At 72.4% G+C, this 57,671-nt stretch carries 47 protein-coding genes and 4 pseudogenes (1 of these 51 cut by a window edge); 28 read left to right on the top strand and 23 right to left on the bottom strand.

Annotation, left to right across the window (positions count from 1 at the left end; all coding sequences use genetic code 11):
• Positions 1–279: the final stretch of an IclR family transcriptional regulator gene (locus tag C6376_RS30390; RefSeq protein WP_107446342.1), read on the top strand. Its footprint begins 522 nt before the window's first position; the window shows 279 of its 801 coding nt (coding positions 523–801); the start codon falls outside the window, past its left edge; the stop codon is at positions 277–279.
• Between the two features lie 28 nt (positions 280–307).
• On the opposite strand, the gene C6376_RS30385 is transcribed toward C6376_RS30390, so the two are convergent.
• Positions 308–622: a DUF5955 family protein gene (locus tag C6376_RS30385; protein ID WP_107446341.1), complete on the bottom strand. Its 315-nt coding sequence runs from the start codon at positions 620–622 to the stop codon at positions 308–310.
• Positions 623–812: 190 nt separating this feature from the next.
• Here C6376_RS30385 and C6376_RS30380 point away from each other — a divergent pair, with 190 nt between their 5' ends.
• On the top strand, positions 813–1,547 hold the full coding sequence (locus C6376_RS30380) for an NTP transferase domain-containing protein (RefSeq protein WP_107446340.1): 735 nt from the start codon (positions 813–815) through the stop codon (positions 1,545–1,547).
• Between the two features lie 183 nt (positions 1,548–1,730).
• The gene (gene aceB, locus C6376_RS30375; RefSeq protein ID WP_107446339.1) at positions 1,731–3,356 is read left to right on the top strand and encodes a malate synthase A; all 1,626 of its coding nucleotides are present in this window, start codon (positions 1,731–1,733) and stop codon (positions 3,354–3,356) included.
• Here the strand turns inward: aceB and C6376_RS30370 are convergent.
• Genes C6376_RS30370 through C6376_RS30360 form a run of 3 tightly spaced genes read right to left on the bottom strand, consistent with a single transcriptional unit; the run spans position 3,346 to position 6,160 of the window.
• Positions 3,346–3,630 (bottom strand): SelT/SelW/SelH family protein, encoded by a 285-nt coding sequence (locus C6376_RS30370; protein WP_107446338.1) that lies wholly within the window; start codon positions 3,628–3,630, stop codon positions 3,346–3,348. The genes aceB and C6376_RS30370 overlap by 11 nt on opposite strands.
• A complete protein-coding gene (locus tag C6376_RS30365; protein ID WP_107446337.1) occupies positions 3,627–4,541 on the bottom strand; it encodes a HipA family kinase in 915 nt (304 codons plus the stop codon). Before C6376_RS30365 ends, C6376_RS30370 begins: the two co-directional genes overlap by 4 nt.
• 20 nt (positions 4,542–4,561) lie before the next feature.
• Positions 4,562–6,160, bottom strand: coding sequence for an IucA/IucC family protein (locus C6376_RS30360; RefSeq protein ID WP_107446336.1), 1,599 nt, complete (start codon positions 6,158–6,160; stop codon positions 4,562–4,564).
• Positions 6,161–6,272: 112 nt separating this feature from the next.
• Between C6376_RS30360 and C6376_RS30355 the strand changes: the two genes are divergently transcribed.
• From C6376_RS30355 to C6376_RS30345, 3 genes are read left to right on the top strand one after another with little or no spacing between them, the layout of a single operon-like run.
• Positions 6,273–7,811 (top strand): IucA/IucC family protein, encoded by a 1,539-nt coding sequence (locus tag C6376_RS30355; RefSeq protein WP_107446335.1) that lies wholly within the window; start codon positions 6,273–6,275, stop codon positions 7,809–7,811.
• A 44-nt stretch (positions 7,812–7,855) separates the two neighbouring features.
• Positions 7,856–9,118 carry a VWA domain-containing protein gene (locus C6376_RS30350; RefSeq protein ID WP_107446334.1) on the top strand — a complete coding sequence of 421 codons (1,263 nt, stop codon included), beginning with the start codon at positions 7,856–7,858 and terminating at the stop codon, positions 9,116–9,118.
• Positions 9,118–9,945, top strand: a complete 828-nt coding sequence (locus C6376_RS30345) for a hypothetical protein (RefSeq protein ID WP_107449279.1) — start codon at positions 9,118–9,120, stop codon at positions 9,943–9,945. Before C6376_RS30350 ends, C6376_RS30345 begins: the two co-directional genes overlap by 1 nt.
• Before the next feature lie 82 nt (positions 9,946–10,027).
• Here C6376_RS30345 and C6376_RS30340 read toward each other — a convergent pair whose 3' ends face one another.
• Positions 10,028–10,666, bottom strand: coding sequence for a helix-turn-helix domain-containing protein (locus C6376_RS30340; protein WP_107446333.1), 639 nt, complete (start codon positions 10,664–10,666; stop codon positions 10,028–10,030).
• A gap of 86 nt (positions 10,667–10,752) precedes the next feature.
• Here C6376_RS30340 and C6376_RS30335 point away from each other — a divergent pair, with 86 nt between their 5' ends.
• From C6376_RS30335 to C6376_RS30315, 4 genes are all read left to right on the top strand, one after another.
• Positions 10,753–11,961 carry a pyridoxal phosphate-dependent aminotransferase gene (locus tag C6376_RS30335; RefSeq protein ID WP_107446332.1) on the top strand — a complete coding sequence of 403 codons (1,209 nt, stop codon included), beginning with the start codon at positions 10,753–10,755 and terminating at the stop codon, positions 11,959–11,961.
• 134 nt (positions 11,962–12,095) lie between these two features.
• Positions 12,096–12,731: a hypothetical protein gene (locus C6376_RS30330; RefSeq protein WP_107446331.1), complete on the top strand. Its 636-nt coding sequence runs from the start codon at positions 12,096–12,098 to the stop codon at positions 12,729–12,731.
• Between the two features lie 119 nt (positions 12,732–12,850).
• Complete coding sequence (locus C6376_RS30325; protein ID WP_107446330.1) at positions 12,851–13,273, top strand: thioesterase family protein; 423 nt, start codon at positions 12,851–12,853, stop codon at positions 13,271–13,273.
• A 557-nt stretch (positions 13,274–13,830) separates the two neighbouring features.
• A complete protein-coding gene (locus C6376_RS30315) occupies positions 13,831–14,433 on the top strand; it encodes a 3'-5' exoribonuclease (protein WP_107446328.1) in 603 nt (200 codons plus the stop codon).
• 166 nt (positions 14,434–14,599) lie between these two features.
• On the opposite strand, the gene C6376_RS30310 is transcribed toward C6376_RS30315, so the two are convergent.
• From C6376_RS30310 to C6376_RS30285, 6 genes are all read right to left on the bottom strand, one after another.
• Positions 14,600–15,979: an 8-oxoguanine deaminase gene (locus C6376_RS30310; RefSeq protein ID WP_107446327.1), complete on the bottom strand. Its 1,380-nt coding sequence runs from the start codon at positions 15,977–15,979 to the stop codon at positions 14,600–14,602.
• A gap of 122 nt (positions 15,980–16,101) precedes the next feature.
• Entirely contained in the window at positions 16,102–17,049 is a 948-nt protein-coding gene (gene pucL / locus C6376_RS30305; RefSeq protein WP_107446326.1) for a factor-independent urate hydroxylase, read from the bottom strand.
• Positions 17,050–17,054: 5 nt separating this feature from the next.
• A complete protein-coding gene (gene uraH / locus C6376_RS30300) occupies positions 17,055–17,453 on the bottom strand; it encodes a hydroxyisourate hydrolase (RefSeq protein WP_107446325.1) in 399 nt (132 codons plus the stop codon).
• An 8-nt stretch (positions 17,454–17,461) separates the two neighbouring features.
• Positions 17,462–17,971, bottom strand: a complete 510-nt coding sequence (gene uraD, locus C6376_RS30295; RefSeq protein ID WP_107449278.1) for a 2-oxo-4-hydroxy-4-carboxy-5-ureidoimidazoline decarboxylase — start codon at positions 17,969–17,971, stop codon at positions 17,462–17,464.
• Positions 17,972–18,149: 178 nt separating this feature from the next.
• Positions 18,150–18,518, bottom strand: a complete 369-nt coding sequence (locus C6376_RS30290) for a helix-turn-helix domain-containing protein (RefSeq protein WP_107446324.1) — start codon at positions 18,516–18,518, stop codon at positions 18,150–18,152.
• The gene (locus C6376_RS30285) at positions 18,515–18,796 is read right to left on the bottom strand and encodes a hypothetical protein (protein WP_107446323.1); all 282 of its coding nucleotides are present in this window, start codon (positions 18,794–18,796) and stop codon (positions 18,515–18,517) included. Before C6376_RS30285 ends, C6376_RS30290 begins: the two co-directional genes overlap by 4 nt.
• Positions 18,797–19,061: 265 nt before the next feature.
• On the opposite strand from C6376_RS30285, the pseudogene C6376_RS44780 reads away from it, so the two are divergent.
• Positions 19,062–19,228, top strand: a pseudogene (locus C6376_RS44780) (hydroxypyruvate isomerase); the annotation flags it as partial.
• A 249-nt stretch (positions 19,229–19,477) separates the two neighbouring features.
• Positions 19,478–19,717 (top strand): hypothetical protein, encoded by a 240-nt coding sequence (locus C6376_RS30275; RefSeq protein ID WP_107449277.1) that lies wholly within the window; start codon positions 19,478–19,480, stop codon positions 19,715–19,717.
• Positions 19,718–20,047: 330 nt separating this feature from the next.
• Here the strand turns inward: C6376_RS30275 and C6376_RS30270 are convergent.
• A pseudogene (locus C6376_RS30270) lies at positions 20,048–20,323 on the bottom strand (glyoxylate carboligase); the annotation flags it as partial.
• A gap of 265 nt (positions 20,324–20,588) precedes the next feature.
• Here C6376_RS30270 and C6376_RS30265 point away from each other — a divergent pair.
• Positions 20,589–21,506, top strand: coding sequence for a hypothetical protein (locus tag C6376_RS30265; protein ID WP_107449276.1), 918 nt, complete (start codon positions 20,589–20,591; stop codon positions 21,504–21,506).
• Between the two features lie 112 nt (positions 21,507–21,618).
• Here C6376_RS30265 and C6376_RS30260 read toward each other — a convergent pair whose 3' ends face one another.
• Both C6376_RS30260 and C6376_RS30255 read right to left on the bottom strand, forming a co-directional pair.
• Positions 21,619–23,184: an AMP-binding protein gene (locus tag C6376_RS30260; RefSeq protein ID WP_107449275.1), complete on the bottom strand. Its 1,566-nt coding sequence runs from the start codon at positions 23,182–23,184 to the stop codon at positions 21,619–21,621.
• Between the two features lie 122 nt (positions 23,185–23,306).
• Positions 23,307–24,974: an AMP-binding protein gene (locus C6376_RS30255; protein WP_107446322.1), complete on the bottom strand. Its 1,668-nt coding sequence runs from the start codon at positions 24,972–24,974 to the stop codon at positions 23,307–23,309.
• 124 nt (positions 24,975–25,098) lie between these two features.
• On the opposite strand from C6376_RS30255, the gene C6376_RS30250 reads away from it, so the two are divergent.
• The 3 genes from C6376_RS30250 (at position 25,099) to C6376_RS30240 (ending at position 30,102) form a co-directional block, all read left to right on the top strand.
• On the top strand, positions 25,099–25,986 hold the full coding sequence (locus C6376_RS30250; RefSeq protein ID WP_107449274.1) for a LuxR C-terminal-related transcriptional regulator: 888 nt from the start codon (positions 25,099–25,101) through the stop codon (positions 25,984–25,986).
• Positions 25,987–26,230: 244 nt separating this feature from the next.
• On the top strand, positions 26,231–29,047 hold the full coding sequence (locus tag C6376_RS30245; protein WP_107446321.1) for a LuxR family transcriptional regulator: 2,817 nt from the start codon (positions 26,231–26,233) through the stop codon (positions 29,045–29,047).
• Positions 29,048–29,310: 263 nt separating this feature from the next.
• Positions 29,311–30,102: a trypsin-like serine protease gene (locus tag C6376_RS30240; protein ID WP_107446320.1), complete on the top strand. Its 792-nt coding sequence runs from the start codon at positions 29,311–29,313 to the stop codon at positions 30,100–30,102.
• A 423-nt stretch (positions 30,103–30,525) separates the two neighbouring features.
• Here the strand turns inward: C6376_RS30240 and C6376_RS30235 are convergent, their stop codons facing one another.
• Both C6376_RS30235 and C6376_RS30230 read right to left on the bottom strand, forming a co-directional pair.
• Positions 30,526–31,635 (bottom strand): winged helix DNA-binding domain-containing protein, encoded by a 1,110-nt coding sequence (locus C6376_RS30235; protein WP_107446319.1) that lies wholly within the window; start codon positions 31,633–31,635, stop codon positions 30,526–30,528.
• Between the two features lie 297 nt (positions 31,636–31,932).
• Positions 31,933–33,060, bottom strand: coding sequence for an enoyl-CoA hydratase/isomerase family protein (locus C6376_RS30230; RefSeq protein WP_107446318.1), 1,128 nt, complete (start codon positions 33,058–33,060; stop codon positions 31,933–31,935).
• A gap of 442 nt (positions 33,061–33,502) precedes the next feature.
• Here C6376_RS30230 and C6376_RS30225 point away from each other — a divergent pair, with 442 nt between their 5' ends.
• The 8 genes from C6376_RS30225 to C6376_RS30190 all read left to right on the top strand — a co-directional run bounded on the left by C6376_RS30225 (position 33,503) and on the right by C6376_RS30190 (position 43,581).
• Positions 33,503–34,375 (top strand): dioxygenase, encoded by an 873-nt coding sequence (locus tag C6376_RS30225; RefSeq protein ID WP_107446317.1) that lies wholly within the window; start codon positions 33,503–33,505, stop codon positions 34,373–34,375.
• Complete coding sequence (locus C6376_RS30220) at positions 34,372–35,451, top strand: maleylacetate reductase (RefSeq protein WP_107446316.1); 1,080 nt, start codon at positions 34,372–34,374, stop codon at positions 35,449–35,451. Before C6376_RS30225 ends, C6376_RS30220 begins: the two co-directional genes overlap by 4 nt.
• Before the next feature lie 272 nt (positions 35,452–35,723).
• Positions 35,724–36,161 (top strand): Fur family transcriptional regulator, encoded by a 438-nt coding sequence (locus tag C6376_RS30215; protein WP_107446315.1) that lies wholly within the window; start codon positions 35,724–35,726, stop codon positions 36,159–36,161.
• A gap of 125 nt (positions 36,162–36,286) precedes the next feature.
• Positions 36,287–38,509, top strand: coding sequence for a catalase/peroxidase HPI (gene katG, locus C6376_RS30210; protein ID WP_107446314.1), 2,223 nt, complete (start codon positions 36,287–36,289; stop codon positions 38,507–38,509).
• Between the two features lie 361 nt (positions 38,510–38,870).
• Positions 38,871–40,382, top strand: coding sequence for a family 43 glycosylhydrolase (locus tag C6376_RS30205; RefSeq protein WP_254076124.1), 1,512 nt, complete (start codon positions 38,871–38,873; stop codon positions 40,380–40,382).
• Between the two features lie 55 nt (positions 40,383–40,437).
• A complete protein-coding gene (locus C6376_RS30200) occupies positions 40,438–41,886 on the top strand; it encodes a family 43 glycosylhydrolase (RefSeq protein WP_107446312.1) in 1,449 nt (482 codons plus the stop codon).
• 342 nt (positions 41,887–42,228) lie between these two features.
• Positions 42,229–43,017: a polysaccharide deacetylase family protein gene (locus C6376_RS30195; protein ID WP_107446311.1), complete on the top strand. Its 789-nt coding sequence runs from the start codon at positions 42,229–42,231 to the stop codon at positions 43,015–43,017.
• Positions 43,018–43,140: 123 nt separating this feature from the next.
• Positions 43,141–43,581, top strand: a complete 441-nt coding sequence (locus tag C6376_RS30190) for an SRPBCC family protein (RefSeq protein WP_107446310.1) — start codon at positions 43,141–43,143, stop codon at positions 43,579–43,581.
• 210 nt (positions 43,582–43,791) lie between these two features.
• Here C6376_RS30190 and C6376_RS30185 read toward each other — a convergent pair whose 3' ends face one another.
• The 5 genes and pseudogenes from C6376_RS30185 to C6376_RS30165 form a co-directional block, all read right to left on the bottom strand.
• Positions 43,792–44,982: an XdhC family protein gene (locus C6376_RS30185; RefSeq protein ID WP_107446309.1), complete on the bottom strand. Its 1,191-nt coding sequence runs from the start codon at positions 44,980–44,982 to the stop codon at positions 43,792–43,794.
• A 192-nt stretch (positions 44,983–45,174) separates the two neighbouring features.
• Positions 45,175–45,510: pseudogene (locus C6376_RS30180) on the bottom strand (NCS2 family permease); the annotation flags it as partial.
• 184 nt (positions 45,511–45,694) lie between these two features.
• Positions 45,695–48,115 (bottom strand): xanthine dehydrogenase family protein molybdopterin-binding subunit, encoded by a 2,421-nt coding sequence (locus tag C6376_RS30175; protein ID WP_107446308.1) that lies wholly within the window; start codon positions 48,113–48,115, stop codon positions 45,695–45,697.
• Position 48,116: 1 nt separating this feature from the next.
• Positions 48,117–48,728: a (2Fe-2S)-binding protein gene (locus C6376_RS30170; RefSeq protein ID WP_107446307.1), complete on the bottom strand. Its 612-nt coding sequence runs from the start codon at positions 48,726–48,728 to the stop codon at positions 48,117–48,119.
• Complete coding sequence (locus C6376_RS30165; RefSeq protein ID WP_107446306.1) at positions 48,728–49,618, bottom strand: xanthine dehydrogenase family protein subunit M; 891 nt, start codon at positions 49,616–49,618, stop codon at positions 48,728–48,730. The genes C6376_RS30170 and C6376_RS30165 overlap by 1 nt, the downstream gene beginning before the upstream one ends.
• A 377-nt stretch (positions 49,619–49,995) precedes the next feature.
• Between C6376_RS30165 and C6376_RS30155 the strand changes: the two genes are divergently transcribed.
• Together C6376_RS30155 and C6376_RS30150 are read left to right on the top strand one after the other, a co-directional pair.
• Positions 49,996–51,690 (top strand): PucR family transcriptional regulator, encoded by a 1,695-nt coding sequence (locus C6376_RS30155; RefSeq protein ID WP_107446304.1) that lies wholly within the window; start codon positions 49,996–49,998, stop codon positions 51,688–51,690.
• 172 nt (positions 51,691–51,862) lie between these two features.
• Positions 51,863–52,657, top strand: a complete 795-nt coding sequence (locus C6376_RS30150) for a hypothetical protein (RefSeq protein ID WP_107449273.1) — start codon at positions 51,863–51,865, stop codon at positions 52,655–52,657.
• Positions 52,658–53,037: 380 nt separating this feature from the next.
• Here the strand turns inward: C6376_RS30150 and C6376_RS30145 are convergent, their stop codons facing one another.
• On the bottom strand, positions 53,038–53,739 hold the full coding sequence (locus C6376_RS30145) for a GntR family transcriptional regulator (protein WP_254076418.1): 702 nt from the start codon (positions 53,737–53,739) through the stop codon (positions 53,038–53,040).
• 533 nt (positions 53,740–54,272) lie between these two features.
• Here C6376_RS30145 and C6376_RS30135 point away from each other — a divergent pair.
• Positions 54,273–55,122, top strand: a pseudogene (locus tag C6376_RS30135) ((2Fe-2S)-binding protein).
• Positions 55,123–55,445: 323 nt separating this feature from the next.
• A complete protein-coding gene (locus C6376_RS30130) occupies positions 55,446–56,507 on the top strand; it encodes a DUF2637 domain-containing protein (protein ID WP_107446301.1) in 1,062 nt (353 codons plus the stop codon).
• Positions 56,508–56,819: 312 nt separating this feature from the next.
• Here the strand turns inward: C6376_RS30130 and C6376_RS30125 are convergent, their stop codons facing one another.
• Positions 56,820–57,353 (bottom strand): ATP-binding protein, encoded by a 534-nt coding sequence (locus C6376_RS30125; RefSeq protein ID WP_107446300.1) that lies wholly within the window; start codon positions 57,351–57,353, stop codon positions 56,820–56,822.
• Positions 57,354–57,671: the final 318 nt, after the last annotated feature.

Genomic DNA, 57,671 nt, shown 5'->3' with positions numbered 1-57,671 from the left:
GCCGCCACGGACAAGACGATCACCACGCCGGAGGGCTTCCTCGCGGCGCTGGCGGACGTACGGCAGGCCGGGTTCGCCGTCGACGACAACGAACAGGAGATCGGCGTCCGCTGCCTGGCGGTGTCGGTGCCCGACTCCCCCACCGCCGCGGCCGTCTCCATCTCCGGCCCGGCGGGCCGCGTCACGGAGGAGGCCACGGCGAAGATCGTGCCGGTGCTCCAGCAGGTGGCGGCGCAGCTGTCACAGGCGCTGACCAGCTCGGGCAACGGAATCGGCTGAGCCACGCCCCGGGTCGGCGGTCAGCGGTTCAGCGGCGCGGGCCCTGCCCGAAGAGCTCCACGGCGCCGCGCACGTCGGACAGGCTGCGGGCCAGGGCGCTCACCGAGCCGATGGCGCCGGCGATCAGCAGCAGGGAGCGGCGTAACCGGGGGACCTCCGGGGTGCCGTGGGCCGCCATCGCGGCGAGCGCGGCGAGTTCGTCCTCGGCGATGACCCGGTCCGGGAAGTCCGCCGGATGCGCGGCGAGTTCGCGGCGGAGCCGGGACACCGTGGTCCGCAGTTCCGCCACCCTCGGATCCTCGTCGCTGCCGGTCACTGCCCTCTGCCCCAAGCTCCGCAACACAGCTCTCCCCCCTCGCACCCCGCCGAGCACGAGTACGCGCCTTCCCGCCCCGCCTCCCCATGGCGCCGGTCGCACGCCGGGGGACGCGCGGGTCAGTAAACGCCACCCCGTGCCGGGTGCGCCACAGCGCGGACCGAAATTCAGCCTCCGGAGACCCCGTGTCCGACGCCGCGTCAGGTATGCAGGACGCATGACGCACACACGGGACGAGAGCGCGAGGAGCGCGGAGAGCCAGGTCGTGGGCCTGATCCTCGCGGCGGGCGGGGGACGAAGGCTCGGGGGGCGGCCCAAGGCACTGCTCGAACACCGGGGACGCCCGCTGGTGGAGCACGCGGTGCGCACGCTGCGCACGGCGGGCTGCACCCGCGTGCACGTGGTGCTCGGGGCCGCCGCCGACGCCGTACGGGAGCGGGCCCGGCTCGACGGGTGCGTGCTGGTGGAGAACCCCGACTGGGCGCAGGGGATGGGCACGTCCCTGCGCGCCGGGCTCGCCTCGCTGCCCCGCCCGGCCCCGCCGGCCGGCCCGCCGGCGGTCGGCGCGCGGACGGGGGAAGGCGGGGCGCGGACGGGGGAAGGCGGGGCGGGGAGCGGGGAAGGAGACGCGCGGGCCGAGGAGGGCGGCGCGCGGGCGGTGCTCGTCCTCCTCGTCGACCAGCCCGGCATCGGTCCGCAGGCGGTGGCGCGGGTGCTCGCGGCGTACGGGGGCGAGTCCTCGCTCGTGTCGGCCGCCTATGACGGCGAGCGCGGCCATCCGGTCCTGTTCGGCGCCCGCCACTGGGCGGGCGTCGCCGCGACCGCCACCGGCGACCGGGGGGCGCGCGCCTATCTCGGCGAGCACCGGGAGGCGCTGACGCTCGTCGAGTGCGGTGACGTGGCCCGGCCGTTCGACATCGACACCCCGGAGGATCTCGCGCACCTCGAATGATCCCCCGGGCGCCGAGCGCCACCTTGCCTCGCCCCGGAGATTCTCGACATCAACAAACCATTGAACTTCCACGATGAGGAAACTAGTATCCACTAAACAGAAGGGCTTGGCTCGTCCGGAGTCCCGCTCGCCGTACCCGGTTCGACTGGCACCCGGTGCCACCGCTGAAGGAAGTGACCGCTCATGTCCGCACCAGCGCCGTCCCCGCTGGCCATCGTCGACGCCGAGCTCCTGCCGCGGCAGGAGGAGGTCCTCACCGAGCCGGCGCTCGCCTTCGTGGCCGAACTGCACCGGCGGTTCACACCTCGCCGCGACGAACTCCTCGCCCGCCGCGCGGAGCGCCGCGCCGAGATCGCCCGCACCTGCAGGCTCGACTTCCTCCCGGAGACCGCCGCGATCCGCGCGGACGACTCCTGGCGGGTGGCGCCCTCCCCCGCGGCCCTGGACGACCGCCGGGTCGAGATCACCGGCCCGACCGACCGCAAGATGACGATCAACGCCCTCAACTCCGGGGCCCGGGTCTGGCTCGCCGACTTCGAGGACGCCTCCGCGCCGACCTGGGAGAACGTCGTCCTCGGTCAGGTCAACCTGGCCGACGCCTACACCCGCGCCATCGACTTCACCGACCCGGCGTCCGGCAAGTCGTACGCCCTGAAGGAGAACAGCGAGCTCGCCACCGTCGTGATGCGGCCGCGCGGCTGGCACCTCGACGAGCGTCACCTCGTCGACGCCGACCACCGCGCCGTGCCCGGCGCCCTCGTCGACTTCGGCCTCTACTTCTTCCACAACGCCCGGCGCCTCCTCGACCTCGGCAAGGGCCCGTACTTCTACCTCCCGAAGACGGAGTCGCACCTGGAGGCCCGCCTCTGGAACGACGTGTTCGTCTTCGCGCAGGACCACGTCGGCATCCCGCAGGGCACCGTGCGCGCCACCGTGCTCATCGAGACGATCACGGCCGCCTACGAGATGGAGGAGATCCTCTACGAACTGCGCGACCACGCCTCGGGGCTGAACGCGGGCCGCTGGGACTACCTGTTCTCCATCGTCAAGAACTTCCGTGACGGCGGGCCCAGGTTCGTCCTGCCGGACCGCAACGCCGTGACGATGACCGCCCCGTTCATGCGCGCCTACACCGAGCTGCTCGTGCGCACCTGCCACCGGCGCGGCGCGCACGCCATCGGCGGCATGGCCGCGTTCATCCCCTCCCGTCGCGACGCCGAGGTCAACAAGGTCGCCTTCGAGAAGGTCAAGGCGGACAAGGACCGCGAGGCGGACGACGGGTTCGACGGCTCGTGGGTGGCCCACCCGGACCTGGTGCCGATCGCCATGGCGTCCTTCGACAGGGTCCTCGGCGACCGGCCGAACCAGAAGGACCGGCTGCGCGAGGACGTCCACGTCGAGGCCGCCGACCTGATCGCCGTCGACTCCCTCGACGCCCGGCCCACCTACCCGGGGCTGGTCAACGCCGTGCAGGTGGGCATCCGTTACATCGAGGCGTGGCTGCGCGGCATGGGCGCGGTGGCCATCTTCAACCTCATGGAGGACGCCGCGACCGCCGAGATCTCCCGCTCGCAGATCTGGCAGTGGATCAACGCCGGGGTGGAGTTCGAGAACGGCGAGAAGGCCACCCCCGAGCTGGCCCGCAAGGTCGCCGCCGAGGAACTGGCCGCGATCCGCGACGAGATCGGCGAGGAGGCCTTCGCGGCCGGCCACTGGCAGCAGGCGCACGACCTGCTGCTGACGGTCGCCCTCGACGAGGACTACGCGGACTTCCTCACCCTGCCGGCCTACGAGCAGCTCAGGGGCTGACCTCCGGACGGTCCGAGTGGCCCAGGGTCCGCCCCGGGGCCACTCGGTCGCGCACCAGCCGCTTCACCGCGGTGGGCTCCGGAAAGCCCTGCGCACGGCGGTCCCAGACGACCTCGCCGTCGACCCGGACGACGAACACGCCGCCCGTGCCGGGCTTCAGCGACAGGTGCGCGAGCTCCGCCTCGAAGGTCGTCAGCAACTCCTGCGCCAGCCAGGCCGCGCGGGGCAGCCAGCGGCACCGGGTGCAGTACTCGATCTCCACGGCGTGTCTCATCCGAGGTGCACCGACCAATCCTGTTCCGCCGCCGGCTCGCCGTGCAGGTCGGGGACCTGTTTGAGCCAACTCGGGCGGCCCTGCCGGGTCTTCTCCGCGCGACGGGCCTCCTCGGCCGCGCGTTCCTCCCGGCTGGGGAAGCCGGTGGGCAGCCAGGCCGCGGAGGCCGCCGCGCGCGCGTGGAGGTAGCGCACGTACGCCTCCCGGACGGCGTCCGGCGTCGCGAAGCCCTCCTCGCCGGCCAGCCAGGCGTCCGGGACTTCCGCCACGATCGCGCGCAGCAGCTCCTCGGTGACCCGGGGGGCGAGCTCGGCGTCGGCCGCGCGGGTGTCGGGGGCGTAGTGGCCGAGGGCGTGGTGGCGGAAGTCGTAGGCCCGGTCCGGTGCCGACGCGTCCCAGCGGTGGTGGAAGACGAGGGCGGCCCCGTGGTCGATCAGCCACAGCCGCGGCGGCACGGTCCCGAACGTGGGCCACACCATCAGGTTGGAACTGTGGACCGTACGGTCGACGTTGACGGTGAGGGCGTCGAGCCAGACGATCCGGCCGGCCTCCAGCGGGTCCACGGCGAAGGACTCGGCGACCTGCGGGGTGAAGTCCTGCGCTCCCGGCAGCATGTCCATGCCGAGGTTGACGCCGTGGCTGGCGTCGAGGAGGTCGCGCACCTCCTGGTGCGGTTCGTGCGCCGCGAGCGCCGGGTCGAAGTGCACCAGGACCAGCTCGGGGAAGCGCAGTCCGAGCGCGCGCGCCAGCTCGCCGACGATCACCTCGGCGACCAGCGCCTTGCGGCCCTGCGCGGAACCGGTGAACTTCACGACGTAGGTGCCGAGGTCGTCGGCCTCGACGACACCGGGCACGGAGCCGCCCGACCTCAGCGGGTTGACGTATCGGACGGCGGTCACTTGGCGCAGCACACCGGTCAGCGTAATTCAGATCATGTACGGCGGCCGCCGGCGTCGTCGGCGAGCGGGTTGGGCAGCGGCAGATAGCGGGCGTCCGCGCCGTCCGCCCCCGTCCAGCGCAGCAGCAGGTTCGTCTTGCCGGGCAGGGTGGGCGCGGTGAGCAGGGCCGCCGTCTCGGGGAGGTCGCGGCGGGCCAGTGCGCGGCGGGCCGCGGGCCACGGGACGAACCCGGGGTGGTGGGCGACGAGGGCCGCGGCGACCTCGCACAGGTGGTTCACCACCAGGCAGTACACCAGCCGCTCCCAGCCGGCCGCCCGCTCCACCTCCGGCAGGAGTTTCACGCCCTCGGCGTCCCGGAAGAGGGCCTGCACCGGGATGCCGTCGGCGTCGACGGCGACGAGCGTGTTCTGCAGATGCGCCTCGAGGACGACGCCGTGGCCGGCGAACGCCTCCAGGGCCGGCGGGACCACGGCCGACAGGTACGCCTCCCACCACCTCGCCGGGTCCGTCGTCGTGGCCAGCGGGCTGCCCTCGAAGCCCTCCACGAGGCCCGCGGCGAGCAGCGGGGTCGCGCCGGGCAGCACGGGAGCGGCCAGTCCGTCGCGGACCAGGACGGCGAGCGCCTCGAAGGCGAAGGCGGCGGTGCGGTAGCCGCGGTCGCTCAGCCAGGCCGCCGGGCCGTCCCAGGCGGCGAAGGCCCGGGCGGCCGCGGCGTCGGTCCGGCGCAGCTTCAGCAGGTCGTGACGCCACAGCCGGCGGATGTCGTTGGTGATGCGCACGTCGAGGCTGAACTTCAGACACAGGTCCCGCTCGGGTGCGTACACCGTGCGCACGGCGGCCGTCGGCCAGACGTCGTGGGCGGTGGTGCCCAGCCGGACCAGGCGGCCGTCGGCGAAGGCGGGTGCAAGCTCCCGGGCCGCGAGGTCGAGCTGCCAGGGGTGGGCGGGCAGCAGCCGGTACCCCGGCGGGGCCTCGCCGAGGGCGTCCAGCGCGCCGGTGTCGCCCTCCTCGACGACGGCGTCCTCGCGCAGCCCCAGCAGGACGAGCGGGAAGCGGGCGTGCGCCTCGGGGGCGTACGGCAGCCAGCCGGCCGCGGGACCGCCGCCGCGCGCCTTGGGGGCGGGGTGGTGGGGGTGGCCGGTGATCAGGGACTGTTCGGAGCGCAGGTAGAGGCCGGCCGGCGGGGCCGCACGCGCGCGTGCGGTGAGCAGCGCCGCCACCGCGTCCCTGCTGTCGATCATCTCGGCGGGCAGGCCGGGGTTGTCCCGTCCGGTGCGCAGGCGCAGCGCCTCGGCGGTCAGGGCGACCAGCCCGGGGTGGTCCAGCGGGCGCCAGGCGCCGGCCTCGTACACCTCCGGGGCGGCCGGCCGGCGATCGCCGCGCACGCGCAGCAGCCGGCCGCCGGGCAGCCGGTGGACCGGCCGGCCGTCGCCGCCCGGCGCGCGGGGCAGCGGTTCGGCGAGCTCGCGCAGCAGACAGTTCAGCAGCGGCGCGGCGGCGTACGCGTCGGCACGCCCCGCGACGGCGTCGCCACGTGCCGGAGCCCCGCCGGGCGACGCCGGTGCCGCGGCGCCGGCGGCCGGCGGCCGCGGGGGCGGCGTCGGCTCGGGGGGCGGGGGGCTGAGGTCCACGCGATCCACTGGTTCCCTGGTTCCCTACGGTTCTGCTGGGCGGAGACGATCAAGTATCGCTGTCGTCACGAGCCGTCCGCGACGCCGTACCCGTACCCCCAGGAGTTCCCCCGTGCACCGTCCCCCCAGCGTCGAGACCGACCTGGCCGAAGAACTGGCCGCCGTACGTCCCGCTCTCGGCCCGCGGTTCGCGGCCGCGCTGCCCGGGGCGCGGGCGGCCGTGCTGACCAGGCTGTGGCGGGCGCTCGCCCACGAGCCGCTGCCCTGGGTGGCCGGCCGCGAGGGGTACGGTCCGCGGGGCCGGGAGGGGCTGCTGCTGCGGCTGCGGGACGGCCGCCGTCTGCTCGGTCCGCCCGCGGACCCGTACACGACAGCCCCCGGTGTGACGGAGGTGCGCCTGGACGGCACCGGGTACGACGACCCCGCCCGGCTGCTGGCGGAGCTGGCGGTCCCGCACGGTGCCGGATTCGCCGCCGAACTCGGCCACAGCGTGGCGTCGTTGGCGTTGTCGCGGGCCGGCCAGGACCCCGACGACGCCTGTCCGACGGACCCGAAGAAGTGGCCGGCGCGGGACTGGGAGTGGGAGCAGCGGGTCGTCGACGGGCATCCGTACCACCCCAACTGCCGTGCGCGGCCCGGCTTCTCGGTGGCCGAGCAGCTGGCGTACGGTCCCGAGCACCGGCCGACGGTGCGGCTGGGGCTGCTGCCGGCGGCCGCGTCCGACTGCCTGGTGTCGGGCGAGTGGCCGGAGCGTCTGCGGGACGGCGCACGGCTGTTGATCCCGGTGCATCCGTGGCAGGCGGCGCATGTGCTCGGCCGGACCGGTCCGCAGGGGGTCGCGGCGCACCCGCTGATGTCCTTGCGCACGCTCGCCCTCGCGGACGGCCCGCACGTCAAGACCTCGCTGAGCACCCGGCTGACCTCCTCGGTGCGGGACATCTCCGTCGGCTCGGTGGCCGCCTCCGCCGTCCTGTCGGCGTTCGCGCAGACCCTGGCGCCGCACGCGCACGGCCTGCTGCACATGACCCGGACGCTGGGCGCCGCGACCGCCCGTTCGCCCGACCTGGCGGCCGTACTGCGCGAGTCGCCGCGGGAGTACGGCGGTCCGGGCGAGCACGTCGTCCCGGTGGCCGCCCTGGCCGGCACCGGACTGCCCCGCGACGGCGCCTGGCTGGGCCGGCTGGCGCGGCTCGGGCTCACCGTCGGACTGCGCATGCTGGAGCTGGGCGTGGCGCTGGAGGCGCACGGCCAGAACCTGCTGGTGGTGCTGTCGTCGTCGGGCGAGCCGCTGCGGCTGGTCTACCGCGACCTGGCCGACATCCGGGTGAGTCCGGCGCGGCTGGCCCGGCACGGCGTCCCGCTGCCCGACGGGCTGCCCGAACGGATCGTCACGGACGACGTGACGGTGCTGCGCCGCAAGCTGTTCGGCTCGCTGGTGGCGGGCGCGCTGGCGGGGACGGCCGGCAGCGGCCAAGCGCTGGGGGCGGCCCTGGAGAGCGCCGTGCGGGACCTGCCGCGCACCCCGGACCTGGTGGCGCTGTGCGAGGAACCGCTGCCCGCGAAGGCGCTGACGCTGATGCGGCTGTCGCCGGGGACGCCCGGGGACCGGTGGGCCGAGCTGCCCAACCCGTTGCGGTGGCGGGCGCACTGACCGTCGTTTTGTGGCGGGCCGCCTCTGATCAATAGGATCCGCCGATGATCAGAACACAACGGCTGGCGGCGGGCGTCTGCGCCCTGCTCGCCGCGCTCGCGGCCGGGATCGCGTTCCCGGCCGGGGCGGTAGCCGACGAGACCACCGCCGCCGCGCCCAAGGTCGACCTGGTCCTCGACGTCAGCGGTTCGATGCGGACGAAGGACATGGACGGCGGGACGCGGATGGCCGCGGCCAAGCAAGCGTTCAACGAGGTGCTGGACGCGACCCCGGAGAACGTCCTCCTCGGCATCCGCACCCTCGGCGCCAACTACCCGGGCGACGACCGCAAAACGGGCTGCAAGGACACCGCGCAGCTCTACCCGGTCGGCCCGCTGGACCGGACCGAGGCGAAGACGGCGGTGGCGACGCTGTCGCCCACCGGCTGGACGCCGATCGGTCCCGCCCTGCTGAAGGCGGCCGACGACCTCGAGGGCGGCACCGGCTCCAAGCGCATCGTGCTGATCAGCGACGGCGAGGACACCTGTCCTCCGCTCGACCCGTGCGAGGTCGCCCGCGAGATAGCGGCCAAGGGCATCGGCCTGACCATCGACACCCTCGGCCTGGTGCCGAACGTCAAGATGCGCCGGCAGCTCAGCTGCATCGCCGAGGCGACCGGCGGCACCTACACCTCGGTGGAGCACACCGACGAACTCACCGACCGCGTGAACCAGTTGGTCGACCGGGCCGCGGACCCCGTGGTCACTCCGGTGGCCGCGGAGGGCGCGGCCTCCTGCGCCAAGGCGCCCACGCTGAAGTCGGGGCTGTACACCGACCGCGAGGAGTTCGGCCAGGAGCGCTGGTACCGGGTCGACGTCGAGCCGGGCCGGGAGCTGCGCGCCTCGGTGAGCGTGGCGGCGGACCGCGCGGTGAGCCCCGACTACGGGGTGCTGCTGCGGGCGGTCACCGTGCACGGCCGGGAGATCGTGCGCGGCGAGGCCGCGGGCAACGGCCGGACCGACGTCATCTCGACGGGTCTGCGCTACCCGAGGGCGAAGAGCGACGACGACGACGCTCCGGCCGAGACGGTGTGCGTCCAGGTGACCCACTCCTACTCGGCGGCGGCCGGCGTGAAGACGACGCCGGGCATGCCGCTGGAGCTGACCGTGGACGTGGTGGACGGTCCGTCGCCGGCGAGCGACGTGGCCGCCTTCGGCCTCGGCCGGGGCTGGTGGCTGCTGGGCGTCCTGGTGCTCGTCGGCTTCCTCGCGGGTGTGCTGTGGGGCTGGGCGTCTCGCTGGCGGGTCGCGGTCTGGAGGACCAACTGATGCGTATCACCCGTGTGTTGAGCAGCATCCTGCTGGTGCTCGGGCCGGTGGCGGGGCTGGCGCTCGGCCCCGCGGCCGCACCGGCCGCGGCCGACTCCTCGCCGTCGGCGAGTCCGTCCGGCGGCGGCTCCGCGCCGACCGAGGCGGGCACCTCGTTCCGGACCGCGACGGAGATCGAACAGGGGCAGAAGGCGACGGCGAACGGTTCCGCGGGCGACTACCTGTACTGGTCGTTCCCGGCGGACACCGGTCAGCGCCCCACCGTCGAGGCGACGGTGAAGCTGCCCGCGACCCATGCGGCGCAGACCTGGCAGGTCGACGTGTACGACGGTCTGCGGCGCCGGCAGGCCTGCCAGTACGGCGCCCAGACGCGGACCGCCGCGGCGGGCGCGAGCTCCGTCGAACTGGCCTGCGTGCTGCGCACGGTGCGCGCCTGGTCGGAGCCGTGGGCCGACGACCCGCTGCCGGGCACGTACTACGTCCGGCTGACGGCCCTCGGGCTGACGGCGGACGACCTGGGCCTGCCGGTCGGGGCGGAACTGCGGGTGGACTCCAAGGACATCGGCGGTTCCGCGGCCGTCGACGGTTCGCTGGCGCAGCCCCTCGTTCCGGGCATCGCGGTCAAGTCCGAGGCGAAGAAGGACGATTCCTCGGCGTCGGCGGTGCTGTCGAGCATCGAGCCGGACGACGGCTGGACGTCCGGCTGGTGGTCCGACCGGTGGGTGTGGACCGCGATCGGCGCGGTGCTCGCCGCCCTCGCCGGGATCGGCGGGTACACGCTGACCCGCGGCTCCGGACGACCCCGGCACGTGCCCCCGGGCGCCTGACGCCTCCCCACAGGGCCCACCGCGCAACGCGGTGGGCCCTGTCCCGTGCGGCCCGCAGCGGTCTTTGCCGGCGGCCCCTGTCTCATGCCGACCGCAGCGCCTTCGCCGGCGGGCCCTCGCCGGCCACCTCGATCCGGCCGGCGCGCACGGCGTCCAGCACGCCCAGCTCCCCCCGGGCGACGGCCGCGGCGGCGCCTGAGTCCAGTGTCAGCAGGGCGTCGGGCTCCCGGGGGGCGCGGCCGTCGCCGTAGACCGGCCCGCCGGCCTCCCCGACGTGGAGGTGGAACGCACCTTCCTCCAGCCGTACTTCGACCAGCCCCTCGTCCACCCCGCCGCTCTGCAGGCCGCGCAGCAGCGGCAGCGCGAACCAGTGGGCGCGCAGGGCGTCGGTGGGCCGTCGCTCGCCCAGTTCGCCCTCCCCCCACACCCCCAGGGCCTGCAGCACCGGCAGCAACTCCGCTCCCCGCCCGCTGAGTTCGTAGACGTACGCCGCGCCCGGCGGGGGCAGCCTGCGCCGGGTGGCCAGCCCGTCCCGCTCCATGTCCTTCAGTCGTGAGGCGAGTACGTCCGTACTGACGCCCGGCAGGTCGGCGTGCAGGTCCGTGTACCGGCGCGGGCCGGCGAGCAACTCCCGGACGATCAGCAGGGTCCAGCGGTCGCCGACGACGTCGAGGGCGCGTGCGGCGGAACAGTACTGGTCGTAGCTTCGGCGAGGTGACATGGCACGCAGTCTAGACATGTCGTTGGACTTTCCAAGCTGGAACTTGGTAAAACCAAGCAACACATCAACCGGAGGGGCGAGCGCGCATGGAGTTCCGGCAGTCGAACAAGTTGAGCGAGGTCTGTTACGAGATCCGCGGCCCGGTGATCGAGCACGCCGACGCACTCGAGGCGGCCGGTCACAGCGTCCTGCGCCTGAACACCGGCAACCCCGCGCTCTTCGGGTTCGAGGCGCCGGAGGAGATCCTCCAGGACATGATCCGGATGCTGCCCCGGGCGCACGGCTACACCGACTCGCGCGGCGTCCTGTCGGCCCGCCGCGCGGTGGCGGGGCGCTACCAGACGCTGGGCCTGGAGGTCGGCGTCGACGACGTCTTCCTCGGCAACGGCATCTCCGAGCTGATCTCCATGGCCGTGCAGGCCCTGGTCGAGGACGGCGACGAGATCCTCATTCCCGCCCCCGACTTCCCCCTCTGGACGGCGGTCACCACCCTCGCCGGCGGCAAGGCCGTCCACTACCTCTGCGACGAACAGGCCGACTGGTACCCGGACCTGGACGACATGGCGTCGAAGATCACCGCCCGCACCAAGGCCGTCGTCATCATCAACCCCAACAACCCCACCGGCGCGGTCTACCCGAAGGAGATCATCGAGGGCATCCTCGACCTCGCCCGCCGGCACGGTCTCATGGTCTTCGCCGACGAGATCTACGACCGGATCCTGTACGACGACGCCGTGCACCACTCGGTCGCGGCCCTCGCCCCGGACCTCGTCGTGCTGACCTTCTGCGGACTGTCGAAGACCTACCGGGTGGCCGGCTTCCGGTCGGGCTGGCTGGTGGTCACCGGCCCGAAACAGCACGCCAGGAACTATCTGGAGGGCCTGACCATGCTGGCGTCCATGCGGCTGTGCGCCAACGCGCCCGCCCAGTACGCCATCCAGGCCGCGCTCGGCGGCCGCCAGTCCATCCACGAACTGACCGCGCCCGGCGGCCGCCTGCACGAGCAGCGCACCGTGGCCTGGGAGAAGCTCAACGAGATCCCCGGCGTGTCCTGCGTGAAGCCGAAGGGGTCGCTGTACGCGTTCCCCCGCCTGGACCCCAAGGTGCACAAGATCCACGACGACGAGAAGTTCGTCCTGGACCTGCTGCTGCGGGAGAAGATCCAGGTCGTCCAGGGCACCGGCTTCAACTGGCCGGCCCCGGACCACTTCCGCATCCTCACCCTCCCGCACGCCGACGACCTGGAGGCGGCCATCGGGCGGATCGGCCGCTTCCTGAGCGGCTACCGACAGTAGCCGGTCCGGGCGGTCGGTGACCGCCGCCCGGAATGTCAGACCCCCGCCGTAGCCTCGGACGGACAGGAAAACCACAAGGACCCGCACAGGAACCCACAGGGCACCCGTGGCCGGTCGCCGGGAGGGAGCAGGCCGTGACACGACCGCCGACCGCGGCCCAGCGGCGGGTGATCGACGCCGCCGAGCCCGTCACCGGGCGACTGCGGGGCACGCCGGCGCAGCTGGCCGCCCTGGTGCGGCACGGCCTCGCGTTCCGCCACCCCCGGCCGCCGCACGACCACTTCCTCACCCCGGCCGGCCACCGCGTCCGGGAGGCGGTGCCCGAACCGCCGGCGGCCCTCCCGCCGGAGGCGGACAGCGGCGGCGAGGTGTTCGCCGCGCGCGTCGGCGGCGAGGAGCAGACCGGAGCGGCAGGCCCCGCCCGGGTCCGAGAGGTGCACAGCGCCTGGCAGGGACTGCTGGAGCTGCGCCGGATGACCAACCCGGACGGCGACACGGACCGGCCCTGCGGCTGGGAGCGCGCGCACCTGGCGCGGGCGGCAGCGCTGGCCCTGGAGGCGGCCGGGCACCGCCCCGCCGGACCAGGCGGAGGGGACGGCTACCGGGTACGGGCCACCCCGCAGCCGGAGGCGGTCGCCGTGCTCGGGCCCGACGACACGACGTTGCGCGCCTGCGCGGCGGCACTGCAAGAGGCGGGCTGGCAGGTCGGCGAGCACACCGAACCCCGGACGAGAACGCGCTATCTGCTGGCTTCCCCCCGCCGGGTGTGAGGGACATGCCAAGATCGGTGTCCGGTGCACCGGTGCTGGGTGCACCGACGAGCACGGCACCGACGAGCACGGCATCGATGAACAGGCCATCGCATGCGCGTCGACGAGAAGGGGAAGCAGTGAGCGAGCCGTTTTCCGTCCGGGTCACCGTCCGCGGATACGAGACCGACGTGCAGGGACACCTCAACCAGAGCGTGTACATCAACTACGCGGAACACGCTCGCTGGTCGTTGCTGCAGGCGGCGGGTATCAGCCAGGCCGGCCTGATCGGCAGGGGCGTGGGCCCGGTCGCCCTGGAGACCACCATCCGCTACCGGCGTGAACTGCTCGCCGGGGACGAGGTCGACGTGTCCTGCGTCTTCGAGTGGGGCGGCGGCAAGACGTTCCGCATCCAGCAGACCATCACCAGGGCGGACGGCACGGTCGCCGCCGAACTGAGCGCGGTGGGCGGCCTGCTGGACCTGAAGGAACGCAGGATGGTCGCGAACCCGCAGGACTACTTCAAGGAACTGGCCGCCGAACCGGCCTTGTTCGGCCTCTAGGGTCCTTGGCCCCCGCGGTCTCCTGGATCTCCTGGATCTCCTGGATCTCCTGGATCTCCTGCGTTGTCCCGCAGCCTTCCGCGGTCCTTCGCCGGTCCTTCGCCGGTCCCTGAAGGATCTGTGCGGACGACCCGGGCAGCCCCACCAGAAGGGCGGCCGTCACCCCGGACATCGTGCCGTACACGACGTCGCGCGCGAACGCGCCGTGAGCGAGCACCAGTTGCGCGACCTCTTCAGGTCGGCCTCGGGGTCTCCCCCAAGCACGACGCCCGCATCGAGCGCGTCCGTCACCTCCTCACGCACGCGGCCTCCGCTCGTGGGCGCAACTCGCCGCCGACGCCGCCCAGTACGACCCGTCGCACCCGACCGCCGACCGCCGCCTGGCGACTGGCGACTGGCGACTGGCGACTGGCGACTGGCGACTGGCGCAGCCTGACGGGCGTCCCGCCGACGGCCCTCTTCACCGCCCGGCTGCCCCGGGCCACGCCCTGCCGGGTGCCGCGGCGGCACTGAAATCGGATGCCGGGCACCCGGCAGTCCTGCGATGATCCGGCTCCATGACCGCACGACGAGTGAAACCCAGTCTCTACATCTCGGTGGACGTCGAGGCGGACGGACCGATCCCGGGGCCGTACTCGTTGCTGAGCCTGGGCGCCGCGGTCGCGGGTCGCCAGGACGCCGACGGGTTCACCGCGGCCGACCCCGCCCGTCAGACCTTCTACCGTGAACTGCGGCCGATCAGCGACCGGTTCGTTCCCGAGGCACTCGCCGTGAGCGGGCTCGACCGTGCCCGCCTTCTCCGGGAAGGGCGGGACCCCGCCCTGGCGCTCGCCGAGTTCAGCCGGTGGGTGCGCAAGGTGGGCGAGGACGCGCAACCGGTGATGTGCGGCTACCCGGCCTCGTACGACTGGACGTTCCTGTACTGGTATCTGATCCGCTTCACCGGGGAGAGTCCGTTCGGGCATTCCGGCTGCCTCGACATGAAGACGCTGTACGCCGTCAAGGCGGGGCTGCCGCTGCGGGCGGTGGCGAAGCGGACGATGCCGGCCGAGCTGCTGCCCCGGCGCCCCCACACGCATCACGCGCTGGACGACGCGGTCGAGCAGGCCGAGCTCTTCGCGAACCTCATGGCGTGGCCGGGGCCCGGTTCCCCCGGGTGATCCCACGCCCGGGAACCGGTGCGGGCCCTCCACCGGGGGCCCGGACGGGTCGAAGACCGTTCCGGGGCGCGCGTCGAGCGCACGCCCCGGTCACGGCCGCCGTGCACCACCCGGGTGCACGGCATCCGGCCGAGGGCCGTCCCCCTCGGCCGGAGTCCTCGGCAGGTCAGCCCTGCGCGGCGATGCGTGCCAGCCGTCGGGCCTCTTCGCGGGTCGAGCGGGCGACGGCGTCCTCGTCGACGGTCGCCAGCCGTCCGTTCTCGACGATCTGACGGCCGTTCACGAAGGAGGCGGTGACCGGGGCCGCCGCGCCGAAGACCAGAGCGGTGACCGGGTCGGCGATGGAGGCGTGCGCGAGGGTGTCCAGCTTCCACAGGACCAGGTCGGCGAGCTTGCCCGGCTCCAGGGAGCCGATCTGCGCGGCACGGCCCAGTACCCGGGCCCCGCCGAAGGTACCGAGACGCAGTGCCTGACGGGCGTTCAGCGCGGCCTCGCGGTGCGCTCCGAGGCGGTTGATGAGCAGGGCGTTGCGCAGTTCGGTGTGCAGTTCGCCCGACTCGTTGGACGCCGTGCCGTCAACGCCGAGGCCCACCGGGACGCCGGCCGCCAGCATGTCGGGGACGCGGGCGATGCCGGCCGCCAGCCGGGCGTTCGACGACGGACAGTGGGCGACGCCCGTCCTCGTGCGGGCGAAGGCGTCGATGTCGGAGTCGTTCATGTGGACGCAGTGCGCCATCCACACGTCCTCGCCGAGCCAGCCGGTGGACTCGAAGTAGTCGGTCGGGCCCATCCCGAACAGCTCGTGACAGAACTTCTCCTCCTCGACCGTCTCCGAGCCGTGGGTGTGCAGGCGCACGCCGAGCCGACGGGCCAACTCGGCTCCCTGGCTCATCAGTTCGGTGGAGACGGAGAACGGCGAACACGGGGCGACGGCGACCTGTGTCATCGCGTCGAAGGAGGCGTCGTGGTGCTGGACGACGGTTTCCTCGGTGGCGGCGAGGGCGCCGTCCAGCGTCTCCACCGCGAAGTCGGGGGGCAGGCCGCCGTCCTTCTCGCTGCGGTCCATGGAGCCGCGGGCGAGGGTGAACCGGACGCCCATGTCCCGCGCGGCGCCGATGATCGCGCCGGAGAGGTCGCCGGAGTCCCGCGGGAAGACGTAGTGGTGGTCCATGGCGGTGGTGACGCCGCCGCGGGCCATCATCGCCAGGGAGCCCTGGGCGGCCGCGCGGACCATCCGCTCGTCGATGCGCGCCCACGTCGGGTAGAGGGCCACGAGCCAGTCGAAGAGGTTGTGGTCGGTGGCCAGCCCCCGGGTGATCCACTGGTAGAAGTGGTGGTGGGTGTTGACCAGGCCGGGCGTGACCAGATGCCCGGTCGCGTCGATGCGGCGTACGACGTTCTGAAGGCCCTCGGGGGCCCGGCCGGCGCCGACGGACTCGATGCGGTTTCCCGCGAGGACGACATGGCCGTCCGCGTGCTCGGTGTCCTCGGCGTCTACGGTCGCGATCGCGGCGTTCTCGACGACGATGCGCTGGACTGCTGCCATGGTGCGTCCTTTTCGCTCAACGGGCTGTGGGGAGGGGGCACGGCAGGACCCGGGAGCTTTGAGTGCCGCGGCCGGGCGAAGGCGGCTCCGCCGGCCGCGGGTGCCGAAAAGGTGGGGGACGGTCAGAGGTTGGTGAGGTCCGCCGGGATCATCGCCGTACAGCCGTCCCGCAGGACGGTGGCCTCGATCAGGCCGTAGGGCCGGTCGGCCGCGAAGTACACCTCGTTGTCGTTCTTCAGCCCGAACGGCTGCAGATCGACGAGGAAGTGGTGCTTGTTCGGGAGCGAGAAGCGGACCTCGTCGATCTCCTCGCACCGGTCGACGATCCGCGAGCCCATCTCGTACAGGGTCTGCTGCAGCGACAGCGAGTACGTCTCGGCGAAGGCCCGCAGCAGGTGCTCCCTCACCTGCGCGTAGGACGTCTCCCAGTCCGGCGCCGGCTGCTCGTCGCGCGACCAGCGAAAGCGCCAGCGGGCGGAGACCTGGGTGGCCAGGATGCGGTCGCGGGCCTCGGGCAGTGTCGTGTACTCGTCCTTGACGAAACCCCAGAACTCGGAGTCCGTCGAGTTCATCACGACCAGGTCCTTGAGTCCGGAGACGACCTCCCAGGACGACCCGTCGTAGGTGATCTGGGCGAGCCGGGTCTCCTGGCCCTTGCGGACGAACGAGTGCTTGGCGTCGTCCGCGCCGGAGGGGCGGGAGGCCGCGCCGGAGGTGTCGATCCGCTCCCAGGCGTACTCCTCGACGCGGATCCGGGCCTTCCTGATGGGTTCCTGCGAGGTCACGAAGTGCCGGGCGAGGTGGATGCCGAACTGCTCGGCGGACTCGATGCCGTGCTCCTTGGCGAACGCGTACACCGTGTTCTTGGTGGTGTCGGTCGGCAGGACGTTGGCGTTCGAGCCGGAGTAGTGGACCTCGTCCATGTCTCCGCTGAGCGCCACGGAGACGTTGAGGTCCTTGATGTGGTGGGTGGCGCCGTCCCGCGTGATCTTCACGACGCGGTTCTCGGCCTTGCCGTACTGGTTCTGTCCCAGAAGCACGGGGCGGCCCGGGCGGGGGTCGTCTGCCATGTCTGCTAGCTCCCTCGGTATACGGAGTAGCCGAACGGGTTGAGCAGCAGCGGCACGTGGTAGTGCTCGCCCGGCACGACGGCGAACGTGATCGCCACCTCCGGGAAGAACACCGCGGGGGCGCCACTGTCCCGATGCGCGGGGGCGTCCTGCTGCGGATCGGCTCGCTTGTTCTCGAAGTACGGCTCCACGGCGAAGTCGAGCCGTACCTGGGCGGTCCCTTCCGGCAGTGCCGGCAGGTCCCTGCACCGGCCGTCCGCGTCGGTCGCGGAGCCGCCGAGCGCCTGCCAGTCGGCGTCCCGGCCCGGACGGGCGAGGAGCCGGACGGCGACACCCCCGGCGGGGCGGCCTGCGGAGGTGTCCAGGACGTGGGTGGACACCGAGGCGGTGGTGCTGGTGCTCATGGCGGGTCTCAGTCCTCTTCGACGAGTCGGGCGAGGCGGATACGGTTGATCCTGCCCAGTTCGGCCCGGACGATCTCCCACTCCCGCTCCGGCGCGTTGCCGAGGCGCTCCCTGACCGCGTCGCGCATCTGCTCGCCGGTGCGACCGGTGGCGCAGATCAGGAAGACATGGCCGAACTTCTCCTGGTAGGCCAGGTTGAGTTCGAGCATCTGCGCCCTGAGCTCCTCGGAGGCGCCGGTCATGCCGCGCTGTTCACGGGCCGACGTGGCATCACCCGGCAGGGGGCGGCCGATCGGCGGGTGCCCGGCCATCGCCTCCGCCAGGTCGGCGGCGGTCAGACCGGCCGTGGCGGCGTCGCTCACCGCGTAGAGGTCGTCTGCGGTGGTGTAGGGGCGGGCCGCGAGCAGTCGGTCAGCCCACGCCGTCGAGGCGCACGCCTCACGGAGCACGGCGAGGGCCGCGGACTCCTCGAGGCCGTTGAACCGGGCCAGGCCCGGGGACGGGGAAGTCGACGTCACGGAAGCCTCCATGGCCGCGGACGGCGGCCTTCGTGCTTGAGCGGGTTGTCGCCAGCTAACGCCCTTCGACGACACCCAGTCAACACTTTGTTGAAAATTCCGGGTGACGAACGCCGCCGCGCCGCAGCTGTTGCGGCGGGGAGGCCGCGGGCGGCCTGTCGCGGCCGCCCGCGGGTGCTCAGGCGCCCTTGTCCCGGTTGAGATAGTTGTAGACGGTGAAGCGGCTCACCCCGAGCGCGCTCGCCACCGTCTCCACGCCGTGCCGCACGGAGAAGGCGCCGCGCGCCTCGAGTATCCGCACGACCTCCTGCTTGGCCTTGCGGTCCAGGTCGGCGAGCGGCTTGCCCTTCCTGCGCTCCATGGCGGCCAGGATGTGGTCGAGGGAGTCGGCGAACTGGGGCAGACGCACGGCGACGGCCTCGACGCCCTGCCAGGTCAGCACGACATCCTCGGCCCCGGCCTCGTCCGGCGGGAGCATCTCGCCGCCCATCGCGTCGACCAGCGGCTTCACGGCCGCGATGAAGGCGTCGTCGCCGGTGGCGCTCACCGGCCCGCCCCCGTGACGTCGCCGATCCCGTCCGGGGCGTCCCCGATGACGTTGACCTGGAGCGAGATCCTGGTGGCACCCGCGCCGAGAGACGTGCGCAACAGGTCGCCCACGGCGGCGAGCACGGCGTCGGCGGCGCCCTGCGCGGTATTGCCGAAGGGGCCGACGTCGACCGCGTCCAGGGCCGCGGCCTCGATCACCGCACGGGCGGCCAGCGCGTGCGCCGGCGCCTCGTCGAGATCGAAGGGCTCGGTGGTGAACTCCACTTTCAGTCGCATCGCGCCCCCACACCTCTCCGAACGGGACCGGGCCGACGACACCCGGACCCCGACCCTAACGGACCCGGCCGACACTCACCCGGGAGTCCGCCAGCCGCCCGGCGGCCGACCCCCGACGGGAGCGCCGCAGCCCGGACCCCGGGGCGGCGTCCCACCCCTCTCCACCCCCTTGACAAGCCCCGCCAACCGACAGCAATCCCCCAACAGACAGAACTCGACTTCCACATTACGGAATGACTGTCACGGAAGGGGGCGCGGAACCCCTATGGGCTTCGAAGACCAGCGCTTCAACGTCAACCTGTCGATCCTCCTCACCGAACTCCCGCTCCTGGAACGCCCCGCGGCCGCCGCCGCGGCCGGCTTCACCTGTGGTGGCCCTGGATCGACTCCCCCGACCCCGCGCGGTCCGAGCTCGACGCGCGGCCCCGCGCCGCCCGACGGTCCACGCAGCCCAGCGCTCCCCGCCGACACCGCGTCGGACGGGGAGCGCGCCGCGCTTCATGGCGCGTCGCCTCCCGCCGTGCCGCGTCACCCGGCGCCTTGCCGTGCTGCCTCCCGCCATGCCCTGCCGGGCCGGGCACGGCCGTGCCGAATCCTGTCTTGCCTTGTTTCGCCCTGCCCTGTTCGGCCTTGCCCTGCCGCCGACATGCGGACCGGCCGCCGGCGCAGGAGGCTGAAGGCATGGGCGATCCGACGCGACATCCGCACATCGTGGTTCATCCGCCGGCGCTGGACGGGTCCCGCCGGGTCACCTCGGGCGACACCGTGCTCGGGGTCGCCTCGCATCTCGACGACGTCGTCGAGCTCCTGCGCCTGGCCGACCTCGACCGGACCGGAGTGGAGCGCAGCGAACTCGTCGAATGGCAGGGCGGTGGCCCCGACGACTGGCCGGGACTGTCTCAGGAGCACCACGAGGGGTAGTCCCGGGCGATGGTCCGAGGGACCGGTCGAAGAGGCGACCGAAGCGGCGGCCGTAGAGGTGCTCGGGGAGGGGGTCGTAGAGGTGCTCGGAGAGGTGGCTGCGTGCGGACTTCGAGGGGTGGTCCGGGTCCGCAACCTCAAATCAACCTCTGAACGTCGTTCAGCAGGCTGCAACCGCCCGCCGGACAGGGCACATTGTGTGCACGCGGGGCCCGCCGACACGGGGGCGGCGGGCCCCGCGCCGTCCGAGGGGGACGGACGCGGAAGGGGCGGCCCCCAGAAACCGCCGAGGACGGGCCGCCCCTTCCCAGGAGTTCGATGGCGTCGGCCGGCCACGATGACGCCACCGCCCGCGACGATCAGCGGCCGCTCGTACGCGTTCAGCATCCGCAGGGCCTTGTCGATCTGCGGGCGGGTCGCGGCCGGCTTGTACACGGGCAGCGGGGCGTACGCGTCCGGGTCGAACTCGATCTCCGTCTGCTGGACGTCGACGGGCAGATCGATCAGGACCGGGCCCGGCCGGCCCGAACGCATGAGTTGGAACGCCTGCTGGAAGACGCCGGGAACCTGTGCGGCCTCCAGGACGGTGACCGCCGCCTTTGTCATCGAGGCGGCGATGGCGGCGAAGCCCTGGAGTACCCCTGCTTCGACTGCTTCAGATGGTTCAGCTGTCGGACGCACTCTCCCGTCGCGTCCCGCGGTGAGCCCTCCCCTTGGTTTCCGACTGCTTCCGCCGCTTTCCGCGAACTCCATTTCACTCCATCTTCCGTAATACGAAAAACTTTTTCTATTATCTGGAAGATATGTAACTAGAGGCGCGAAGGTCGTCAAGAGACGGACAGACGGGTGCCGAAGGAGGACGATGGGGGTCATGTCCGTGAGCGTGCAGGTGCGCTGCCCGGCCTGTCGGCGGGAGCACCACTACACCGCGCCGTCCTATCCGTGCGCGTGCGGCACCCCCGTCACACCGCTGCTCGACCGGTTGACGGCCCCGAGCGCCGTGGCGCACCGGTCATGGGACGACGAGTGGATCACCCTGCGATGTCCCGCGTGCGGGCGCCGGGACCAGTGGCCGCATCCGGAACTGGGATGCGCCTGCGGAACGGTGCTGCGCCTCCCCGTGACCGACCCGCCCGCGGATGCGCACGCCGATCCGTCCGCAGCCCGCTCCCCTGGCCACTTCTGCGCAGATCCCGCCGTCGAACCGGGCCCGGAGCCGGCGTCCTCGTCGTCGGCGCCCGCACCACCCGGCCCCGAGCAGACACCGAAACCGCATACCGAGGGCGCACGGAAGCCGTCGTCCGGAGCCCTGCCGCACACCCCGCAGCCGCAGCCACCGACGTCACAGACACCGAGGCCGCAGACACCGGTATCGCGGACGCCGGCGGCACCGACGCCGACGGCGTCCCGGAGCGCCTTCCGTCCCGTCGCCATCCGCACGGCGCGCGACGCGGTCGCCTCGGCGGCGCTCTATCTGAACTGGCTCGGGCACCGGGACGTCCGGCGGGCCGACCAGCGGCCCACCTCCGGCATCGGCCTCGCCTCCCGCGGGCTCCTGGCCCAGGTGGACCCGAGCGTGCGGCCCACCACGCTGCGGGACGTGGAATGCCTGTGGCTGACGGCCATGACGGAGTCCGCGGAGTGCGTCTACTTCTCGCTCGCCGGGTACGCGGACGACGCCCGTGCCCGGGCCGACCAACTGTGCGTTCCGCTGTTCGTACTGGACCTCACCGGCACCCCGCAGCCGGTCAACGCACCGGCCGACGCCCTCGACGGCCGAGACGGCTGACGCTCCGGCGCGGCTGACGCCGCGGCCACCGCCTGACCGCCCGGTGCGGCGGCGCCGCCCCGGGTGCCGCCGCCGACCCGAGTCGTGAGCCTCGAGCCGTGAGCCGTGAGTCCTAGAGGGCGTACTTCTCGCGCAACTCGATCTTGCGCACCTTCCCCGACACGGTCATGGGGAAGGCGTCCAGGATCTGCAGCCGGCTCGGGATCTTGTAGTGCGCCAAGCGGCCCTCGCAGTACGCGCGCAACTCCTCCAGCGTCATGGGGTCCGCCGGGTCGGCCGGGATCACGCAGGCGAGCACCTCCTCGCCGTACCTCTCGTGCGGGACTCCGACGACCTGGACGTCCCTGATCCCGGGGTGGCCGTACAGGAACTCCTCGATCTCCCGCGGGTAGATGTTCTCCCCACCCCGGATGATCATGTCCTTGATGCGGCCGACGATCTCCACATAACCGTCCTCCCGCATCACTGCCAGGTCCCCGGTGTGCATCCAGCGTCCCGCGTCGATCACCTCGGCGGTCTTCTCCGGTTCGTTCCAGTAACCGAGCATCACGCTGTATCCGCGGGTGCAGAGTTCACCGGCGAGGCCACGCGGCCGGGTCACGCCGTCCACGGGGTCCACGACCTTCACCTCGATGTGCGGCAGAACGCGGCCGACGGTACCGGTACGGTGCTCCAGGTCGTCGTCCCGGCGGGTCTGGGTGGAGACGGGCGAGGTCTCGGTCATGCCGTAACAGATCGACACCTGCGCCATGTTCATCTCGGCGACCAACCGGTTCATCACCTCGACCGGACAGGGCGAGCCCGCCATGATGCCGGTGCGCAGCGAGGAGAGGTCGTAGTCGGCGAAGCCGGGCAGGTTCAGCTCCGCGATGAACATGGTGGGAACGCCGTACAGGGATGTGCACCGTTCCTGCTGGACGGCGTCCAGCGTGGCCCCGGGGTCGAAGGACGGCGCCGGGATGACGATGCAGGCGCCGTGCGAGGTGGCCGCGAGGTTTCCCATCACCATGCCGAAGCAGTGATAGAAGGGCACCGGGACGCAGATCCGGTCCCGCTCGCTGTAGGCGATCGACTCACCCACTGAGTAACCGTTGTTGAGAATGTTGTGGTGGGAGAGGGTGGCCCCCTTGGGGAAGCCCGTGGTGCCCGACGTGTACTGGATGTTGATGGGATCGTCGCAGGACAGCTCACTCCTGCGCGTGCACAGATCCTCGTACAGATCGGGGGTTCCGCGCCGCAGCAACGCGTCCCAGCTCGGATCGCCGAAGTAAACGGTCTCGCGCAGTTGCGGGCACCTGCGGCGCACCTGCTCGACCATCGCCCGGTAGTCACTCGTCTTGTGGCTGAGGGAGGCGAACAGCACGGAGATCCCGGCCTGGTTCAGGACGTACTCGACCTCGTGCGTGCGGTAGGCCGGATTGATGTTGACCATGATCGCGCCGATGCGGGCGGTGGCGTACTGGACAAACACCCACTCCGCGCAGTTGACCGCCCAGATGCCCACCCGGTCCCCCTTGGCGACCCCGCTGGCGAGCAGCGCGTACGCCAGCCGGTCGACGTCCGCGCCGAACCGGGCGTAGGTCCAGCGCCGGCCGGACGGCACGTCGACCAGTGCCTCGCGGTCCGGCCAGGCCGCCACGGCCCGGTCCAGGTTCTGCCCGATCGTGTCCCCGAGCAGCGCGGTCGTGCTCGTCCCGTGGGCGTACGAGGAGAGGGTCCCGGAGCCGGTCCCCGGCGCGGCGGACGGCGAAGCGGGCGCGGAGTCGGTACCCGACGTGGACGGCGGGCCGCTCACCCCGCTCACCGGAAGTCCTCCTCGCGGTACTCGTCCGCGGAGCCCGCCGCCGTGGCCTCGCGCAGCTCGATGCGGCGGATCTTGCCGCTGACGGTCTTGGGCAGCGGCGCGAACTCCAGGCGGCGGATCCGCTTGTAGGCGGCGAGCACCTCGCGGGAGTGCTCGAACAGCACCTTCGCGGTGTCGGGGCCCGGCTCCCAGCCCTCGGCGAGGACGACGTACGCCTTGGGCACCGCGAGGCGCAGCTCGTCCGGGGCGGGGACCACGGCCGCCTCCGCCACCGCCGCGTGCTCCAGCAGCGCGCTCTCCAGCTCGAAGGGGCTGATCTTGTAGTCGGACGCCTTGAAGACGTCGTCGGACCGGCCCACGTAGGTGATGTAACCGTTCTCGTCACGGCTTCCGACGTCCCCGGTGCGGTAGTAGCCGCCGGCCATCGCCTCGGCACTGCGGTCGGCGTCGCCGTGGTAACCGGTCATCAGGCCCACCGGTCTCTCGGACAGGTCGAGCGCGATCTCGCCCTCCGTCGCGCCGGGCGCGCCCGACACCGGGTCGAGCAGCTCCACCCGGTATCCGGGGGCGGGCCGGCCCATCGAGCCGGTCTTCAGCTCCTGGCCGGGGCTGTTGGCGATCTGGACGGCCGTCTCGGTCTGGCCGAAGCCGTCCCGGACGGTCACTCCCCAGGCGCGCCGGACCTGCTCGACGACCTCGGGGTTGAGGGGCTCCCCCGCGGCCACCGCCTCGCGTGGCGGGGTGCGCAGCTGGGTGAGGTCGGCCTGGATGAGCATGCGCCAGACGGTGGGCGGGGCGCAGAACGTCGTCACGCCCGCCCGTTCCATCTCCGCCATCAGCCGGGCCGGGTCGAAACGCGTGTAATTGTGGATGAAAACGGTTGCTTCCGCGTTCCACGGGGCGAAGAGGTTGGACCAGGCGTGCTTGGCCCAGCCGGGCGAGGAGATGTTGAGGTGGACGTCGCCGGGGCGCAGACCGATCCAGTACATCGTGGACAGGTGGCCGACCGGGTACGAGGTGTGGGTGTGCTCCACCAGCTTGGGCCGGGCGGTCGTGCCGGAGGTGAAGTAGAGCATCAGCGGGTCGTCGGCGAGGGTCGGGCCGTCCGGCGTGAAGCCGGCCGGGGCGTCGTACGCCTCCTCGTACCGCTGCCAGCCCTCGGGTGCGCCGCCGACCGCGATCCGGGTGTAGTCGCCCGGGACCTCGTCGAACTTGACGGCGTCCGCTGACCGGACGAGGACGTGCCTGACCCGGCCTCGTTCCACGCGGTCGGCCAGGTCGGCGGGGCCGAGCAGCGGCGTCGCCGGAATGACGACGGCACGCAGTTTCATCGCGGCGAGCGCCGTCTCCCAGAGTTCGGCCTGGTTGCCGAGCATGACGAGAATGCGGTCCTCTGCGGCCACCCCGCGGCCGCGCAGCCAGTTCGCGATCCGGTCGGAGCGCTCGGACAGTTCGGCGAAGGTGCGGCGGGTTTCGGAACCGTCTTCCTCCACGATGTGCAGGGCGGTGCGCTGGTTGCCGTCGGCGATGGCGTCGAACCAGTCGAGGGCCCAGTTGAACCGTTCGGGGCGGGGCCACTCGAAACGCCCGTAAGCGGTTGTGTAGTCCTCGCGGTGTTCCAGCAGGAAGTCGCGGGCTCTGCGGAAGAGCTCCGTCGCCGTCATCTGTGTCCTCCTCGGTGCCGGACCATTGCCGGGCGGCTCTCCGACATCGTGTAATCCGTGATGCAGGTCTCACTACCCCCGAACGGGGGTGTGCGGCACCACGCCGCGCGGAAAGGGCGAGAACGTGGCAGCAGACGCGGCCGGAACGGTGGAGATTCGCGGTGCGCTGGCGCGGCTGCGCCGGGCGACCGGGTTGCCGGTCGCCTTCGGCGGTCTGGTGGAGCCCGGGCGCCGACGCATGCGGATCAGCGAGTTCAGCGGCGCGGCCGGGCTCGCCTTGCGCGGGCTGGCGGTGACGTCCGGAAACGGGCTCGGCGGCAAGGCGGTGGCACTGGCCCGTCCCTGTGCGGTGACCGACTACTCGCTCTCCCGGCAGATCAGCCACGAGTACGACGCGGCCGTCGCCGAGGAGGGCCTGCGGTCGGTGCTGGCGATCCCGGTGGTGGTCCGGCGCCGGGTGCGCGGGGTGCTGTACGGGGCGCTGCGCACGGCGCAGCCGCTGGGCGACCGTACGCTGACCGCGGCGGCGCAGGCGGCACGGGACGTGGAGCAGGCGCTGGTCGTCGAGGACGAGGTGCGGGGGCTGCTGACGGCGGCCGGGCCGGGCTTCGGAGCGGGTGCCGGGCCGGGTGCCGCCGCGGGCGAGGGAACCGCCGCGGGCCCGGAGGGGGCGGTTGACTGGGAGCAGGTACGCGAGGCGCACGCGGCGCTGCGGGCCCTGGCCCCGCGGATCGCCGACCCCGCGCTGCGCGCCGACCTCCTCCACGCCTGCCGACTGCTGGCCTCGGGGCCGCCGCAGGAGCCGGCCCGGCAGCCGGTCGTCCTGGCCCCGCGAGAACTGGACGTACTTGCGTGCGTGGCGGCGGGGGCGACGAACGGGGCGATCGCCGAGCGGCTCGGGCTGCGGGCGGAGACGGTCAAGGGCTACCTGAGATCGGCGATGCGCAGACTGGGCGCGCACACCCGGGGAGAGGCGGTGGTCGCGGCCCGCAGAGCGGGTCTGCTGCCGTAGCGCGAGCGGTCGGCGCGCCCCTCGTCCGGGGTGCGGGAGACGTCCGGGCACGGCGGTCCGAGCACGGCGGAGGCAGCGATCACATCCGGCCAAGGAGGCCCCTCACGACAAGGAACCATTCACTCACCGTTGCCATGAATTTCCCTATGCGTCACGTTGTTATATCCCTCACCACGATCCGCCTCCGAATTTCAAAGAGTCGTTGCCTAGAATTTGGCCCGGACACGACACTCAGAAGGGAGCGGTGACCGTGCGACGGGACTTCAAGGAGCCTGCCAGATGCCGCCCCGACCTGGTCATCGGCAGGGAGGAGCTGGTCACGTCCGCCCGTGACCAGCTGACGCGCGGCGGCAGTGTGCTGCTGCACGGCCCGGCCGGAATAGGAAAGTCGACCGTGCTGCGGGCATTGGCCGCGGATTACGGCGAGGCGGCGCGCACCGTCCTGCGCTGCTCGGCGACCGAGTCCGAATCCCACCTCCCGTTCCTGGCGCTGGCGGACCTCTTCGGCCTCGTCCTGGACGAGATCTCGGACAAGTTGCCCGCCGCGCAGCGCACGGCCCTGGAGTCGGCGCTCACCGGCCGCGGCGAGTCGACGCTGCAGCGCGACGGCCTCGCCCTGCGACTGGCCGTGCTGTCCGCACTGCGCGTCCTCGCCGCCGCGGGCCCCGTCCTGCTCGTCGCCGACGACCTGCAGTGGCTGGACTCGGCCAGCGCCGAGCTCCTGGGTTTCGCCGCCCGCCGCCTCGGCGACACCCCCGTCCAGCTGCTGTGCGCGGTGCGCACGGAGGGACAGGAGTACGACCGGCATCTACGCGCGTCCCCGCCGGACACCCTCGCGGTCCGCCTCAACCCGCTCTCCCGCAACCAGGTCTCCGCGCTTCTCGACCACCGCGGCTACACCGACCTGCCCCGCTCCACGGTCCGGGAGATCCATCGCACCAGCGGCGGCAACCCCCTGTTCGCGCTGGAGCTCGGCCGCGCCCTCGGAGAGAACCCGACGCCGCCCCGCCCCGGCGAGCCGCTGCCGGTGCCGACCTCGCTGCGCGCCCTGGTCCTCAGCCGTCTGGACATGCTCTCCGACGAGGCCCGGCGCACCCTGCTGGTGGCCAGCGCCGGCGCGCGCCCCACGCTGGCCCTGCTGCACGCGGCCGGCCGGGAGAACGCCGAGGCGGAGACCGCGCAGGCGGCGGCCCTCGGACTGCTGGCGACCGAGCCGGAGGGCCCGGCCGTCCGGTTCGCGCATCCGCTGATCTCCGCCGCGCTGTACGCGGAGGCCCCCGCGCTGGAGCGCCGGGCCGCGCACGCCGCGCTGTCCACCGCCGCCTCCGACCCGATCGAGCGGGCCCGCAACCTCGCCATGGCCACCACCGGCACCGACCCGGAGGTCGCCGCCCGGCTCGCCGAGGCCGCGGCCCTGGCCCGCGACCGGGGCGCCCCGTCGGTGGCCGCCTCGCTCGGGCTGCTCGCCGCCCGGCACACCCCGCCCGACGGCACGCCCGGCCCGGACGAACACCGGCTGTGCGCCGCCGAGGACGCCATCACCGCCGGCGAGGTGGACCTGGCCCGGGACATCGCGCGTGAGGTGCTGACCCGGGCGACCGTCCCCGCCGACCGGATCCGCGCCTGGGAGGTGGTCATCGAGGCCGCCGGGCAGGCTCTCGGCGACGTCGACGCCGTCTTCCCGCAGGCCCTCGCCGACGCCGGCGACGACCCCCGGCTGCTCGCCCTGGTCCACTACCACCTCGCCTGGCGCAAGCTGATCGTCGAGGGCGACTTCTCCGAGGCCCGGCAGGAGGCCGCGCACGCGGCGGAGCTGGCGGCGCGCGGCGACGACCGGCGCACCGAGCTGATGGCGCTGTCGTTCCAGTCGTCCACCGAGACCCTGATGGGCCATCCGAACGCCCCCGCGACCATCAAGCAGGCCATGAGGGAGCCTCAGGACCCCTACGTGGCCTGCCACCACAACGGCGTCGGCGCGGCGAGGTTCCGGTGGCTGATGATGAGCGACCAGCTGCCCGAGGCCCGGTCGACCATCACCGCGCTGCTGCGCGAGGTCCGGCGGCGCGGCATGGTCGAGAGCGAGGTGCACTTCCAGCGCTTCCTCGCCGAGACCGAACTGCGCTCCGGGCACTGCGGACGCGCCCTCGACCTGGCCCGCGAGAGCCTCAGGCTGGCCCGTGACTCGGGTATCGGCCTGGGCGCCTCCGCGATGCTGGCCTCCCTCGCCGAGGCTTCGGGCGGCGACGTCGGACAAGCGCTGGCACTGGCCCGGGAGGCGGCGGGGCGGGCCGAGGAGGACGGCGACCAGATGTACCTCTCCCGCGCCCTGGCCGCGCTGGGCCACGCCCAGTTCGTGGCCGGCGACGCGGCGGGCGCGGTCGGCTCGCTGCGCCGGGTGCGCGAACTGGAGCAGGGCCTGGGCATCACCGACCCCGCGCGGGGCCGGTGGCAGGGCGACCTGGCCGAGGCGCTGGTCCGGGTCGGCGAGCCGGGCGAGGCGCAGGACGTCATCGCCGTGACGCGCGAACACGCGCTGCGGCTGGACCGCGAGAGCGTACTGGCCGTGCTGGACCGGGCGGAGGCCCTGGTGCGGGCGGCGCTCGGCGACCACGAGGGGGCGCTGTCCCGGCTGACGTCCGTTCAGGACCGGCTCGCCAAGCTCGGCTACGGGCTGGAGGAGGCGCGGGCGGCGTTCGCGCTGGCCCGGCTGCGCACCGGGCGGCCGGGGCCGACGTCGTACGACGAGGCGGCACGGCTGTTCCGGCGGTGCCGGGCGCTGCCCTGGCTGCGTCAGGTGGACGAGGCCGCCGCACAGGGCGCGAGCCAGCCGTCCGCCCTCACCGCGCAGACCCCGCCCTCCGACGCGCTGGCGGGACTGGCCGCGATGGAGCGTCAGGTCGCGGCGCTCGTCATGGAAGGGGCGACCAACCGGGAGATCGCCGCGCGGCTGTTCATCAGCGTGAAGACGGTCGAGGCGACCCTGACCCGGGTCTACCGCAAGCTGGGGATCCGCTCGCGGGTGGACATCGTCCGGTTGGCGGCGGGGCGTCACTCGAAGTGAGGATCGCGCGGGTTAACTGCCCCTCGGGGGCGACCTTCGCGCAGGACGTCCCCCTGAGCGAGGGTGCGGCGACGGTGCTGCCGGACCGAGGGTTTTCCCTGCCTCAACTCCCTTAGGGGGTTCCCTCATTGGGGACGCCGGGCACCGGGTCCTAGCGTAAGGGACGTGCCGCTCGCCCGGGCACACGGGGGTCGGTCCCGCGACCCCCGTGCACACCCCCCACACCCGCGCGACCCCCCACCGGCAACCCCTCGAGGAGTTCCATGTTCGGGCTCAACCGCGTGAAGAGAACCGCCGCCGTCATCGCGGCGACCGCCGCCACGGCGGCGACCGTACTGCTCGGCGCCCCCACCGCCGTCGCAGCCCCGCAGCCGATCGTCGGCGGCACGACGACCACGACCACGGCGTATCCGTTCATGATGCAGATCACGGACGCCTCGCAGAACCAGTTCTGCGGCGGCACCCTCGTCTCGGCGACCAAGGTGGTCACCGCCGCGCACTGCATGGTCGGCGAGACCACGAGCAGTGTGCGCGTCGTCGGCGGCCGCACCTACCTCAACGGCACCAACGGCACGGTCAGCCGGGTGAGCAGGATCTGGATCAACCCGGGATACACGGACGCCACCAACGGCGACGACGTGGCCGTCCTGACCCTGTCGACGTCGATGCCGTACACCAAGGCGTCGTACGTCTCCTCGTCCCAGACCGGCGTGTACGCGGCCGGCACCACCGCCCGCATCATCGGCTGGGGCACCACCTCGGAGAACGGCAGCTCCTCCAACCAGCTGCGGACCGCGACCGTCCCGATCGTGTCCGACTCCAGCTGCAAGAGCTCCTACGGTTCGGACTTCGTCCAGACCGACATGGTTTGCGCCGGATACTCCTCCGGCGGCACAGACACCTGCCAGGGCGACAGCGGCGGTCCCCTGCTCATCGGGGGCGTCCTGGCAGGGATCACTTCTTGGGGCGAGGGCTGCGCGGAAGCCGGTTACCCGGGTGTGTACACCCGGCTGACCACCTTCTCCAGCCTGGTGACCGCGCAGGTCAACTCGTAGCGGCCGGGCAGCCCCCGAGAAACTCCTGAGCACCCCTCAGGGAACGACCAGGGGGCGCTGCGAGCCTCCACGAGCGGCCCGCAGCGCCCCCTGTCCATCCGTCCACGCCCCACCGGTCGCCGGTGGGGCGTTCCGCATGGTGCACGCACGGCCCCGGCGGGGCGTCACCCGGCCGTTTCGACTGTTACCGCCGCAACACCATCACCACTCGCTCCGCCGTTACCACCGTTGCTGGCATTTCCACTGTTACCGCCATTACGGTCGGTTACCGCTATTTCAGTCGTTTACCGACGTTCCGATGTTTCCGTCGTTTTCTGCTGTTTCGTCGTTTCCGCTGCTGTTTCCGTTGCTTCCGCTCTTTCTGCTGTGTTCGCCGTTCCCGCCGTGTCCTGACGTTCCCGCCGTGTCCTGACGTTCCCGCCGTCAGGGCCGGAGGACCGTCCCGAACCGGATGTCGTAGGACTCCCCGGGGTGCATCACGGCCAGCACACGCTCCCCCTCGGCGAGCACGTCCCGCTTCTGTGCGCCGGTGAGGCGGCCGAAGGGCTCGACGACCAGGGTGTCCCGGTCCAGTCTCCACACGCCCGCGAGGAAGCCGTCGACCAGGAAGGTGCAGTACGCCTGGTTGCCCTGCCAGGAACGTCCCCAGTACTCGGGCGGGATGACGCGACTGCGGTCGGCGTGGGAGAGGAGAAGGTTGTCGAACTCGGCGAGGAACCGCGGCGGGGCCGGGGTTTCGGGGTCGGGGCGCGGGGCCTCGGGCAGGTCGAACAGCTCGACGCCGTGATCGTCCCGGAAGACCGACAGGTGCGGGCGCAGACCTGCGAAAGCCTCGCGCAGCCGGGTCAGGCCGGCCCAGGTCTGCATGTCCTTGACGGAGGCCGGACCGAAGGCCGCCAGATAGCGCAGGACGACGGCGTCCGCTGCGGGCGCCTGCTGTGCGGGGCGGCCCAGCCAGTGCTCGGCGGTGGTGAGGGCGACCTGTCCGCTCCGGCCCCACAGCCCGCGCGGAGTGACCTGGACCAGGGGCAGTCGGCAGCGGGCGGCCACGGCGAGGGACTGCGGGTCGGCGTCCGGCCACTCCACGGTGAGCGCCTCTCGCAGTTGGCCCATGGTGCGCGGCTCGTCCTCGACCAGCTCGCGGGCAAGGACTGCGAGCCGGTCGAGGTCGACCCCCACGAGTCCCTTGCGGAAGTTGGCCAGCTCCCGGTCGCGGGCGGGCTGGACGAGCGGCCGGAGGGTCAGGCAGTCGTCCGCGGTGTGGGTGTGGATCGTGGAGCGCATGCTGACGATCCGGACGACCTCGCGGTCCGCCATCAGCCCCGACAGCTGCTCCGGGACGAAGCCTTCGAGGCGGGCAGCGAGCGCGTAGTACGGCGGCTTGACGTTCTGCGCCTGCAGTCCGAGCAGGTGCTCCACCGCGGCCTTGGCGGACAACTCGGCCGGGCTCAGCAGCAGTTGCCGGGCGAGGGTGGCACGGTTGAGGGCCCGGGCGTCGAGCACGGGGCCCGCCGGGGAGGTCGTCTTCGTCATACGGCCAAGCTAACCGGGCTTGCGGACAGGCCCTGTCCGCAACGCGGCGGGGAGGGCAGACGGGACGGGCCGGGGCGGCTGTGGGGCCGCCGCAGGGGGCGAGCGAGGGAACGGGGGCGCGGGGCGAGAGCCGTCTCGGGCTCGGCCCCACCTGAGGCGCGGCACCCGGATGCCCGGCAGGACGGAGGGGCCGGCATTGCCGTGTTCGCGCGGCCGTCGGCGCGCTTCGTGACGGCAAGCCCGGCTGTTCGTGACGGTCAAGCCCGGCTGTCGGCGGGTCCGGGAGGACGCACCGGGTCAAGGGGCGGGACGAAGCCGAGTGGCCGGGTGGAGCTGGTGGGGCGGGTGGAGCTGGTGGGGCGGGTGGGAGGACGGTGGTCCGGCGAGACCGGGTTCCCGGGTGCCGAGGGGGGTGAAGAAGCGTTCCACATCCGTGTCGGCGACCTCGGCGAGGGTGGCCGGCGACCAGCGCGGGGCGCGGTCCTTGTCGACGATCTGGGCGCGGACGCCCTCGACGAGGTCGGGGCTGGTCAGAGCGGCGCACGAAACGCGGTACTCCTGGTCCAGCACCTCCTCCAGCGAGCCGAGCCGCCGGGCACGGTGCAGGGCGGCCAGGGTGACCTTCAGCGCGGTGGGCGACCGGGTGAGCAGGGTCTGCGCGGCCTCCGCGGCGGCCGGGTCGCCGTGGGCGAGCAGGCGCCGGACGATCTCCTCGACCGTGCCGGCGGCGTAACACGCGTCGATCCACCCGCGCGCCGCGGCCAACTCCCCCTGCGGCGGGGGCTGCTCGTGACGGGCCACGGCCTCGCCCACCGGCAGGTCGGCGAGTTCGGCGAGAAACGTGGGGAGCGAGGCGGACGGCACGTAGTGGTCGGCGAGTCCGCACAGCACGGCGTCCCCCGCGCCGATCTGCGCGCCCGTCAGGGCGAGGTGGACGCCGAGTTCACCCGGCGCACGGCCGAGCAGATGGGTGCCGCCCACGTCGGGCACGAATCCGATGCCGGTCTCGGGCATGGCGATCCGGGAGCGCTCGGTGACGACCCGCACGCCGCCGTGCGCGGAGACGCCGACGCCGCCGCCCATGACGATGCCGTCCATGACGGCGACATAGGGCTTGGGGTATCGGGCGATACGGGCGTTGAGACGGTACTCGTCTCGCCAGAAGGCCGCCGAGGCCGTGCCGTCACCGTCGCGGGCGTCGTCGTGGACGGCGCGGATGTCGCCGCCCGCACACAGGCCGCGTTCCCCCGCGCCGGTGAGCACGACGGTCTCGACGGCGGGGTCGTGCTCCCACGCGGTCAGCGCGTCGTCGATCCTGCGCACCATCGCATGGTTCAGGGCGTTGAGAGCGCGTGGGCGGTTGAGGACGAGGCGGGCGGCCCGGCCGACCGTCTCCAGCAGGACGGGGGCGTCGGCGCCGGTCATCAGCGGGCCCCCGTCCTGTAAAGGGCTTCCTTGCGGGAACGGGTTTCTTTGCGGGAACGGGTTTCTGTCCCGGGACGGGAATCCGTCAGGCCGCGGGACGCGGTGCTACACATGATCTCGTCGATCCCCTTCCGGAGTCCGGTGGACGCGTTTCACCGACGATCTTCTCAGGAGGCTCGCCGACCCGGTCGTGGGGCCCGGTCCCAGCCCTCACCGGACCGTGCGGCCGGGTGCGGCCACGCCGTGGCCCCGCCGTGGTCGCGCCCTGCCCGGCCCGTCCTTCCCTCCCGGCCCGTCCCGGCCCGTCCTGCCTGTCGGGCCCGTCCTGCCCGGCTCGCCCGCCTTCCCGCCCGGGACTTCGGTCGCGCCCTGCGCCGGCTTTCCGTGCCCCACGACGGATACTCGGCGAAGCCGAACCGCCGAGGCCGAGCAGGAGGCCGCCATGGCCATGGACTTCACCGCCGAGACCGCGACGGACGCGGTCGTGGACAGTTTCGCCCGCACCCCCGACCCCCGGTTGAGGGAGCTGCTGACCGGCCTCGTACGGCATCTGCACGACTTCGTGCGGGAGACCGAGCCGACCCGGGCCGAGTGGGAGCGGGCGATCGCCTTCCTCACCGAGGCCGGGCAGCGGTGCGACGACACCCGGCAGGAGTTCATCCTGCTCTCGGACGTCCTGGGCGTGTCGATGCTCGTCGAGGCGATCAACGACCGCACGGAGCCGGCCGCCACCGACTCCACGGTGCTCGGCCCGTTCCACATGGTCGAGTCACCTGCGCGGGCGCTCGGGGACACCGTGGACCTGGTCGGCGCCGGTGAGCCCTGCCTCATCAGCGGCCGGGTCGTGTCCGTCGACGGCATCCCGCTGCCCGGCGCGACGCTGGACGTGTGGCAGGCCGACGGCCAGGGCTTCTACGACGTCCAGCAGCCCCGGAAACAGCCGCCGGGCAACGGCCGAGGCCTGTTCACCACGGACTCCGAGGGTCGCTTCCGGTTCCGCTCGTGCGTGCCGAGCCCGTATCCGATCCCCACGGACGGACCGGTCGGGGCGCTGCTCGAGGCCACCGACCGCCACCCCTACCGGCCCGCCCACATCCACTTCATCGTGAGCGCCGACGGCCACCTGCCCGTGACGACCCACGTCTTCGTGGCGGGCAGCGACTATCTGGAGTCGGACGCCGTCTTCGCCGTCAGGAGGAGCCTGGTGCAGGAGTTCGCCGAGGTGGACGACCCGGCACTGGCGGCATCGTCCGGCCTGGCCAACCCCTTTCGCCGGGCCGTCTTCGACATCGTGCTGCAGCCGGTCACGGCATGACCGGGCCGGCCCTGGACTTCACCTACCAGTCCCAGCCGATGCGCGTCGTGTTCCGGCCGGGTGCCGTGCCGCACGCGGTGGCGGCGGAGACCGGGCGGCTCGGCCTGCGCCGCGTCCTCGTCGTCTGCGGCGAGCGCGGCCGGGACACGGCCCGCGCCGTCGCCGCCGCGCTCGGCGACGAGTGCGCGGGGGTGCACGCGGGCGCGCGCATGCACGTACCGGTCCGGACGGCCGAACGAGCCGTCGAGGCGGCGCGCGAGGCCGGAGCCGACGGCTGCGCCGCGGTCGGCGGCGGCTCCGCGATCGGGCTCGCCAAGGCCGTCGCCCGCCGCACCGGCCTGCCGGTCGTGGCCGCCCCGACGACGTACGCGGGGTCGGAGATGACGCCGGTCTGGGGCGAGACCGAGGACGGGGTGAAACGCACCGGGCGCGATCCGCGGGTCCTGCCGCGCAGTGTCGTGTACGACCCGCTGCTGACGCTCACCATGCCGGCCGCGCAGTCCGCCGCGAGCGGGATGAACGCGATGGCCCACGCCGCCGAGGCGCTCTACGCCCCGGACGCCTCGCCGGTCGTCGCGCTCATGGCGCAGGACGGCGTACGGGCACTGGCACGCGCCCTGCCAGAGGTCGTCGCCGATCCCACCGGGCCGGCCGCCCGTGCCGGCGCCCTGTACGGGGCCTGGCTGTGCGGCGCCTGCCTCGGCGCGACCTCCATGGGCCTGCACCACCGGCTCTGCCACGTGCTCGGCGGCACCTTCGGCCTGCCGCACGCCGAGACGCATGCCGTCGTCCTGCCGCATGTGCTGGCCTTCAACGCGCCGTCGGCGCCCGCCGCCACGGCTGCGCTGCGCCGTGCGCTCGAGGTAGCGGACCCGGCCCGGGAACTGTACGAGCTGGGCGGGCGGCTGGGTGTCCCGCGTTCCCTCGCCGCCCTCGGCCTGTCCGCCGCAGACCTGGACCGTGCCGTCGGCGCCACGCTCCGGGCGCCGTACGCCAACCCCCGCCGCGCCTTGGCCGGGGAGTTGCGGGCGATCCTGCAAGCGGCGTTCGACGGTGCGCCGCCGTCCCGCGGCTGACCTCGAACGCGGCCGTGCGGCGGCCCGGACGTCGCCGCCTACGTGACGCACGGACCGGGGTCGGGCTTCCGCCGACGCCTCCCACGGATCGCCGTCGCCACCCGCCCCCCGGGGCGGAGACACCCCGCTGCTCCTGCCCCTGCCCCTGCTCCTGCTCCTGCTCCTGCTCCTGCTCCTGCTCCTGCGAGCTTCCTCCCGGGGGACCGGCGACTTTCAGACTTGTACAGCTCGTTTTCTTGAACCGTTCGTGTCTATGCCGTAGGTTCGCAGGCATGACAGCACCCGGTACACCGACCACCGCCGAGGAGCTGCGCGGTGCCGGCCTGCGGGTGACGGCCGCCCGGGTCGCGCTTCTCCAGACCGTCCGAGCGGGCGACCACCTCGGTGTCGAGGCCATCGCCTCCGGGGTGCGCGACCGCGTCGGCCACATCTCGCTGCAGGCCGTCTACGACGCCCTGCACGCGCTGACCACGGCCGGGCTGGTGCGCCGCATCGAGCCACCGGGCAGCCCCGCCCGGTTCGAGGGGCGCGTCGGCGACAACCATCACCACCTGGTGTGCCGGGCGTGCAGCGCCGTCGTCGACGTCGACTGCGCCGTCGGCCACGCCCCCTGTCTGACCGCCTCCGACGACCGCGGCTTCTCCATAGACGAGGCCGAGGTCATCTACTGGGGCCTGTGCCCCGACTGTTCGACCGTTCGCAGCACCTGAGCGTCCGCAGCACCGATCATCCGCACGACCCCCGCGCCTCCGCAGGACCCGGGACCCTGGACCGGGGAACCCGAATCCCTGCGAAACCTGAGCATGTGATCCGACCAGCCCAGAAGGATTCCCCCATGACCGAGAACCATGACGCGATCGTGACCGACTCGAAGGCGGCGGAGGCAGGTGGCTGCCCGGTCGCGCACGGCCGTGCCGCGCACCCGACCCAGGGCGGCGGCAACCGCCAGTGGTGGCCGGAGCGGCTCAACGTGAGGATCCTCGCGAAGAACCCCGCCGTGGCGAACCCGCTCGGCGAGGGCTTCGACTACGCCGAGGCGTTCAAGGCGCTCGACCTGGCCGCCGTGAAGGCGGACATCGCCGAGGTGCTCACCACCTCGCAGGACTGGTGGCCGGCCGACTTCGGCAACTACGGCCCGCTGATGATCCGCATGGCCTGGCACAGCGCGGGCACCTACCGCATCAGTGACGGCCGCGGCGGCGCCGGCGCCGGTCAGCAGCGGTTCGCCCCGCTCAACAGCTGGCCGGACAACGCCAACCTGGACAAGGCCCGCCGTCTGCTGTGGCCGGTCAAGAAGAAGTACGGCCAGTCCATCTCCTGGGCCGACCTGATGATCCTCACCGGCAACGTCGCGCTCGAGCAGATGGGCTTTTCGACCTTCGGCTTCGCCGGCGGCCGCGAGGACGTCTGGGAGGCGGAGGAGGACGTCTACTGGGGCCCCGAGACCACCTGGCTCGACGACCAGCGCTACACCGGCGACCGTGAGCTGGAGAACCCGCTCGGCGCCGTCCAGATGGGCCTCATCTACGTCAACCCCGAAGGCCCCAACGGCAACCCGGACCCGCTGGCCGCGGCCCGCGACATCCGTGAGACGTTCCGCCGGATGGCGATGAACGACGAGGAGACGGTCGCCCTGATCGCGGGCGGTCACACCTTCGGCAAGACTCACGGCGCGGGCCCGGCGGACAACGTCGGCGCCGACCCCGAGGCCGCCTCGCTGGCCGAGCAGGGCCTCGGCTGGAAGAGCGGCTACGGCACCGGCAAGGGCGGCGACACCATCACCAGCGGCCTCGAGGTCACCTGGACCTCCACGCCGACGCAGTGGAGCAACGGCTTCTTCGACAACCTGTTCGGCTTCGAGTGGGAGCTGACGGAGAGCCCGGCCGGCGCGAAGCAGTGGGTGGCCAAGGACGGCGCCGGCGCGGGCACCGTCCCGGACGCGCACGACACGTCCAAGCGGCACGCCCCGACGATGCTGACGACCGACCTGTCGCTGCGCTTCGACCCGATCTACGGGCCGATCTCACGCCGCTTCCACCAGAACCCCGACCAGTTCGCGGACGCCTTCGCCCGCGCCTGGTACAAGCTCACCCACCGCGACCTGGGCCCGAAGTCCCTGTACCTCGGCCCGGAGGTCCCGGCGGAGACCCTGCTGTGGCAGGACCCGCTGCCGGCGGCCGACGGTGAGGTCATCGGCGCCGAGGACGTCGCGGCGCTCAAGGCCAAGCTCCTCGCCTCCGGCCTGACCGTCTCGCAGCTGGTGTCCACCGCGTGGGCCTCCGCCTCCACCTTCCGCGGCAGCGACAAGCGCGGCGGCGCCAACGGCGCCCGTATCCGCCTCGAGCCGCAGCGCGGCTGGGAGGTCAACGAGCCCGACGAGCTGGCGCAGGTGCTGCGCGTCCTCGAGGGCGTCCAGGCGGAGTTCAACTCCGGCGCGAAGAAGGTCTCGCTGGCGGACCTGATCGTCCTCGGCGGCGCCGCCGCCGTGGAGAAGGCCGCCAAGGACGCCGGACACGACGTGCAGGTCCCGTTCACGCCGGGCCGGGTGGACGCGTCGCAGGAGCAGACGGACGTCGAGTCCTTCGCCGCGCTCGAGCCGACCGCCGACGGTTTCCGCAACTACCTCGGCAAGGGCAACCGTCTGCCGGCCGAGTACCTCCTCCTCGACCGGGCGAACCTGCTCAACCTGAGCGCTCCGGAGCTGACGGTCCTCGTCGGCGGCCTGCGCGTGCTGGGCGCGAACCACGGCCAGTCCTCGCACGGCCTCCTCACCGACGCTCCCGGCACACTGACGAACGACTTCTTCGTCAACCTGCTCGACCTGGGAACGACCTGGTCGTCGACGTCCTCGGACGAGTCCCTCTTCGAGGGCCGCGACGCCGCCACGGGCGAGGTGAAGTGGACCGGCACCCGGGCCGACCTGGTCTTCGGCTCGAACTCCGAGCTGCGCGCGGTCGCCGAGGTCTACGCGAGCGACGACGCGAAGGAGAAGTTCGTGACGGACTTCGTCGCGGCGTGGGCCAAGGTCTCCGACCTCGACCGCTTCGACCTGGTCTGAGGGGCGGGCCGCTCGGCCTGGCCCGACGGGCGGGCCGCTCGGCCTGATCCGACGGACCGGTCGATCGGCCTGATCCGACGGACCGGTCGATCGGCCTGATCCGACGGACCCGGCTTTCCGGGAGAACGGAACAGCAACACCAGGGCGTCCGGCCCGGTCCTCAAGGGCCGGGCCGGTCGCCCTGGCGCGTCCACCGCCGCCCATTCGCCGCGAACCGGGGGTGCGGTGACAGATGTTTCTCCGGTTCCTCACGTTGTCCCACGAGGGCGGTGGGACTGTCGAAACCATTGACTGGGGCATGTACGGCCCATATCTTCTGGCCGAAGTTACGAACTTTGTTCGACATGACGAACAATGCTTCATGGACAAGGGACGGTCCTCTATGCCCCGGATGTACCGCCGCAGCCCCCTGCTCGTCTGCGTGTTGGCGCTCCTCGTCGCCCTGGTGGCGGCGACCCAACCGGTGTCCGCGGCTGACGGCCGTCCGTACACCAACCCGCTGAAGTCGTCCAAGGGCGCCGACCCCTGGCTGGAGTACTACGACGGCAACTACTACCTGGTCACCACCACGTTCACCGGCATCCTCGGCATGCGGAAGTCGCCGACCCTGGCGGGTCTGGCCACCGCGCCCAACGTGCAGGTGTGGTCGGACACCACGTCCACGCGCAACACCAACATCTGGGCCCCGGAGATCCACCAGTTCAACGGCCACTGGTACCTGTACTACTCGGCCGGCCAGGGCGGCGTCTCCTGCTGCGACTCCCAGCGCACGCACGTCCTGGAGAGCGCCGGCGCCGACCCGCTGGGCCCGTACACCTACAAGGGCTCGCTCACCGGCTCCAACCTCACGCCGGGCGGGTGGCTGATCGACGCGACCGTGCTGCAGGCGAACAACAAGCTCTACCTGGTCGGCAGCGGGTTCGTGAACGGCAGCAAGCAGAGTCTGGTCATCGCGCCGATGAGCAACCCGTACACCCTCGCCAGCAATACCTTCACCGTCATCTCCAGCCCCACCCTGAGCTGGGAGACCTCCGGCGGCGCGGTCAACGAGGGGCCGGAACCGCTGTACCACGACGGCCGGACGTTCCTGACCTTCTCCGCCAGCTTCTGCGGCACCCCCGACTACAAGCTCGGCCAGCTGGAGCTCACCGGTTCCGACCCGCTCGACCCCGCGTCCTGGACCAAGAAGCAGACGCCCGTCTTCCAGCGCAGTGACGCCAACAGCGTCTACGGTCCCGGCCACAACGGCTTCTTCACCTCGCCGGACGGCACGGAGAACTGGATCGTCTACCACGCCAACAGCGCCTCCAACGGAGGCTGCGGAAACGGCCGGACGACCCGCGCCCAGAAGTTCACCTGGAACGCCGACGGCACGCCGAACTTCGGCACGCCCGTCGCGCTCGGCACGTCGCTGCCCGGCCCGTCCGGGGAGACGGCGACGACGCCGACGGCGTACACCCTCGTCAACCGCAACAGCGGCAAGTGCCTGGACCTCGAGGGCGGCAACACCGCCAACGGCACCAATGTCTTCCAGTGGACCTGCACCGGCGGGGCCAACCAGAAGTGGAAGATCGAGGACCTCGCCGACGACACCAACCGGTTGGTGAACGTGGCCACCGGAGGCGTGATGGACACGGCGGCCTGTTCCACGGCCGACGGCGCCGACATCCAGCAGTGGTCCTGGCTCAACAACAAGTGCCAGCGCTACCGGCTCGTCTTCACCGCGACCGGTGACTACGTCCGGATCGTCAACGAGAACAGCGGCAAGGTCGCCGACGTGGCCAACTGCGGCACCGCGAACGGCGTCGACGTACGGCAGTGGACGTGGCTGAACAACAACTGCCAGCAGTGGAAGCTCGTCCCCGCCGCCTGATCGCTCCCCTCCGCCACGGAGCACCCCCCACTTCCCTCTGATCTGGAGAACCCCCTTGAGACGCAACGCCGTTCGGCTGCTCCTGGCCGTCCTCGTCGCCCTCGCGGCCGCCCTCACCGGCCTGGGCGCCCCCGCCCAGGCCGCCGCGCCCGACTCCCCCGCCGTGACGTACACCAACCCGATCGCCGAGAAGCGTGCCGACCCGCACATCTTCAAGCACACCGACGGCTACTACTACTTCACCGCCACCGTTCCCGAGTACGACCGCATCGTGCTACGCCGGGCGACGACCATCCAGGGCCTGTCGACGGCCCAGGAGGTCACCATCTGGACCAAGCACGCCAGCGGGGTGATGGGCGCGCACATCTGGGCGCCGGAGATCCACTTCATCGACGGCAAGTGGTACGTGTACTTCGCGGCCGGGGCGACGTCCGACATCTGGGCGATCCGGATGTACGTCCTGGAGGGCACCGGCGCCAATCCGCTCACCGCGACCTGGACCGAGAAGGGCCAGATCAAGACCACCTGGGAGAGCTTCTCGCTCGACGCGACGACCTTCGTCGTGAACGGCGTCCGCTATCTCGCCTGGGCGCAGCGCAACCCGGCGGAGAACAACAACACCAGCCTGTTCATCGCGAAGATGGCCAACCCCTGGACGATCACCGGCACGCCCGCGGAGATCTCCCAGCCGACGTTGTCGTGGGAGACGGTCGGCTTCAAGGTCAACGAGGGTCCCGCGCTCATCCAGCACGGCGGCAAGGTCTTCTTGACCTACTCGGCGAGCGCCACCGACGCCAACTACTGCCTCGGCATGCTGACCGCCTCCGCGACGGCCGACCTCACCAACCCGGCGTCCTGGAGCAAGGGGTCGCAGCCCGTCTTCACCACCAACGCCGCGACCTCGCAGTACGGCCCCGGCCACAACTCGTTCACGGTCTCCGAGGACGGCAAGTCCGACATCCTCGTCTACCACGACCGCAGCTACAAGGACATCTCCGGTGACCCGCTGAACGACCCGAACCGCCGCACCCGGGTGCAGAAGGTGTACTGGAAGGCCGACGGCACGCCCGACTTCGGCATCCCGGTGGCCGACGGCGTCACCCCGCAGCGCTTCTCCTCGTACAACTACGCCGACCGGTTCATCCGCCACTGGGAGTACCGCGCCAAGATCGAGGCGAACGTCAGCCCGCTCGCCGACTCGCAGTTCCGCGTGGTGCCCGGGCTGACCGGAACCGGCACGGTCTCACTGGAGGCCGCGAACTTCCCCGGTTATTACCTGCGGCAGAAAAACTTCGAGGTGTGGCTGGAGAAGAACGACGGCTCGTCGACGTTCGCCTCGGACGCCAGCTTCTTCCGCCGGGCCGGGCTCGCCGACTCGGCGGGCGTCAGCTACGAGTCGTACAACAACGCCGGCCGCTACATCCGCCACTACAACTACCTGCTGTACGTCCAGACGCCGAGCACGGCGACCGACCGGGCAGACGCGACGTTCTACGCCCAGTGACCCTCTCGTCGACTGCCCCGTGACCCCCTGGGGGAGGTGACGAAGGCGCTCCGACAGCCCGCGGACAGCGGCGCTGTCGGAGCGCCGCACTGTTTCCGGCGGATGGCCGACCGCGTCCGGCGGTGCTTCGACAGCAGGGCCGACAGAACGCCGACACCGCTTACGACGGAGCTTTCGCCTCGCTCACGACGCCGCTTCGACACCGCTTACGACGGAGCTTGCGACCGCGTTTCGACACCGCTTACCGGGACGCTCCGGGACTCCTCACCACCGACGAAACGGACACAATGCGCAGGTGGGGAGCTATGCATAGCATGTATACGCCTTATGTATAGTCTCGGCATGCGTTCACTGACGAGGAAGACGAAAAACTCCGGAGCCGGGTTGCGCGCAGCCGCCGTCTCGGTGGCGGCCGCCTGTGTGACGGTCACGCTCACCGGCTGCGGCGGCCTCGACCCCACCCGTCCGAGCGCCGCCCGAGCCCTGCCCGCGGCCACCTCGCAGGCCGCCCCCTTCGGCCCCGTCGACTGCCGGGTGGCGAAGTGCATCGCCCTCACCTTCGACGCGGGACCGAGCGAGAACTCCGCGCGGCTGCTCGACATACTCAAGGACAGACAGGTCCCGGCGACCTTCTTCCTGTTGGGCAAGGGACACATCGACAAACACCCCGAGCTTGTCAGGCGCATGGCCGCCGAGGGGCACGAGGTGGCCAGCCACACCTGGGACCACAAGATCCTCACGCGGATCGAGCCGGAGGAGATACGCGAGGAACTCCAGTACCCCAACGACGAGATAGAGCGCCTCATCGGCCGGCGCCCCACTCTGATGCGTCCGCCACAGGGCCGCACCGACGAGACGGTGCACGAGATCTGCCGCGAGCTGGGACTCTCCGAGGTGCTGTGGACGGTGACCGCCAAGGACTACACGACGACCGACTCCGCACTGATCCAGCGCCGGGTCCTCGCCCAGGCCGACCGGGACGGCATCATTCTGCTGCATGACATCTACGACGGGACCGTACCGGCGGTGCCCGGGATCATCGACGCGCTGAAAGAGCGCGGATACGTTTTCGTGACCGTTCCTCAGCTGCTGGCGCCCGGCAGGGCCGAGCCGGGAAAGGTCTACCGCTGAACCCGGAAGACCGCCGCCCGCGCCGCCCGCGCCGCCCCGCCCGCCAGCCCCGCCCATGCTGCGAAACGGCGAGCCGGTGGGTGACGCCCCACGGAACGGGCCCATGTCTCTACGATCGAGAACGTGGTCATCTTCCAGGTGGAACGCACGGTCCCGCTCTCCGTGGAGGACGCCTGGCGGCGTCTGACGGACTGGTCCCGGCACGGCGACGTGGTGCCCTTCACCCGCGTCCTCGTGCGCACTCCCCCGCCGACTCGCACGGGCACGGTCTTCGTGGCGCGTTCGGGCCTCGGCCCGCTCGCCTTCGACGACCCGATGGAGGTGACCGGGTGGCAGCCGCCCACCGCCGACGGGCCGGGCCGGTGCCGGCTGGAGAAGCGGGGGCGGGTCGTCCTCGGCTGGGCCGCGATCGAGGTGCGGCCGTGCCCCGGCGGCCGGACCAGGGTGATCTGGCGTGAGGAGTTGCGGGTGCGCTTTCTCCCGTCCCTCTTCGACCCCCTCGTGAGAGCCTCGGCGGGCTCAATCTTCGGACGCGCGGCCGACCGTCTCCTGCGCACCCCCTGACGGACGACAGTTGCCGGGGCGGCCAAGTCCCCGTCCGGGCCGGCTCCCGGGCCCGGGGACGGCCCGGTCCATGCCGGGCCGGCTCCGGGCGTGCCCCCGTGGCGGCTCCGCAGGCGCGACCCGTGGCAGGCGTCGTCCGAGGTGCGCACCGCCGCGTCCCGGCAACACGCGTTCGCCCGGTGACCGGTCGCCGCCGGGCCGGACCGCGGCTCAGGCCACCGAACCGATCCGGCCGGCCGGCGGCGCCGTCACGTCGTGGTGGATCGGCGTGTGCGCCCCGGTGAGCGGGACCCCGCTGCCGCCGCGCCGTTCGGCGACGATCTCCGCGGCGATCGACAGCGCCGTCTCCTCGGGCGTGCGGGCCCCCAGGTCGAGGCCGATGGGGGATCGAAGCCGCGCCAGCTCCATTTCTGTGACTCCCACTTCGCGCAGCCGGGCGTTGCGGTCGAGGTGGGTGCGGCGGGATCCCATCGCGCCGACGTAGGCGACCGGCAGCCGCAACGCCAGCCGGAGCAGCGGTACGTCGAACTTGGCGTCGTGGGTGAGGACGCACAGGACGGTCCGCGCGTCCACCCTCGTGCGCTCGAGGTACCTGTGCGGCCACTCGACGACGATCTCGTCGGCCTCGGGGAAACGGGCGGCGGTCGCGAAGACGGGGCGGGCGTCGCAGATTGTCACGTGGTAGTTCAGGAACTTGCCGACGCGTACCAGTGCCGACGCGAAGTCGATCGCGCCGAACACGATCATCCGGGGCGGGGGCACCGAGGACTCCACGAGGACCGTGAGCGGCGCCCCGCAGCGTGCGCCCCGCTCGCCGATCTCCACCGTGCCGGTGCGGCCGGCGTCCAACAACGCTCCGGCCTCGGCCGCGACGGTGCGGTCGAGCTCGGGGTGGGCGCCGAGACCGCCGTGGTGGGCAGCGACGCGGCGGGCCCAGGGGGTGTCGTCGCCGCGAGCGCCGTCCGCGTGCACCAGCAGCGCGCGGCCGACGAGGTGGGCGGGTCCGTTCACGATCCTCGCCAGCGCCGCCGCCTCCCCGGCGGCCGCGGCCCGCAGACCGGCCGCGATCACCGGGCGGACGGGATCGCCGGCCCGCACCGGGGTGACCAGCACGTCGATGATCCCCCCGCAGGTGAGCCCCACGGCGAAAGCGTCGTCGTCGCTGTAGCCGAAGCGTTCACGTACCGACCGCCCGTCCTCCAGCGCCTGTCGGCACAGCTCGTACACCGCGCCCTCCACGCAGCCGCCGGAGACCGAGCCGATCGCCGTGCCGTCGGCGTCCACCGCGAGGGCGGCGCCGGGCTGGCGGGGCGCGCTGCCGCCGACGGCCACCACGGTGGCGACGGCGAAGTCGCGGCCCTGCTCGACCCACCGGTCGAGCTCTTCGGCGATGTCCAGCATCTCTCGGTCTCCTTGACTGCGGTGGTGTGGCGGACATGGTCCGGCAAGGGGCGGTCAGGGGCGGCTAGTGCACGCCCAGCCAGCTCTCGATCGGGTCGAGGGAGGGGTACACGAGGAAGATCGCGCCGTCAGCCCCCACATGAAGGCGCCGATCTCACGCGCCCTGCCCTGCGCGGCCTTGACGGCGACGTAGGAGACGGACAGTCCGGCGGCCGGCGCGAGGGGCACCTTGGCGAGGAAGCCCATCAGCAACGTGGTGAAAGCGGCTGCGAAAGCGGTCGCGGTGATCAGGGCCTGCTGGCCGAGGGTGCCCCCGGCCGCGTCCTCGCCGGACAGGATCAGCGGGTTGAGCAGGAGAATGTACGCCATCGCCATGAACCTGGTGACGCCGCCGCGCACTTCGCGTGCGACCGTGGATCCTCGCCGGGATATCTGGAAGTACCGGTCGAGCCGAGAGCGTCCGGCCGGTGCACGGGTGGGCGTGCCCGCGTCGTCCGGGACGCGCTTCGGGTGGAGTGACTGGGTCATGTGCGCCTGCTCCCAAGGTTCAAAGGGGCACCCGCGCGCCGCTGGGCGTGGCGCTCACTGCGTTTGCGGGATTTGGGAAGGTGCGTCGGCCGCACGACCTGGGGGGGACGGCCCGGGACGAACGATCTGCCGGCTCCGGGCGGCGCGGAGGGTGTGACGTCCCGTGCGCCGCCCGGAGGGAGGGTCACGCCGTGCCGGTCAGATGCTCCGGACGGACCGGTGTGCGGTTGAGCTCCAGTCCGGTCGCGTTCCGGATCGCCGCGAGGACGGCCGGCGTCGACGACAGGGTGGGCGCCTCGCCGACACCGCGCAGCCCGTACGGCGCGTGGTCGTCGGCGAGTTCGAGCACGTCCACGGGGATGGTCGGCGTGTCGAGGATCGTGGGGATCAGATAGTCCGTGAAGGACGGGTTCCTGACCTTCGCGGTCTGCGGGTCGACGATGATCTCCTCCATGACCGCGACGCCCAGTCCCTGGATGGTGCCACCCTGGATCTGGCCGATGACGGAAAGCGGATTCAGCGCTTTTCCGACGTCCTGGGCGCAGGCCAGCTCGATCACCTTCACCAGGCCGAGTTCGGTATCGACCTCGACGACGGCGCGGTGCGCGGCGAAGGAGTACTGGACGTGCCCGAAGCCCTGTCCGGTGCGCAGGTCGAAGGGCTCGGTCGGCCGGTGCCGCCACTCGGCCTCGACCTCGACGGCCTCGTCCTCGAGCACGTCGACCAGGTCGGCGAGGACCTCGCCGCCGTCGGTGACGACCTTGCCGCCCTCCAGGAGCAGCTCGGCGGTGGCCCAGGCGGGATGGTAGGAGCCGAACCTGCGGCGCCCGATCTCCAGGACCTTCTCCCGGACGAGCTCGCAGGAGTTCCTGACGGCGCCGCCGGTGACGTAGGTCTGCCGGGAGGCCGAGGTGGAGCCGGCGCTGCCCACCCGGGTGTCGGCCGGCTGGATGGTCACCTGAGCGACGCCCAGCTCCGTGCGGGCGATCTGGGCGTGGACGGTCACACCGCCCTGGCCGACCTCCGCCATCGCGGTGTGGACGGTCGCGACGGGCTCGCCGGCGATCACCTCCATGCGGACCCTGGCGGTCGAGTAGTCGTCGAAGCCCTCGGAGAAGCCGACATTCTTGATACCGACCGCGTAACCGATTCCTCGGACGACGCTCTCGCCGTGCGTGGTGTTGGACAGACCGCCGGGCAGCTGCCGGACGTCCGCGCCCTCGCTGCTCTCCCACTGGCGCTCCGGCGGCAGCGGCATCGCCTTGACGCGGCGCAGGAGTTCGGCGACCGGCGCCGGGGAGTCGACCGGCTGGCCGGTGGGCATGATCGTGCCCTGCTCCATGGCGTTGAGCCGGCGGAACTCCACCCGGTCCATGCCCACCGCGTCGGCGAGCCTGTCCATCTGCGCCTCGTAGGCGAAGCACGCCTGGACCGCGCCGAAGCCGCGCATGGCGCCGCAGGGCGGGTTGTTGGTGTAGAGGGCGACGGCCTCGACGTCGACGTCGTCGACCACGTAGGGACCGATCGACAACGAGGCGGCGTTGCCGACGACCGCGGGGGAGGCGGAGGCGTACGCGCCGCCGTCCAGGACGATGCGGCACTTCACATGGGTGAGTCTGCCGTCCTTGGTGGCGCCGTGTTCGTAGGTGAGCCTGGCAGGGTGGCGGTGGACGTGTCCGAAGAAGGACTCGAAACGGTTGTAAACGATTTTGACGGGTTTCCCGGTGCGCAGGGCCAGCAGGCAGGCGTGGATCTGCATGGACAGGTCCTCGCGGCCGCCGAACGCACCGCCGACGCCGGCCAGCGTCATCCGCACCTTGCTCTCGGGCAGGCCGAGGACGGGGGCGATCTGACGCAGGTCGGAATGGAGCCACTGGGTGGCGATGTAGAGGTGGACGCCGCCGTCCTCGTCCGGCACGGCGAGTCCCGACTCGGGGCCGAGGAAGGCCTGGTCCTGCATGCCGAAGGTGTACTCGCCGCTGACCACGAAGTCGGCCCGGGCGGCGGCCCTTTCGGCGTCGCCGCGGACGATCGGCTGGCGGTGGACGATGTTGGGGTGCGCGACGTGAGCGCTGTGGTGGTCGTCGCGGCCCTCGTGGATCAGGGGCGCGTCCGGGGCGGTCGCGGACGCCTCGTCGGTGATGACGGGCAGCTCGCGGTACTCGACCTTGATCTTGGCGGCCGCACGGCGGGCGGTCTCGGGGTGGTCGGCGGCCACGATCGCGACCGGCTCGCCGTGGTGGCGGACCCTCCCGTGGGCGAGGACCGGGGTGTCCTGGATCTCCAGGCCGTAGGTGCGCACGTCGGTCGGCAGGTCGTCGTAGGTCATGACGGCGTGGACGCCGGCCGTCGCGAGGGCCTCGCGGACGTCGATGGAGACGATCTCGGCGTGGGCGACCGGGGAGCGCAGGATCTGGCCCCACAGCATGTCCTCGTGCCACATGTCCGACGAGTAGGCGAACTCGCCGGTGACCTTGAGGGTGCCGTCGGGACGCAGCGTGGACTCGCCGATGCCGCCCTTGGTCCCGGAACCCTGGGTGATCTTGGTGGGGGTGCCCGCGGGGGCGCCCTCCGCTCGAGCGGAGCCGTGGGTGGGGAAGGGCATCTCAGACCGCCTCTCCCTGTCGGGCGGCCGCCAGGCGGACCGCGTCCATGATTTTCTCGTAACCGGTGCAGCGGCACAGGTTGCCCGACAGGGCCTCGCGGATGTCCGCGTCCGTCGGGTTCGGGTTGCGCTCGAGCATCTCGTCTGCGGCGACCAGCAGACCCGGGGTGCAAAAGCCGCACTGCACGGCGCCGGCGTCGATGAACGCCTGCTGGATGGGGGCGAGTTCGGAGCCCTCGCCGGTCTGCGAGTCGCCCGGCGCGGCCGCGCTCTCCCGGGTGCCGCCCCAGGACGCCTCATCCCGCGCGCCCTGCGGCGATGTGCCGCGGGAAGCGGTTCCGCAACCACCGTGCGCCGCGCGCTGTCTGGCGTGGTCGGCGAGTCCCTCGACGGTGACGACGTCGCGGCCTTCGACCTGACCGGCGGCGACCAGGCACGAGCAGACCGGCACGCCGTCCAGCCGGACCGTGCACGAGCCGCACTCGCCCTGCTCGCAGGCGTTCTTCGAGCCGGGCAGTCCGAGCCGCTCGCGCAGCACGTACAGCAGGCTCTCGCCCTCCCACACGTCGTCGGCTTCCTGGGGACGGCCGTTGACCGTGAAGTTGACGCGCATTACGCAGCTCCCTCCGAGAGGCGGCGGGCGCCGCGGTACGACTCCCAGGTCCAGGTGAGTGTCCGGCGGGCCATGACGCCGACGGCGTGGCGGCGGTAGCCCGCGGTGCCCCGGACGTCGTCGATGGGGTTGCAGGCGGCCGCGCACAGTTGGGCGAACTGCTTGGCCACGGACGGCGCGATGATTTTTCCGTTGTCCCAGAAACCGCCTTCTTCGAGTGCGGCGTTCAGGAAGTCCTCGGCGGTCCTCGCCCGGACGGGGGTCGGCGCGGCGGAGCCGATGCCGGTGCGCACGGTCCGGGTCTCGGGGTGCAGCGCGAGGCCGAACGCGCAGACGGCGATGACCATGGCGTTGCGGGTGCCGACCTTGGAGTACTGCTGTGGACCGTCGGCCTTCTTGACGTGGACGGCACGGATCAGCTCGTCGGGAGCGAGCGCGTTGCGTTTCACGCCGGTGTAGAACGCGTCGATCGGGATGCGGCGCACGCCGCGCACCGATTCGGCCTCGACCTCGGCGCCCGCCGCGAGGAGCGCGGGATGGGCGTCCCCGGCCGGGGAGGCGGTACCGAGGTTTCCGCCGACGCCGCCGCGGTTGCGGATCTGCGGGGAGGCCACCGTGTGCGAGGCGAGCGCGAGGCCGGGCAGCTCGGCGCGCAGACTCTCCATGATCTGGGCGTAGGGGACGCAGGCGCCGAGCCGCACGCTGTCCTCGCCGGTCTCCCACTCGTAGAGGTCACCGACACGGTTGAGGTCGAGCAGGTACTCGGGCCTGCGGTGGTCGAAGTTGATCTCGACCATCACGTCGGTGCCACCCGCGATGGGCACGGCGGTGGGGTGCTCGGCCTTGGCGGCGAGCGCCTCCTCCCAGCTGGCGGGGCGAAGGAAGTCCATGACCGGCTCTCTTCTTCGTCTGTCTCGTCGGTCGTCGGGTTCGAGCCAGAATCGGGTGCGGCGGGCCCGGCTCGCTCATGTGCTGTTCACGCGGAATGAGCCCAGTACACAGGGCCTTGCTCCGACCGGGTCAGTCACGGAAACCATGAAGGAGTTGGCTGGTCGGTACGGGCATCTTGTAGATTCGTATGAACGCAGGCCCTCGGTAACCTCCTCGTTTTCCGTTGGAAACGTCGGAAACAGCCTGTCGGTCGAAGAATGCGGTTGGTGACCGGACATCGCCGGCGTCCGGCCCGATGCCGGGGGAGGCCGGTCGCCACCCACCGCACCCTTCAGGATTCATCGTAGATTTCGAGACAGAGAACGGCGGCGACGAGATGCGGCTGCGCGCCCTTGTGGACACCGATGCGCTGGGCCTCAGGCTCCTCGGCGGCGAGGACGAACTGGACCGCTCGGTGCGGGGCGTCATGACCACCGACCTGAGGGATCCCAGCCGGTATCTCTCCGGAGGCGAGCTGGTGCTGACGGGTCTGGCCTGGCGCCGGGACGCGGCGGACTCCGAACCGTTCGTGCGGCTGCTGGTGCAGGCCGGCGTGGCCGCTCTCGCGGCCGGCGAGGCCGAGCTCGGCGACATCCCGGAGGACCTGACCGCGGCCTGTGCCCGGCACCGGCTGCCGCTGTTCGCGGTGCACGAGTCGGTGGCATTCGCGACGATCACCGAGCACGTCGTGCGGCAGGTTTCGGGCGAGCGCGCCGGGGACCTCGCGGCCGTCGTCGACCGGCACCGCCGGATGATGATCTCGGGCCCGGCCGGCGGCGGGCCGGACGTCGTGCTGGATCTGCTCGGCTCCGACCTGGACCTGCGTGCCTGGGTCCTGTCCCCCACCGGCCGGCTCGTCGCGGGTCCGAAGGCGGCCGGCCCGGGCCTGCCGGCCGAGGTGTGCGCGCGACTCGCGGGAGAGCACCTGGCGGCGGTCCGCACGGCCCGGCGCGGACCGCACCGGGTGAACGTGGGCCCGGTGACGTACTCGCTGTTCCCGATCCGCGGCGGCGGTCGCGGGCAGCAGGCCGCTCAGCCCTCCCAGGTCGCCGTGCGGGACGTGCGGGAGAGCCTCCTGTCGGACTGGCTGCTGGCCGTCGAGGCGGACGCCGGGGAGTGGGCGGACGAGCGCCTCGACCTGCTCCACGGCGTCACCCAGCTGATCGCCGTCGAGCGGGAACGCCGGGACGGGGCCCGTACGGTCCGCCGGCGGCTCGCGCAGGAGGTGCTGGAGCTGGTGCAGACGGGCGCGGCCCCCGCGGAGATCGCGGCCCGCCTGCGGGTGGCCGCGCCGGTGCTGCTGCCGGGTCTGGGGGCCGCGCCGCACTGGCAGGTGGTCGTGGCCCGCGTCGAGTGGGCCGACAGCGGTCCGGACACCGGCCCGGTGGCCCAGTCCCTCCTCGAGGAGATTCTGGTCGACCCGCTCGCCGGCGGCCCCGAGCCCTCCGATCGCATCGCCGTCGCGCACACGGGGGACGAGGCCGTCGCCCTGGTCCCGCTGCCGGCGGTGGCGGGCGAGCTCGACACCTCCGAGACCGGCGTCCTCGCCGACGCGCTGCTGGCGGCCGTGCGCGAGCCGCTGTCGGCCGGCCTCGAAGGCGACGGGCGGCTCACGCTGGGGGTCAGCGCGGCGGTGCACTCGGCGGAGGGGCTGCGCGGGGCGCTGGAGGAGGCCCGGCATGCCCGGCGGGTGGCCGCCGCCCGGCCCGGCCGGGTCTGCGCGGCGGGGCATCAGGAACTGGCGTCGCACGTGCTTCTGCTCCCGTTCGTCCCGGACGACGTGCGCCGGGCGTTCACCGCCCGTCTGCTGGACCCCCTGCGCGACTACGACCGGCGGCACCGCGCCGAACTGATCCCGACGCTGGAAGCGTTTCTCGACTGCGACGGCTCGTGGACCCGGTGCGCCTCCCGTCTGCACCTGCACGTCAACACACTGCGCTACCGGGTCGGGCGTATCGAGCAGTTGACGGGCCGTGACCTGTCGCGACTGGAGGACAAACTGGACTTCTTCCTGGCCCTGCGCATGGGCTGAGGCCTGACCGGCACCGGCGGACGCCCGTCGACCGCCGCCGGGCGGAACCAGGGGGCCGGAAACGTCCCACGACTTTGTGAAATCTTTCACCCGCCCCCTTGGCCCGGTGCCTCCATTCGTGCTGAGATGCGCCCACCACTCACAGCTCGACGGCGCGCTCGGGGAGGGCAACGTGGCGCATTCCGCCATGTCTGGTACCGGAACGACCTCAGGTGACGATCCTGTCCAGACCGCGGTGTGGCGGCTGCGTTCACGCGCCTGCTGGGCGGACGCGGCGGCCCTGCTGCCACCCGACACGGCCACGGGCGCGATCCAGCGGGCCTCGCTGATGGTGGAGCGGTGCCTGTACACCGAACAGGGCTGGCAGGACGCCGAGGACGCGCTGCGCACGGCGGAGGCGCTGGCCCACGACGACGAGGAGCGGGGCGCGGCCGCTTGTGAACGCGGGCACCTCGCCTACGCGGCCACGGTGCACAAGGTGCGCGACCGGGTCGACGAGGCCCGGGCCGCGCTCGGGCGGGCGGCGGCGCTGATCCCGCCGGACGCTCCGGCACGGGCGCTGCTGGACTTCCGCAGAGGCCTGCTCGCGGAGAACATCGCCCGTTCCCCGCAGGCCGCGAGGGCCGCCTACCGGCGTGCCCACACCGCGGCCGCCGCACACTCGGACCCGCTGCTGCTGTCCTTCACCTGGCGTCACCTCGCCGGACTGGCCCTGCGTGAAGGTGAGTTGGCGGAGGCCCGACACGGATTCGCGGAATCCCTGCGCATCCGCGAGGAGTTGGGCTACCTCGTGGGCACCGCGCCGGCACTCGCGTCACTCGCCGACGCGGAGGTCGAACCGGAGGCCGCCCGCCTGCGGGAGGAGGCCCGCCGCCTGTTCCGCCTCCTGGGCGGCGTACCGACCTGGCTGGCACGCCAGTTGGCCCTTCCGACGGCCCCGGCGACACCCAGCCCGTCCGGTGCCTGAGTCACCGCGGCCGACCGGAACCGAAGGGAAGCAGCCGCGAGGCGGGTGGGGACGCCCGGCGTTCGCAGGAGGCGCCCGGCGGGCGGCGAGCGACAAGAGCCGGTCAGCGCATGTCAGCCCGTCCGGCGTTTCGGAGCAGCGCCGGACGGCGTCGAAGGACGACACCGTTCAGGTCTTGTCAACCCGTCCGGCGTTCGGGGGCGAGGCCCGTCCAGGGCCGAAGCGGGGGTCTGGGGGCGCAGCGTCCACGAGGCGGCAGCCCCCGCGAGGGGGCCGGAGACACCCGGCACGATGACGGAAACGACCGTGCAACCCGCACGCGTGGCGAACAACCCGCACCCGCGGCGAAGACGGAAAGCGGTCACACAACGAACCGCTGGTCACCCGCCCGCAGCGACGAAGTGCTCCCGCATCAACGCCTGCACCACATCCGACTCCCCCGCCGCCAGCGCCTCGAGCAACGACAAGTGCTCGGCGGCGTCGGCGACGAGAACAGCCCGGCCCCGCCCCGCCGGACCACCGACCAGCGGCCACTGCGACCGCCGATGCAGATCCTCGGCGATGCCGACCAACTGCTCGTTGCCCGACAGCGCGAGCACCGCCCGGTGGAAAACGCGGTCGGCCTCCGCGTACGTCGCCCGGCAACCGGTGGCCGCCGCCCGCACGCTCGCCTCCGCGAGGGGCCGAAGCGCGGCCCACCGCTCAGCGGGCACGGTCCGGGCGAGCCGCATCAGCACGGGCACCTCGAGCAGCGCCCGCACCTCGGCCAGCTCGGCCAGTTCACGCGCTCCCCGCACGATGACCCGGAAGCCCCGGTTCGGCACCACCTCGACGGCGCCTTCCAGCGCGAGCTGCTGCATCGCCTCCCGCACCGGCGTCGCGGACACCCCGAAACGTTCGCCGAGCACCGGCGCCGAGTAGACCTCGCCCGGCAGCAGATCCCCCGTGACGAGCGCGGTACGCAGCGCGTCGAGGATCTGGCCGCGCACCGAGGCGCGCTGGACGACCGGTCGGGGCTGCTGCGCCCGCGGTCCCTCCTCCGGCGCGAAGACGAGAACGGAAGCGGGCGCCGGAGCCGGCACGGGGGCCGGTACCGGAACAGGCGCCGGGTCCGGACCGGGGCCATGGTCCGATACGGTGCCAGAGGGTGATACGGGGGCTGGGGCCGACATGGGGGCTGGGGCCGGATCGGGTGCCGTGGTCTCGCCGTGTGTGTGCTCCCCGCGGGCGGCGCCCGCCGGGCCACACCGCTCGCGCTCTCCCTGGTCGCCGTCGTACTCGCCGTACCCGGCGGAGTCGACGGGCCCGGCAGACCTCGTAGCCCCGGCAGACGCCACGGGCCCGGCCGGCCCCGCGGACCCCGCCCTCGACTGCACCGGCACCCGGGCCCGTCCGTCGCCCTGCTGGGAAACCGGCGTCCCCGTTCCCGTTTCCGTGGAGCCCTGCGAACTGTGCTCCACGGGGCCTCCTCCGGCGTTGTCGGTACTTGCGGTCATTACGGGTGGTTGTTACTCGTCCGTCAAGCACCTTAGGCGCACTGGCCGTCAGTTCAAATCCCGACGACAGTGATTTAGGTTAGGCTTACCTGTAAGCGCTTTCGAAACGGCGGTCCGCCATGCCCCCAGCTTCGTCGGCCACGGCCGAGGCATACGCACGCCTCATGGAGGCGCTGCCGGGGTTGAGCGTCACGGAACTCGGGCACGCGGAACCGTTTCCCGAGGGTTCCGGCTGGGTGCGCGCGGCACAGCTGGCGGAGGGCGGACCGGCGCTGGAGGCCTTACCTCTCCTGGGACGAGGAGCAGGTCGTCCGTGACTACGGTCATCGGGCCCGTCCGGATGTGATCGCCGGTTTCGGACTGCACCGGTACTCCTGGCCGGCCTGCCTGCTGATCACCGTGCCCTGGTTCCTGCACCGCCGCGTGCCCCGTTTCCCCGTGACACACGTCTCGTACGACCGCACCGGCGGCGGCATGCGGATGGCCGTCCGCCCGCCGGCCTCCTTCGCCTGCCTGCCGGACGACCCGGCGGCGCTGCTGCCCGGCGCCCGGATCGTACGGGACGAGGAGGCGTTGCGGACCGAGGTGCGGGCGGCGATAGCCGAGCACCACGAGCCGGTGCTCGCTGGCTTCGGTCCCCGCACGCGGCGCCGTGGCCGGGCACTGTGGGGCATGGTGACGGACGAGATCGTCGAGGGCCTCTGGCATGTCGCCCAACTGCTCGGCCCCGACGAGCACGAGCGGGCGAGACGGGAACTGGAACTCCTGCTCCCGGGCGCCACCCACCCCTACGTCGGCTCGGCGGCCTTCCGTGACCTCACCGGCCCGGGCGGCACGCCCCTGCCGACCCGCGACCGGGCGAGCTGCTGCCTGTTCTACACGGTGCGCCCCGAGGACACCTGCGCCACCTGCCCGCGCACCCGCGACGCGGCCCGCGTCACCAAGCTCACTGCTGCCGCCGCCGGTTGAGTGCCCCTCAGACGCCGGCGAGGACGCCCCGCCGACGAGGTGCCGCAGGACGTCCCGTAAGATCACCCGGACGAGACCGCCCTACGGATACGAGCAATTCACATCTTTCTCACCTGCCACGGGAACTTTCCGTTGAACCACCCGTACGGGTAGTCTTATTCGAACTCAACTCCCGCCCCTCAAGCGGCAGTTCGAGCAGAACGTCGCCCTGGGCATTCCCTTGCACCTCCTTGGCGGCCTCTTGCCCCGAAACCCCCTGAGGGACGGCGGGATTGGGCCACTATGGCGGGCGTTACGCCCTATCCCAATGCAAGGGACCCCAGATGAGACTGACCGACATATCGCTGAACTGGTTGCTTCCGGGCGCCGTACTGCTCCTGGGCATGCTGGCGGCGGTTGCGGTACTCGCGCGCGGCAAGCGCTCCTCGGGGGCAAGCGCGAGCGCGGACGATTCGTGGGAGCGTACCGAGGAGCGCCGCAGGCGCAAGGAAGCCATATACGGCACCGCCTCCTACGTCCTTCTGTTCTGCTGTGCGGCCGTTGCCGCCGCGCTCTCCTTCCACGGACTGGTCGGCTTCGGCCAGCAGAACCTCGGCCTCACCAACGGCTGGGAATACCTGGTGCCGTTCGGCCTGGACGGCGCGGCCATGTTCTGCTCCGTGCTCGCAGTGCGCGAGGCCAGCCACGGTGACGCGGCGCTCGGCTCCCGGATACTCGTGTGGACGTTCGCCGGCGCCGCGGCCTGGTTCAACTGGGTGCACGCGCCCCGGGGCCTGGGGCACGACGGAGCCCCGCAGTTCTTCTCCGGCATGTCCCTGTCGGCGGCCGTCCTCTTCGACCGGGCGCTGAAGCAGACCCGCCGGGCGGCGCTGCGCGAGCAGGGTCTGGTGCCCCGTCCGCTGCCGCAGATCCGCGTCGTGCGCTGGGTGCGCGCCCCGCGCGAGACGTACAGGGCCTGGTCGCTGATGCTCCTCGAGGGTGTGCGCAGCCTGGACGAGGCCGTCGAGGAGGTCCGCGAGGACAAGGCCCGCAAGGAGGAGACCAAGCTGCGCCGCCGTGAACAGCAGCGGGTCGAGCGGGCACAGCTCAAGGCGATCAGCCGGGGTCACGGCCGCTTCCCCGGCCGCGGTGGTGGCGGCGGCCGTCAGGTCGAGGCCCAGGCGGCTCTGGAGCGGGCCACGGCCGAGCGGGTCGCCGCGGAGCCTGCCATAGCGAATTCGGCGGAGCAGTTGCCCGTTCGCTCACGGCCCTCCCTGCAGCCCGTCCGTCACGGTTCTGAGGCGTCGGCCACCGTCGACCTCACCGCGGAGGACGACACCATGGCCCTGCCGCGCCTGGACTCCCTGGAGCGCAAGCTCAAGGACCTGGAGCAGCAGTTCGGCTGACGTCCGGCCAGGATCTCGGGAAGGGGGCGCGACCGTCACGGTCGCGCCCCCTTCCCGTGGCATACGGGCCGCGCCGCGCCGCCCCTCTGCACGCCGTCGGCCCCCTGCACCCCGCCACCCGGTCGGTCGAGGGCCGACCCGGCACTCCGTCTTCTGGATGCCGGTCGTTCCGCTCGACAGCGGTGTCCCTCTCCTCCACGCGGGTACGCCTTTTCGACTCGCGCGCTTTCCGCGCGAGACCCGTCCGCCGAATCCGCCGTTTCCGCTGTTTCCGCCGTTTCGACGCCCGTCCTCTTCCCGGGGCTCGACGTTTCAGGCGGCTCCGGCTGCCAGCTCGAACCAGACGACCTTGCCGCCGCCCAGTGCCCGGACTCCCCAGGTGTCCGCGAGGGACTCCACCAGGATCAGTCCACGCCCGTGTGTTCCCTCGTCGGGCGACGGCTCGCCCGGACGGGGCCGGCCGACAGCGCCGTCCCGGACCTCCACGCGCAGGCCGGACGGCGACACGGTGGCCGTCAGGACCGCGTCGTCGTCGGTGTGCACGAGCGCGTTGGTGACGAGTTCGCTGGTGAGCAGTTCCGCCGTCTCGGAACGGCCGGGCTTCCCCCAGCCCCGCAGCAGCTCCCGCACCGCCCGGCGCGCCTCGGGCACCGCCCGCAGGTCGGCCCGTCCGAGTCGGCGCCTGAGCTGCGAGCCCCGGCCGGGTTCCGCCGCGGTCTCGACAGGGTCCTGGCCGGTCTCCCCGGTGTCCTCCGCCTTCCCCGTCCCTCTCGCCCCTCTCGTCCTTCTCGTCGTCGAGGTACCCGCGATCGTTGCCGGACCGCTTCCCCGTGCCTGCCTTTCCATGGCCCCCGCCCGCGTGTCGATGTCGGTTCCCCTCATGCTCGAACACGTTCACGGGGATCCATGCCCGATCGACACCGGGCCAGTCATGTCGAATTGCCAACGCCCGGTGTTCGGCCATGTTCGGGCGACGGAACAGGGATTTCGGCAGGTTTCCGCGCGTCGTTGCCGCAATGCCGAAGCGGACCGGCCCGTCGGGACACCTGCCGGGGAACATCACCCGCCTCCCGGGGCGGGCATCATGAGGTCGCGCGCCGCGAGAAGTCACGGTCGCAGGCGCCCCGGGCCTCATGGACGCGCGGCACCGAACCCAGGGACGCC

The sequence above is a fragment of the Streptomyces sp. P3 genome (genome assembly GCF_003032475.1).
Lineage (GTDB): Bacteria > Actinomycetota > Actinomycetes > Streptomycetales > Streptomycetaceae > Streptomyces.
This window is presented reverse-complemented; position numbering and strand designations above follow the sequence as displayed.

Bases quoted from the DNA above. Each gene is read 5' to 3' on its own strand.
- C6376_RS30215 (WP_107446315.1), top strand. From the start codon at position 35,724: ATGACAGCACCCGGTACACCGACCACCGCCGAGGAGCTGCGCGGTGCC.
- C6376_RS30350 (WP_107446334.1), top strand. From the start codon at position 7,856: ATGATCAGAACACAACGGCTGGCGGCGGGCGTCTGCGCCCTGCTCGCC.
- C6376_RS30205 (WP_254076124.1), top strand. From the start codon at position 38,871: ATGGACAAGGGACGGTCCTCTATGCCCCGGATGTACCGCCGCAGCCCC.
- C6376_RS30125 (WP_107446300.1), bottom strand. From the start codon at position 57,353: ATGGAAAGGCAGGCACGGGGAAGCGGTCCGGCAACGATCGCGGGTACC.
- C6376_RS30380 (WP_107446340.1), top strand. From the start codon at position 813: ATGACGCACACACGGGACGAGAGCGCGAGGAGCGCGGAGAGCCAGGTC.
- C6376_RS30185 (WP_107446309.1), bottom strand. From the start codon at position 44,982: ATGCTGGACATCGCCGAAGAGCTCGACCGGTGGGTCGAGCAGGGCCGC.
- katG (WP_107446314.1), top strand. From the start codon at position 36,287: ATGACCGAGAACCATGACGCGATCGTGACCGACTCGAAGGCGGCGGAG.
- C6376_RS30235 (WP_107446319.1), bottom strand. From the start codon at position 31,635: ATGACGAAGACGACCTCCCCGGCGGGCCCCGTGCTCGACGCCCGGGCC.
- C6376_RS30265 (WP_107449276.1), top strand. From the start codon at position 20,589: ATGTCCGTGAGCGTGCAGGTGCGCTGCCCGGCCTGTCGGCGGGAGCAC.
- C6376_RS30315 (WP_107446328.1), top strand. From the start codon at position 13,831: ATGACCGCACGACGAGTGAAACCCAGTCTCTACATCTCGGTGGACGTC.
- C6376_RS30310 (WP_107446327.1), bottom strand. From the start codon at position 15,979: ATGGCAGCAGTCCAGCGCATCGTCGTCGAGAACGCCGCGATCGCGACC.
- C6376_RS30255 (WP_107446322.1), bottom strand. From the start codon at position 24,974: ATGACGGCGACGGAGCTCTTCCGCAGAGCCCGCGACTTCCTGCTGGAA.
- aceB (WP_107446339.1), top strand. From the start codon at position 1,731: ATGTCCGCACCAGCGCCGTCCCCGCTGGCCATCGTCGACGCCGAGCTC.
- C6376_RS30345 (WP_107449279.1), top strand. From the start codon at position 9,118: ATGCGTATCACCCGTGTGTTGAGCAGCATCCTGCTGGTGCTCGGGCCG.
- C6376_RS30340 (WP_107446333.1), bottom strand. From the start codon at position 10,666: ATGTCACCTCGCCGAAGCTACGACCAGTACTGTTCCGCCGCACGCGCC.
- C6376_RS30165 (WP_107446306.1), bottom strand. From the start codon at position 49,618: ATGGACTTCCTTCGCCCCGCCAGCTGGGAGGAGGCGCTCGCCGCCAAG.
- C6376_RS30195 (WP_107446311.1), top strand. From the start codon at position 42,229: ATGCGTTCACTGACGAGGAAGACGAAAAACTCCGGAGCCGGGTTGCGC.
- C6376_RS30225 (WP_107446317.1), top strand. From the start codon at position 33,503: ATGGCCATGGACTTCACCGCCGAGACCGCGACGGACGCGGTCGTGGAC.
- C6376_RS30130 (WP_107446301.1), top strand. From the start codon at position 55,446: ATGAGACTGACCGACATATCGCTGAACTGGTTGCTTCCGGGCGCCGTA.
- C6376_RS30275 (WP_107449277.1), top strand. From the start codon at position 19,478: ATGGGCGATCCGACGCGACATCCGCACATCGTGGTTCATCCGCCGGCG.
- C6376_RS30335 (WP_107446332.1), top strand. From the start codon at position 10,753: ATGGAGTTCCGGCAGTCGAACAAGTTGAGCGAGGTCTGTTACGAGATC.
- C6376_RS30170 (WP_107446307.1), bottom strand. From the start codon at position 48,728: ATGCGCGTCAACTTCACGGTCAACGGCCGTCCCCAGGAAGCCGACGAC.
- C6376_RS30220 (WP_107446316.1), top strand. From the start codon at position 34,372: ATGACCGGGCCGGCCCTGGACTTCACCTACCAGTCCCAGCCGATGCGC.
- C6376_RS30155 (WP_107446304.1), top strand. From the start codon at position 49,996: ATGCGGCTGCGCGCCCTTGTGGACACCGATGCGCTGGGCCTCAGGCTC.
- pucL (WP_107446326.1), bottom strand. From the start codon at position 17,049: ATGGCAGACGACCCCCGCCCGGGCCGCCCCGTGCTTCTGGGACAGAAC.
- C6376_RS30175 (WP_107446308.1), bottom strand. From the start codon at position 48,115: ATGCCCTTCCCCACCCACGGCTCCGCTCGAGCGGAGGGCGCCCCCGCG.
- uraH (WP_107446325.1), bottom strand. From the start codon at position 17,453: ATGAGCACCAGCACCACCGCCTCGGTGTCCACCCACGTCCTGGACACC.
- C6376_RS30285 (WP_107446323.1), bottom strand. From the start codon at position 18,796: ATGCGACTGAAAGTGGAGTTCACCACCGAGCCCTTCGATCTCGACGAG.
- C6376_RS30240 (WP_107446320.1), top strand. From the start codon at position 29,311: ATGTTCGGGCTCAACCGCGTGAAGAGAACCGCCGCCGTCATCGCGGCG.
- C6376_RS30230 (WP_107446318.1), bottom strand. From the start codon at position 33,060: ATGACCGGCGCCGACGCCCCCGTCCTGCTGGAGACGGTCGGCCGGGCC.
- C6376_RS30370 (WP_107446338.1), bottom strand. From the start codon at position 3,630: ATGAGACACGCCGTGGAGATCGAGTACTGCACCCGGTGCCGCTGGCTG.